Below are 57,671 nucleotides of genomic sequence, written 5' to 3'. Positions count from 1 at the left end.
ATATTTGATCAAGTATCCTATATATTTAAACCATTTATCATTGTATTTAATACGATTGTAGCACCGATTATTGTATCCATCATTCTATACTATTTATTCAATCCATTAGTCAATTTGATGGAACGCTATAATATATCACGTCTTTGGGGCGTTATTATTTTATTCCTAGTTATTATTGGGGTTATCGCGTTAGCAATTAATTTATTGATACCAGTCATTGGTACTCAATTTAAAAGTTTCGGTAATAATTTTCCGCATTATGTAGATAAAGTGAATCAATTTATTGATAATCTTACTAGAAATTCCTTGATTTCTAACTTTTATGGACAAATACAAGAACAATTAGATGCTTTAGCTAACAAGCTACCATCAATGGTTTCTGATTATTTTAATGGTTTCGGTTCAAAAGTGAAAAACTTTGCTGAAGCTATCGTAAATGTAGGGGTAGTCATTGCCACAACACCATTTGTCTTATTCTTTATGTTAAAAGATAGCCATCATTTCAAAGAATATTCTACGAAATTAATGCCACCAAAATTTAGAAAAGATTATCATGATTTATTAGACAAAATGAGTGTACAAGTTGGATCTTATATCCAAGGACAGATTATTGTTTCATTTTGTATCGGTATTTTACTATTTATTGGTTATAGTATTATCGGATTAGATTATAGTTTAATTTTAGCATCTATAGCTGCTGTGACGAGTGTTGTACCATATTTAGGGCCTACAATTGCAATTTCTCCAGCTATCATTATTGCTTTAATTACTTCTCCAATTATGCTCTTGAAATTAATCATAGTATGGACTGCAGTTCAATTTATAGAAGGTCACTTCATATCGCCTAATATTATGGGTAAAACGCTGAAGATTCACCCACTCACAATTATCTTTATCTTATTGAGTGCAGGTAATCTTTTAGGTGTTGTTGGTGTCATCTTAGGTATTCCAGCCTACGCTATATTAAAAGTGTTAGTCTCACATTTATATTCAATGTATAAACGCAGATATAATAAATATTATGGCGATGATGCAGGTGAATATGAAATTACAAACGATGAACAAATACGCTAGAATTTACAACTGAATACTTCATTATTCATCATACATGTAAGAGATTGATAAATGAGTCTGGGACAAAAATAGGTGTCTCGGACTCTTTTTCATTTAGGAAATAGCTAACGGATTTAAAAATGTAAAGTCTCACTTGTTTAAAGAAAGGATTTTTCATTTTTACGGGCCTAACAATTATGTTAGAAGTTATTATTAAAATTTTATTTCTTATATATTATTATTGTGCTATATTTTTTATTGAGCTTAGATTATTAAAAAGTGAAGTGAAAACATGTCTAAAGAAATGAGAAGTAGATTATTTTCTATTTTAAAAGTTGTGTTTGCGGTCGCCTTATTTAGTATCGTAGTGTTTACTTTATATAAGGAATTGTCGCATATTAATATTAAAGAAACGATTCAGTCGTTTGGAAAAATTAATCGTGTATGGTTAGTCGCCTTATTTGTAATTGGCGGGGCATCGATTATTGTACTTTCGATGTATGATGTCATATTAGCGAAATCATTAAATTTAAAAATTTCTTTATTAAAAACGATACGTGTTGGGTATATTGTCAATGCGCTTAATGCTGTCGTAGGTTTTGGTGGTTTTATTGGCGCAAGCGTGCGTTTTTTATTTTACAAAAATGCCACCGATGATAAAAGAGCGTTACTGCACACGATTTCTATTGTATTGATTTCTATGTTAACAGGGTTAAGTTTATTATCCATTTTAGTAGTCATCCATGTATTTGATGTATCACATCTATTTACACCATACCCATGGATTAAATGGCTAATGTATGTTGTAGCCTTGTTCTTACCGGTGTTTGTAATTTTTACGATTTTACGACCAGTACAAGAAAATCAAAAGTTATTAGGTGTTTATTGTACGATTGTATCAAGTATTGAATGGCTTGTTGCGGCACTCGTTTTATATATGGCTTTAACAATGGCAGGCGTTCATGTACCAATCTCAATATTTATGGGCATATTTATCATTGCAGCTTTATCAGGACTTATCAGTTTTATACCTGGTGGATTTGGTACATTTGATTTAGTAGTATTACTTGGGCTTAAGCATTTGAATATAGATGAAGAATCTATAGTTTTAGGGTTATTACTTTATCGTTTTGCGTATTATCTATTTCCTGTGCTCGTTGCTTTAATTTTATCTACATTTGAATTTCGTGGTACAGCTAAACGCTACTGGGAAGATGCAAGAATACTTGTTCCGGTGAGAGATATGACATCATTATTATCATCTTACCAAAAGGATATTATTGCACGTGCACCCTCGTTTTCAATTGCTATTTTATTAATGTTTACGAGTCTATTATTTTTCTTGAATAATCTAACTATTATCTACGATGGCCTATATGATCCGAATCACTATATCTATTACATTATCGTATCGGTTCACACATGTGCATGCTTATTATTACTTTTAAATGTGGTAGGTGTATATCGCTTATCTAAACGTGCCATCTTATTTTCGATTATTTCTATTATATTAATTTTTATTGTAACAGCCTATACGTATGCTTCATTTATATTACTTAGTTGGCTTGTTGTAATGTTAATTTTATTGTTCATTTTTTACAGAAGAGCACGAGTTATAAAACGTCCATTTAGATATTTAAAATTATGCTTAAGTTTTATAATGGGTGCGCTCGTACTTTATATTAATCATATTGTTATTGCGAGTACGTTTTATACATTAGACATTTATCACATTGAGATAGACACCTCTATTTTGAGATATTATTTCTGGTTTACTATCTTATTGGTAGCGGTTATTGTTGGTCTGATTGTTTGGTGGTTTGAATATCGTTATAGAATATCTAATACACGAGAAGATACTAAAATATGTGCGTCTATTGTAAAACAATACGGTGGTAATTATTTAAGTCATCTCATGTATAGTGGCGATAAAAAATTTTTTATTAATGAAAATGAAGATGCCTTTATAATGTATCGTTATCAACGCAATGCATACATTGTACTTGGAGATCCTATAGGTAATCCCCAATCTTTCTATAGTTTACTAGAGTCTTTCTATCAAGAAGCAGAGTATCTTGGCTATGATATTATTTTTTATCAAGTAACGGATAGAAATATGTCTCTTTATCACAGTTTCGGTAATCAATTCTTTAAATTAGGTGAAGAAGCGGTTATCGATTTGAATGAATTTAAGATTTCTGGTAAGAAAAAACGTGGTTTACGGGCAACTTTAAATAAGTTAGATGATTTAAAATATACTTTTGAAGTTATAGAACCTCCATTTACGCAAGCTTTAATTACGGATTTGAAAACAATTAGTGATGAATGGCTCGCCGATAAAAAAGAAATGCATTTTTCAGTAGGTAGTTTCAATGAATCGTACTTATCAAAAGCACCCATTGCAATTATAAAAGACAGTGATGGACTTATTATTGCATTTTGTACGTTGATGCCAACTTATTATAAAGGAACGATTTCTGTTGATCTCATACGTTGGAAACCAGATTGCACATTGCCATTAATGGATGGTTTATATTTAAATATGTTGTTATGGTCACAAAAACAAAATTATCAACATTTTAATATGGGAATGGCTACGTTATCGAATGTAGGTCAATTACCTTATTCATTTTATGGAGAACGTATTGCAGGCCGTGTTTTCGAACATTTTAATGGTTTATATAGATTTCAAGGTTTGAGAAAATATAAAGAGAAATTTAATCCAAATTGGGAACCAAGGTTTCTTGTTTATAGAAAACGTCATTCCTTATGGCTTAGTATGATAAAAGTAATGCGTGTCATTAGAAAACATAAATAATATGAATGACAAAACACCCCACATGTGCTCAGCATGTGGGGTGTTTCTAGGAGTTGATAGTGCTTAATGGTTTTTGTGTAATTAATTACTGGAGAAGTTATTAATTACATTAATAAACTAACTATAAAATTTCTAAATATCATTTTGACTCTAACTATGAATTTAACATTACCTTGTTACTTAAGGTATAACCATAATATATCACCAATAGAAAACGCTTTCAACAAGGTATTACCATATTATTTCTTTTCTTTTTAACATATTATCTTTATATATTCTTTTTAAATATTAAAGGTATTATTACACTTTGGATCTAATGTTATCTATTCGAAATGATTTTTATTGTAGCTAAATAGCTATCCTAATTATTTATGTTATATCAATAATAACAATTTTAAGCATTATAATTATAGTGTGAAAAAATAATTAAATAACAAGTTTATGAAAATAGACTATTAAATAGTAAAATCTTATGTTAATATGAAAACGGTTACATAAAAGAGGTGAAACATGGCAACGATTAAAGATGTAGCGACTTTAGCAGGATGTTCTGTAGCAACTGTCTCAAGGGCAATTAATAACAATGGTTATGTTAAGGCAAAAACACGACTTCATATAGAAGAAGCAATTGCCGAATTAAACTACCAACCAAATGAAGCAGCACGCACATTATATAAAAGAAAGTCTAAACTAATAGGTTTATTACTGCCGGATATGAGTAATCCTTTTTTTACACTTATCGCTCGTGGCGTTGAAGATGTTGCTTTAGCACATGGTTACCAAGTACTTATTGGTAATAGTGATAATGATATAAAAAAAGCACAAGGCTACTTAGCAACATTCGTATCACACAATTGTACAGGCATGATATCTACAGCATTTAATGAAAATATTATCGAGAACACACTGACTGATCATCACATTCCATTTGTTTTTATAGATCGTATTAATAATGAGCATAATGGGATTTCAACGAATCACTTTAAAGGTGGTCAACTTCAGGCAGAGGTAGTACGAAAAGGTAAGGGTAAAAACGTTTTAATCGTACATGAAAATTTATTAATCGATGCATTTCATCAACGCGTCCAAGGTATTAAGTACATATTAGATCAACAGCGTATTGATTATAAAATGTTAGAAGCAACGTTATTAGATAATGATAAAAAATTTATTGACTTAATTAAGGAACTTAGCATCGACAGTATTATTTGTAGTAATGATTTATTAGCGATAAACGTTTTAGGCATTGTACAAAGATATCATTTTAAAGTTCCAGCAGAAATACAAATTATTGGATATGATAATATTCCATTTTCAGAAATGACCTATCCACAAATTACTACTATAGATCAATCAGCATATCATTTAGGTGAAATTGCCGTTTCCCAACTATTAGGTTTGAATACGGATAATTTAACAAACAACCATAAGCAATTGGCACTTACAGTTAAACATAGAGGAAGTACACGTAATTAAATGACATTATGTAACGGGTTACATATAAGGAGGTAAATTTTATGTATAAAACAGGGATATTAAATAGCGATATTTCAAAATTACTTAGTGATTTAGGTCATACAGATGAAATTATGATTGCTGATTGTGGTCTTCCAATTCCAAACGGTGTTAAAAAAATAGATTTAGCATTGGATTTTGGTAAACCATCATTCTTAGATGTATTTCATATTGTGAAATCGCATATGGCCATCGAAAAAATGACTTTAGCAAGTGAAATGAAAACTGAAAATGAATCACTTTATAACGTTTTAAAAGAAGAAGAAATTAAATTTACTACTGAATCCCATGAATTATTAAAGCAACATAGTAAGCATGTAAAAGCTATCATTCGTACGGGTGAAGCGAAACCTTATGCGAATGTCATATTAGCTAGTGACGTTTTATTTTAAAGGAGGGATCAATGGATGATTGAAATGAAGAATATTTATAAATCTTTTGGTCAGAATGATGTTCTTAGAGGTGTGGATTTTGATATTGCGGATGCCGAAGTTCATGCATTGATGGGGGAGAATGGTGCCGGCAAAAGTACGTTAATGAAAATTTTAACCGGCGTTTATGAAGCAAATGGTGGACAAATTTTAGAAGATGGTAAACCACTTCAATTTAAAAATACAAAAGACGCTGAGCAACATGGTGTGTCATTTATTCAACAAGAATTAAATATTTGGCCTAATTTAACGGTTTTAGAAAACCTATTTTTAGGTAAAGAACCAACGAAGTTTTTAGGGATAATTAATCATAAAGTGATGAGAAAACAAGCGTTGGAAATATTTAACAATTTAAATATACAGCTTGATTTGAATCAAATGGCTGGGACGTTATCAGTAGGTATGCAACAAATGTTAGAAATTAGTAAAGCATTAATGCAAGATTCTAAAGTCATTATTATGGACGAACCAACGGCAGCTTTAACGACTAGTGAGATTGAAGTGTTATTCACACAAATTAATAAATTAAAATCTAAAGGTGTTTCATTTATTTATATTTCACATAGAATGGAAGAAATTTTTAATATTGCAGACCGTATTACAGTGATGAGAGACGGCCGGTCTATATTAACTTCGAACACGCAAGAGACCTCTAATGCAAAAATTGTAAAAGCCATGATTGGTAGAGATTTGGATAACCAGTATCCAGAAAGAAATTATAAGCAAGATGAATTAGTGCTGTCAGTTAATCAGTTAAGTTCTACGGTATATGACTTAAATGATGTACATTTTGAGTTACACAAGGGTGAGATTTTTGGATTCAGTGGACTTATGGGTGCTGGTAGATCTGAAATCATGCGCGTGTTATTTGGCCTAGACAAAGGACAAATGCAAGTAACACTTAATGGTAAAACCATTCACATGAATAATCCTAAGACGGCCATAAAGCACGGGTTAGCGTTTATTACTGAAAATAGAAAAGAAGAAGGTTTAGTTCTACAAGATTCTATTATAGAAAATATTTCATTACCTGCATTGAAAAGTTTTTCAAAGGGTGGTTTTTTAACACCAACAGCGATGAACAATTATACAGAACAGATGATTCAGCGTTTGAATATCAAAGGTGGAAAAGATGATAGTTGTATGGATTTATCTGGAGGAAATCAACAAAAGGTTGTTTTGGCTAAATGGATTGCTACTGCACCACACGTTTTGATTTTAGACGAACCAACTAGGGGAATTGACGTTGGCGCAAAACGTGAAATTTATCAATTAATGAATGAACTGACAGAACGTGGTATGTCTATCATTATGATTTCATCAGAATTACCAGAAGTGATAGGAATGAGTGATAGAGTTGCCGTTGTACATGAAGGTAATATTGCAGGTGTTTTAAATAAAAAAGATCTAACTGAGGAACGTATTATGACATTAGCTACAGGAGGGAATATCAATGAAACAATCTAGCTTATCATTTTCATATTTAGAAAAAATTATTCCATTTATTGGTTTAATATTATTAGTCATTATCATTAGTGTATTAAATAGTGCATTTTTAGAACCATCTAATCTGTTTAACTTATTGAGACAAGTTTCTATAAATGGATTAATTGCATTTGGTATGACATTTGTAATTTTAACGGGCGGCATAGACTTATCTGTTGGTTCTACACTAGCGTTATCCAGTGCGCTTATAGCTATTTTAATGGTCTCAGGTGTAGATTCTATGATTGCGCTATTAGTAGGCTGTATTTTAGGTGCGATTTTAGGTGCTATTAACGGGCTTTTAATTACGCTTGGTAAGATGGCGCCATTTATAGCGACTTTGGCTACAATGACTGTCTTTAGAGGTTTGACACTGGTTATTACAGATGGCAATCCAATTACTAATTTAAATGGCAGCTATGCCTTTCAATTATTTGGACGAGGTTATTTTTTAGGTATTCCAGTTCCAGCAGTGACAATGTTTATTACTTTCATTATTTTGTATATCATTTTACATAAAACAATATTTGGTAGACAAACTTATGCTATGGGTGGTAATGAAAAGGCAGCTTTTATCTCTGGTATTAAAGTGAATAAATTAAAAATCATGATTTATAGTTTAGCTGGTTTAATGTCTGCAATGGCTGGTGCGATTCTCACATCTCGTTTAAACTCAGCGCAGCCAACTGCAGGTATGTCATATGAATTGGATGCAATCGCTGCTGTTGTATTGGGTGGTACATCTTTAACAGGTGGTAAGGGACGTATACTTGGCACATTAATAGGTGTATTAATTATAGGTGTGTTGAATAATGGACTAAATTTATTAGGGGTTTCTTCATTTTACCAACAAGTAGTTAAAGGAGTTGTCATTATTATTGCAGTACTCATTGATAGAAAGAATAAATAAAGTAGGAGGTTTATCATGAAAAAATTATTTTTAAGTATGATGGCAATGATACTGTTGTTAGCTGGTTGTTCTTTAGAGTCTCCTCTAGAAAAGCAAGATAGTGGTAAATCAGACAAGAAAAAATCAGATATTGTGGTTGGTGTAAGTATTTCTACATTGAATAACCCATTTTTTGTGAAAATTAAAGATGGTATATCAGCTGAGGCGAAGAAACAAGGTATTAAGGTTAAATTTGCAGATGCTCAAGACGATGCAGCAAAGCAATCTAATGATATTGATGATTTAATACAGCAAAATGTAGATTATCTTATCGTGAATCCAACTGACTCAGATGCTATTTCGGGTAGTGTTCAAATTGCGAATGATCAAAATATTCCTGTTATCACATTAGATAGAGAGGTTGCTAAAGGAAAAGTTGCTTCGTTTATTGCTTCAGATAATGTTAAAGGTGGAGAAATGGGCGGCAAGCTCATTGTTGATAAATTTGGTAAAGGTACAAAAGTAGTAGAGCTTGAAGGTATACCAGGTGCTAGTGCAACTCGTGAGCGTGGTAAGGGATTCCACAACGTTGCTGATGATGAGTTAGATGTCGTATCAAAACAAAGTGCCAAATTTAATAGAACAGAAGGTCTAAATGTAACGCAAAATATGATTCAAGCGCATCCTGATATTAAAGCAATATTTGCACAAAATGACGAAATGGCTTTAGGGGCTGTTGAAGCGGTTGGTAATAAAGATATTAAAGTTATTGGATTTGATGGTAATGAAGATGCAATAAAATCTGTTGAAAACAACAAACTATTTGCAACAGTCGCACAACAACCCAATTTAATGGGAGAAGAAAGTATTAAAACAGTTATGGATTTATTTAATGGTAAAAAAGTTCAAGAAAAAAATAAGATACCTTTAGAAATGAAAAAACAAAAATAGGATTTATGAGAAAAAGCCGGATACAGTGATCATCGTACTGTTTCCGGCTTTTTGTTTATTTATCTGTCTGTTGCTTATAATTTTGACGGTCTTGTTGTTCTTTGGCGTAACGTTCTGGATTTTTTTTATAAAAATCTTGATGTTCTGGCTCTGCTTCATAAAATGTAGCAGCAGGTAATACTTGAGTTGCAATAGCTTTATCTTTATCGATTGTTTCTTTGAGTTGTTCAATATATTCTTCGGCAACATTTTTTTGGTCTTCATTGGTATAGAAGATAGCAGTTTTGTACTGTGCACCTCTATCTTGAAATTGTCCGCCTTCATCTGATGGGTCTATTACTGAAAAGAAAATTTCTAATAATTTATTGTATGAAAACAGTGCTACATCATATTCGATTTCAACAGTTTCCAAATGTCCAGTGTTGCCTGTCTTAACTTGCTCATATGAAGGATTATCCACATGTCCTCCCATATAGCCAGAGGTTACGCTTTCAATACCTTCAAATGTGTCGAAGGGTTTAACCATACACCAAAAGCAACCTCCTGCGAAGTAGGCTTTGTTTATATTCATGCTTAACATCCTTTCCGTATTAGACCTTAGTACCATATATTAAGATATTACTTGATTTTTATACACTTTTTATATAACTTTAATATATGTTAATTATAGTACATAGAAGTGCAATTTTGAAGATATAAGGTTGATACTAATGAATGAAGACAAACTAAGAAGTAGTAAGAACACACAAGGCAATACTAATCCTCCGCCAATGCGTAGGGGGAAAAAGAAGCGGTTTAGGAAACTACCATTTATTATTTTGATTGGTATTATTATTTTAGCAATTATCATAGGCTATTCCGTACATGGTTATAATTCCGGCATAAAATATGCTAAAGATCATGGTAAAACGTTGAAACAGCATAAATTTAATGGTGCCGTAAAGAATGATGGTAAAATTACGGTTATGGTACTAGGTGCGGATAAAGAACAAGGCGGAATTTCTAGAACGGATTCTATTATGATAGCGCAATACGATTATATTCACAAAAAGATGAAAATGATGTCTGTGATGCGTGACATTTATGCTGATATTCCTGGAAACGGACAGCATAAAATAAATTCTGCATATTCTATCGGTGGACCAGAATTGTTAAGACAAACATTGAAGAAAAATCTTGGCATTGATCCTGAATATTATGCGATTTTAGATTTTACTGGATTTGAAAAAATGATAGATGAACTAGAACCTAATGGTGTGCCAATTGATGTTGAGAAAGATATGTCAAAAAATATTGGCGTGTCATTGAAAAAAGGACATCATCGTCTGAATGGTAAAGAATTATTAGGTTATGCTAGATTTAGACATGATCCAGAAGGCGATTTTGGTCGTGTACGTAGACAACAGCAAGTAATGCAGTCTCTTAAGCAAGAACTCGCAAGTTTGGATACATTACCGAAGTTACCAAAAGTTGCTGGTATTTTAAGAGGTTATTTAAATACGAATATGCCAGATTCTGTATTAATACAATCAGGTTTAAACTTTGGTATCCGTGGTGATAAGAAAGTCGTCTCTGTTACATTACCTATTAAAGGTACTTATCAGGATATTCAAACACCAATGGACGGTAGTGCTTTAGAAATTGATAAAGCCAAAAATAAAGCTGAAGTTAAAAAATTCCTTGAAGAAGATTAAGATAGTTTCGACATAAATAATAATAAGCGTACGTTACCCTATGGATAGCGTACGCTTTTTTTATATAGAAAATTTTTCATTTGTAATCAGGTGGGTTAGGTAATGAACTTGATTACATTTTTGATCATTAATTCTGTTTTTATTGATCAGATTTTCTCACACCAGCTACGCCATAGTGAGATGCTTTCATTTCTTCTATGACAATTTGTATCGCCTCTTTATTAGCACCTGTTGTTTTTTCTACAGCATTTGTAACCTCAGTTACCAAATTTTTAAGTTGTTCATCTGAACGTCCTTCTAATAACTTTACATTTACGATTGGCATGTGTAATTCCTCCTTTAATAATTTAAAGATATTATAGCATGAAAATTGAGAAAATTATAAATATATCAAATTGGAACATTTGTTCTTATCGCTATTGAAATAGAACATTTGTTCGTATATAATAAAATTAATTGAGGGAGGCATGAGATATGTATGATTATAATCTGGTGGAAGAGAGAGATGTATTGTGTATAGATCAAAAAAGTTTTTTTGCTAGCGTTTCTTGCATACAAAAAGGATTAGACCCAATGAAAGAAAAATTAGCTGTTGTTGCTGATACTAAAAGACAAGGTTCAGTTGTGTTAGCAGCAACGGGACCTTTGAAAGCATTAGGTGTAAAAACGGGATCTAGATTATTTGAAATACCACATAGAAATGACATATATATTATTAATCCAAGTATGAGAAAGTATTTAGAAGTTTCTGTAGCAATATCAAAAATTGCATTGCGCTATATTGCTCCTGAAGATTTACATCAGTATAGTGTAGATGAGTTTTTTATGGATGTGACCAATAGTTATCATAGGTTTAGTAGTACGGTTCAATCTTTTTGTCAAAAATTGCAATTTGAAATCAAAGAAGAAACAGGCATCAATTGTTCTATAGGTATAGGATCTAATATGTTATTGAGTAAGATTGCCATGGATGTAGAAGCAAAGCATACTAAAAGTCTAATTGCAGAATGGCGTTATCAAGATGTTCCGAAAAAACTTTGGCCAATCCAACCATTAAGAGAATTTTGGGGAATTAGTAGAAAAATTGAAGCGAAATTGAATAAAAGAGGTATTTTTACGATAGGCGATTTAGCACATTATCCTCACCAATACTTAAAAAGAGATTTAGGTGTTATAGGTGTGGATTTACATTTACATGCGAATGGTATCGATCAAAGTAGAGTGAGAGATAAATATAGAGTAATGAATCCATCTATTTGTAAGAGTCAGATACTGATGCGTGATTATCGTTATGAAGAATCTAAAGTAGTGATGCGAGAATTAATTGAAGATGTGGCGAGTCGTGTTAGAGGGCGAAATCAATTGGCAAGAACAATTCATTTTTCATTTGGTTATAGTGATAAGGGTGGCATAAATAAACAGTATACATTAGAAGAACCGACGAATTTAGAAGACAGTATTTTTAAAGTTGTCGAATATTTTGCTGATAAATTATGTGATCGTACCGCATTGATTCGTACAGTAAGTATTTCATTAACACAGTTTATAGAAGAGACAGATAGACAATTGAATTTGTTTATAGATGAATATGAAAGAAAGAGAAATGAAAAATTAGCTAAAACGATTGATGCATTGCATCGCAAATTTGGACGAGGTATTGTATCTAAAGCTGCTTCTTACACTGAAGCAGGAACAAAACACGGGAGATTAGGTCTTATGGCTGGCCATAAAATGTAAAGTCCCAAATAGCATTCTACTGGGCTTATACATGGAAGGTAGCTCAGGTAAATCTAAAAAATACTGCTTCATCCATTAAACAAGTAGGACAACGAAAATCAAATTTACCAAAAATGATTTCGTTGTCCGACTCATAAAATTTCATATATTAATCAAAATAAGTATCAAAATCACTAAGCGCATCTGCACCATCTTTGCGATCTTGTGGGTTTTTAAAACTAACTCGAAGTGCACCATAAATATCTTCACGAACTTCTAATATTCTCAAGTTGCTTATAGAAATATTATGTAAACTTAGGATGTTTGTAACTTTGCTTATCATACCCGGTTTATCCGGAATGTCTACATATAGATCATACTCCACAGATAGTGCACCTTGTTGTTTAAGGGGTAACTGATCACGATAAACTTTAGCATCGTTGAAAAAATCATAAAGTTCATCAGGATTATTGTGTTCGATTATATTAATGACATCAGACATTTGATTTTTCCATTCTTTTAAAATGCGCAATATTGTATTTTTATTTTCAATAGTAATATCACGCCACATAATAGGATTACTACTTGCGATTCTAGTAATATCTCTAAAACCACCAGCTGCAAGCGTCTTAACAAGTGAAGAATCTTCGACATGTTGCGCATTCAAATGAACGAGACTTGAAGCAATGATATGAGGGACGTGACTCACAATACCAGTGACAAAATCATGTTCTTCCGCTGTTGTAGAAATAAATTTAGCACTCGTTGTTTGTAATAAGTGCTGTATTTCCTCAAAAGCAGCATCATTATCAGTTTCGTTATGAACTAAAATATAAAAAGCATTTTCAAATAAATGTTTTTTTGCATTTAATACTCCAGATTTATGGCTTCCTGCCATAGGATGGCCACCAACCAAATGAATATCATGATTTAAAAGAAACTGCTCATATTGTTGAATCGTTGACTTTGTACTTCCAGTATCTGTAATAATTACATGTTTTTTTAGTTGATAGTTTGGTAAATCTTGTAAGTATTTAACAGTCTGCTGTACCGGTGTTGCATAAATAATAATGTCAGCATTTTCAACACTAGTTTTATAGTCAGTTGATTGATAATCTATGATACCAATAGACAATGCTTTATCTAATTGTGAAGTATCCGCATCAAAGGCGGTTATTTCGATATCATCATGATAATATCTTAAGTTACTCGCTAAGCTTCCGCCAATAAGGCCTAAGCCAACGAAAAGAATTTGTTTCATTTAACAAACCACCTCTATCAAAATTTTCAGAATAGTAACATTGTATAGTAGCGTATACAATTTCGCAATATGAATTAAAAGTAGAAGTAAAAGTGAATAACTTTATAGAAAGTATGCTAAAGTAAACATATTATGCTTACTAAAATAAACATAGCATGGATTAGGAGAGAAGGCATTGGAAATAAATCATATTTTAATAGCCGGTGACTATAAATCAATTTTCCAAAAATATTTAAAGGATTTAAAGAATTACCAATTAAGTTTTGAGTCAGTTGAATCAATTACAAATGAAGATTTAGATTGGGCAGATGCTTATGTGGGATTTGAGCCATGTGAGCAATTTAAACCATCACAGGTGAAATGGGTGCATACGTTTAATGCAGGCATCAATAACTATTTAGCTATAGACGGCTGGCAAGCATCGCAAACTTTACTCACAAGAACAATTAGTGATTTTGGAGAAAAAATGAGCGAATATTGTTTGAGCTATATATTAGCTGATTTACAACATCATAAGTTATTTGAAGAACAGCAAGATGAAAACATTTGGCTCAAACAATCACCACAAGCATTGCGAGATCAAACTATAACTATTTTTGGTACTGGAGAAACTGGACAAACCATTGCTAAGATATTTTCATTATTAGGTATGACTGTCTACGGTATTTCTAATAGTGGGAAAGCAAAAGCCTATTTTAAAAAAGTGCTTCCTATCCATAAAGCTAAGACATTAGTTCAGCAAGCAGATTATATTATCAGTACTTTGCCACTAACAACAAAAACAGAAAAATTATTCAATCAAACTATGTTTGAAGCATTTGATCAAGCTTATTTTATCAATGTTGGTAGGGGACAAGTGGTGGATCAAGAAAGTTTAAAATCAGCTTTAAACAAAGGTAACGTCAGACATGCGGTATTAGATGTTTTTGAGTCAGAACCATTACACAAAAACTCTGAATTATGGCAAAGAAATGATATCACTATCACACCTCATATTTCTGCATTAACCGATTTGAATGAAGCTGTCACATGTTTTTATCATACTTTGAAAAATATAGAGCATGGTGAAATACTTGAAAATCAAGTGGATTTAAAAAGAGGCTATTAACAACGAACAAGCTGTACATATAACAAAAGCAATCATAAAGCTGTTTCTAAAAGTAAAATAAAGCTACTATCATCATCTCTATGTAAAGGATAGTAGCTTTATAATTAAAATTTAAGTATGTTTGGCAACATCAATTTAGCATATAGTTTTAAAATGTTATTGTATATTTTTAGATTTAGAATTTATATTTAACCTTTTTTCTAATACAGATATAAAAATAAAATTAACTAAAACAACTAAAAAAATAGTGCCAATATTTCCAAGTAAATGAGGCAAATCAAAATATAGTATTATAATCATCAATAGGATATTTGTATAAACATAAATATAAACATGAGTCATTATTTTTCGTTTAAGTTTATTTGATGCTGAGCCGAAGAATTTGAGAAGGCTTAATAAACCTAAAATTAATAAAAAACTTACTGCAATCATACTAGTGAAAACGTTATATTTTGTTGAGCTTGAAGTCAGAAAGATATTTAATACATATAAAATAAAAAAGATTATAGATATCGTATATCTTAATCTAACTTCCAATTTTAAAAGTTTGTCATTTTTCATAAAGTTTTATACACCCCTAAAGCATAATGATTATTTAATACATATTATTTAGTATTTCAAAATAATATTTAAAAATGTTGTTGTATGCAATGTAACATAAATTTTTAAATTCAACTATGTATTTTAAAAGGGATATAGTATTAATGGTATTATTTTTAAAATTTAAACGTTAGACTATATATATAATATATTTGGAGGGGGATTAGATGTCAGAATCAATTTTTAATACAATCCAAGCATTGACGGCAATAAATAGTCCGTCAGGGTACGCAGAAAAAGCCATTCAATACGTAAAAGGTGAAGCAGAACAATTAGGCTACCCAACAGAAGTGACTAACAAAGGAGCGCTATTAATCACAGCAAAAGGTGAAAATGATAAAGCGCAAAAATGTGTTACAGCACATGTGGATACGCTTGGCGCTATGGTCAAAGAAATTAAGGAGGATGGTCGTTTATCACTAGATTTAATCGGTGGGTTTAGTTATAACGCAATAGAAGGGGAATATTGTGAAATTGAAACTTCGTTAGGACAAATCTATACAGGAACCATTTGTTTACATGAAACAAGTGTACATGTATATCGCAATAATGACGATATCTCGAGAGATATTGAACATATGGAAGTAAGAATAGATGAAAAAGTCTCAACCAAAGAAGAAACTCAAAGTTTAGGTATAGAGGTAGGCGATTTTATAAGTTTTGATCCAAGAACACAGATTACATCATCAGGTTTTATTAAATCACGCCATTTAGATGATAAAGCAAGCGTAGCCATGATTATTGAATTTTTAAAGACTATAAAAAATGAAAATTTAACTTTACCACATACGATTCAATTCTATATATCAAATAACGAAGAAATTGGTTATGGTGCTAATGCGTCTATATCTCCAAAAATAAGTGAATTTATAGCATTTGATATGGGAGCATTAGGAGATGGACAAGCATCGGATGAATACACAGTTTCTATTTGTGCGAAAGACGCATCTGGTCCATATCATAAAGGGTTACGAGAGCAATTGGTTGAATTATGTAAGATAAATCAAATATCGTACAAGGTAGATATTTATCCATATTATAGTTCTGATGCTTCTGCAGCATTAAAAGCGGGTGCTGATATCAAGCACGGTTTATTTGGTGCAGGCATTGAATCCTCTCATGCATTAGAACGGACACATATCGATTCTATAAAGGCAACGCAAGCATTGTTACAGGCTTATTGTCTAGCAGCTATACAGAGCTAAATGTTTATACTAATTGTTTAAATTATTAGTTGAAAAGGAGAATTTGAGTGGAACAGTCACTACTTTGGTCAAGAAAATTCATACCTGTGTATTTCATAGTAGCAGCGCTACATTTCATATTTTTTAAGATGTATATCCAAACAGACAATTATTCTATTTATTTGATGACTATTTTACTTGTTGGTTTAGGTATTGCTTCTTGTATATATAATTATAGAAATAGGTCATAATTTAAATGAAGTACCAGCTATGTTAATGGAATTAGAATCTTTGATGCCATAAAAACATAGACATATTAAAAAAAAGAGCCATTTATGGCTCTTTTTTTGGTTTGAAAAATCATAACAGTCTAGTAAGTGAATTCAACAAAGTTAATGAACAACTTAAACAATAAATAAATTTAAATGAAAAATCAGACATCTTATTGATAATCAATATCAATTACTGCATAATAAAATGATATTGAAAGAATATACTAAAAGGGATGATACGATGAAAAGATTAATTGTTTTATTTTTAAGTTTATTAATTATTTTGTCTGCTTGTGGTCAAAATAAAGACTCGAATAAAGAAACAAAAACGTTTAAAACGCAATCAGGAAAGAGTATTAAAATACCAAAGCACCCAAAAAGGATAGTAATTTTAACTTCAAATTTCGGTAATTTTAAAGATTTAGGCGTTACACCTGTGGGTGTTAATAATGATTTTCCAAAATCAAAATATATCAATGAAAAAGGTGCTAAACGTGTAGGTTCAGAAGATGTTGAAGGTGTTGCAAAATTGAAGCCAGACCTAATTTTGACTTATGATGTAAATACTAAAATAAAAAAATATCAAAAAATCGCACCTACAATACCAATAAAATACAATGATTATTCATATAAAGAAATGCATCTTGCAATAGGGAAAATACTAAATAAAGAAAATGAAGCTAAAAAACAAATTAAAGATATGGAGAAACAACTTCAATCTGATGGAAAGGTAATTAAAGATAAAATAGGCTCAAATAAAACTTTTACCGTAATGGAAATCAAACCTAAGCAACTTTCAATTTTTGGTGAAAATTTTGGTAGAGGCACGCCAATAATATATCAAGAATATCAATTACCATTTCCAAAAGGTGTAAAGGGAATGCTTGATAAAGATGGCTTTAAAACAATACCACATGAGCAATATAGCAAATATGCTGCTGATTATATATTAATTCCGACTGAAAAAGGTAACCCTATCAACAATGAATTTACAGAATCATCGCTTTGGAAAAATCAGCCAGCTTATAAAAATAAGCATATATATTATTATCCTAAAAATGAGGCTACCTATTCTGATCCTTCGTCGCTTAAGAAACTTTCAAATTATTTCAAGGATAGATTGCTAGAGCAAAAATAAGCATATGATGATATTGAAGTGACATCTTTGATTATGGAATATAAAATTGTACTAATCAAAGATGTCTATATATTACTTATTAAAGAAAGATAATCTCAATGGCCAAAATGATTTAAATAACGCGTAGGGTGGTTTTTAAACTGAAGAAAACGCTGCTTTATTAGCTTTTTTAATAATAATGAGCCGTTTATAACAATTTAAGGGTAACTGTTGGCATCTCGATGTATATACCATTAAAATAGAAATTAACGACTAACTATAAAAAAAAGCAATCAAATGTAATATGGGAGTATAAAATCATGAAAAAACCGAGTTTAAGAACGATATTGTTAACGATATTTTGGATATTAGTTTTACTATATGCGATGTATGTAACATTTGCTGACCATAAATTTCAATATCATCCAATTATCTTTTTATTCTTATTTGCCATAGGTGCAAATTTAATCAAAAAAGTCGCTCCAAAAGATAATTATGAAAAATATCAAAATAATAAAGACAAGCTAGAATAGGCTTATCTAATATGGCTTTGTAATATAATCGATGTATTTTTCAATAGCACGGAAAGTATAAAAATGAAATTAATGATTGACAAATTGATTTTATCCTAGTAGGATTCTAGGTAATTACTTTTTGCAACGAAAGTTGCCATTTGAAAGATAACGTAGCAAATATGTCATGTAGCAAAAAGAAAGCTAATGGTTGATGAAAATTAGCACTGCATATATTGTGAATTGGGCTTTTAAATGTACTAAATTAATAGCAATGAAAGTGAACAATGAATTTGTTAACTAAGGTGGCACCACGGTAACGCGTCCTTACAGTATGTATGCGTTAATGTGGTGTTTTTTTATATTAAATTTGAACTGAATTAGAAAACAAAATGAAGTAAGTTATGGCAGGGTAGTTACAGAAAGTTAGTGGTTGATGCAAACTAACACCCACATATACTGAAATTGGGTTTTGTTGGATTAAAACGAATAAAACAAAGAGCGAGTAGATGATTTTAAATTAATTGTTTATCTACTAATTTTAGGTGGTACCGCGCGTCAGCGTCCTTAACATAGTTTAAGGGCGCTGTTTTTTTATAAGGAGGAAAGTTAAATGAAAGTACAATACCAAAAATTAAATGCTGAAGTTACCCCAGAAGCATTAGCAAGATTAAGAAAAAATAAAATGATTTTAGAAAGCTCAGATCAATCACAATTAAAAGGACGTTATTCTATAGTGATTTTTGACACTTATGGAGCAATTACTTTGGATAATGATGAAATGACTATTCAAACAGCTACTAACAAAACGATAGAACAGAATCAGCCTTATGAAAAAATGCAAGCTTTTATAGATCAATATAAAACTAATATAGAGGATGCAATATTAGAAGATTTACCTTTTATTTCAGGTTTCGTTGGTTCGTGTAGTTTTGATTTGGTAAGACATGCATTTCCTGTTTTAAAAGAAATTGAATTAACAGATCACCCACAACACGACGCAAAATTATATATGGTAGAAGATGTTTATGTTTTTGATCATTACAAAGAACATTTATACGTCATCGCAACGAATTTATTTTCTAATCAAAGTGATGAACAATTGAAAGCACGTGTGCAACGTCGTGTAGAAGAATTACAACAAATTAATATCTATCCTTTACGAAATGAACAAAAAGTAACAGAAAAAAACATAAAATCTAATATGGCAACGGAACAATTTATAGCAACAGTAGAAAAAATGAAGCATCTTATACAACAAGGTGATATGTTCCAAGTTGTGCCATCTATCATATACAGCTATGAACACAATTTTGGACAACAGTTACATCAATTATCTTATCAGTTGTATCAAAATTTAAAACGTCAAAACCCAAGTCCGTATATGTACTACTTGAACATGGATGAACGCATTGTCGTCGGCAGTTCACCTGAGAGTTTTGTAAAAGTTCAAGGTCAAACAGTAGTGACCAATCCTATTGCTGGAACAATAAAAAGAGGAAGCACTCTGGAAGAAGACAATGCAAACGAAACACAATTGAAAAACGATCACAAAGAATTAAGTGAACATAGCATGTTAGTTGATTTAGGAAGAAATGATATTCACAGAGTAAGTGAAACAGGTACTTCTAAGATACAAAAGTTAATGGCAATTGAGCGTTATGAACATGTTATGCATATTGTAAGTGAAGTAACAGGACAACTTAAGCAAGACTATTCTCCAATGTCTGTGATTGCGAGCTTACTACCTACTGGTACAGTGTCGGGTGCTCCAAAACTAAGAGCCATTCAACGTATCTATGAAGCGCAACCACAAAAACGAGGTGTCTATAGTGGCGGTATAGGCTACATCAATTGTAATCATGATCTAGATTTCGCCTTGGCAATACGTACAATGATGATTGATGAAACACATGTAAATGTTGAAGCTGGATGTGGCGTTGTCTATGACTCAATACCTGAAAAAGAACTAGAAGAAACAAAGTTAAAAGCTAAGAGTTTATTGGAGGTGTCACCATGATATTAATCGTTGATAACTATGATTCATTTACCTATAACCTAGTAGATATGATAGCCAAAAATAATGAAGTGATAGTGAAATATCCTGATGATCCGGAGATTTATCATTTAGATGTAGATGGTGTAGTCATATCACCTGGGCCAGGGCACCCATTAGATAAAGAAGATTTAATGAAAATTATAAAGCATTATGAAAATAAACCAATCTTAGGTGTATGTTTAGGTGCTCAAGCATTAACATGCTATCACGGTGGAGATGTTATTCAAAGTGAATTCATCATGCATGGTAAAACGGATCAAATGAGAATCATAAAAGATACAAAGTTGTACAGAAATATTCCAGAATATTCTGAAATAATGAGGTATCATTCACTGATTAGTAATTCAAAAACAATACCTGAAGCATTTATTATAACAGCAGAAACAAAAGATTGTATTCAATCATTTGAACATAGTCAATTGTTACACTTCGGAATTCAATATCATCCTGAATCTTTTGCAACAGCGGATGGTGTACAAATCATCAATAATTTTTTGAATATAGTAAAGGAGGACAAAAGTAATGGAACTACAAGCACAATTAAAACAGTATAAACCATTAAATCAGCAACAAATGAATGAATTTATAGAACTACTTATTGCTGATGATATATCAAACGAAATAAAAGCAAATTTATTATCATCGTTCTCAGAAAAAGAGATTACTCAAGAAGAATTAACATATATTTCAAAAAGTTTGATTCATTCTATGTATCGACAGCAGCCTTATTATCCGAATGGTATGTGTGTTTGTGGTACAGGGGGAGATAAATCAAATAGCTTTAATATTTCAACGACAGTTTCGTTTGTAATTGCTAGCGCAAATATCCCTGTGATTAAACATGGCAATAAGAGTGTTACCTCATCATCAGGTAGTACAGATTTGCTAGAGGCAATGGGTATAAATACAAGTTCTGTTGAAGCAACACCAAGTCAATTGAATCAAGTTGGTTTAGCTTTCTTGAGTGCAACAGATACGTACCCGATTATGAAAAGCATTCAACCTATTAGAAAAATGATGACTAACCCAACAATTTTTAATATAACTGGTCCGATTATTAATCCATTTAAATTAGATTATCAAGTGATGGGTGTATATGAAACATCAAAATTAGAAAAGATTGCTCAAACACTTAAAGATTTAGGCCGTAAAAAAGCAATCGTTGTCTATGGAGCCAATGGCATGGATGAAGCAACGCTTTCTGGTGATAATATGATATACGAAGTAAATGAAAACGAAGCTACTAAAAATTATACTGTAAATCCAAAGGACGTTGGTTTAGCGTATGCACCAAATGAAGCGCTCATTGGTGGTACACCACTTGAAAATTTAGAGATTACCAAAAATATTTTGACGGGTGTTGATCGAAGCGCAAAACGTGATGTAGTGGTGTTTAATGCGGGTATCGCTTTATATGTTGCTGAGAAGGTCAGTTCTATTAAACAAGGTGTAATTGAAGCACAACGCTTAATTGATAATGGCAATGCTATTGCACAATACAACAAAATGGGAGGAATGACATATGACTATATTGGATGAAATCGTGGATTATAAAAGAAATTTAATAAAAGAAGGTTACTATGAAGAGAAATTAAAGACATTAAATGAGGTAGACATTACGCATAAATCTTCGTTTAAGTCGCAATTAGATGAGTCTAACCAATTAGCAGTAATCGCAGAGATTAAATCTAAAAGTCCAACATTAGATCAATTACCAAATAGAGATTTAGCACAACAAGTTAAGGATTACGAAGCTAACGGTGCAAATGCAGTCTCAATTCTCACAGATGAGCATTACTTTGGAGGTAGCTATGAAAGATTGCAAGATTTAACATTACAAACGACTTTACCGGTACTATGTAAGGACTTTGTTGTCGATAAAATTCAAATTGATGTAGCAAAAAAAGCCGGAGCATCAATCACATTGTTAATCGTTAATGTATTAACAGATCAACAAATGAAAGATTTATATCAATATGCGACATCACTAAATTTAGAAGTACTAGTAGAAGTACATGATAAAGAAGAATTAGAAAGGGCCTACAAATTAAAACCACAAATTATTGGTGTAAACAATAGAGATTTGAAACGATTTGTCACAGATGTGCTGCATACAAATGAAATATTAGAAAACAAAAAAGAGGGCTACTATTATATTTCGGAAAGTGGTATTCGGGATGAACAGGATGTAGCGAATGTGGTTGAGTCAGGTATTGATGGTCTGTTAATAGGTGAGTCGTTAATGAAATGTGAAGATTTAAGTCAATTTTTACCAGGATTAAAATTAACTAAGGTGACAAAGTGAAAATAAAATTTTGTGGATTTCGTACGTTAGAAGATGTTGAAAAGGCAAAAGCATTGAATATCGACGCTATGGGCTTTATATATTTTACTGAGAGTAAGCGATTTGTTGATATTCAAACGATTAAACAATTTACAGATATTATACCAAATGATAAGGAAAAAGTGATTATTCTAGTAAATCCTGAACGCGCTACAATAGATAGCATTATTAATCATACAGGTATTACAACAATACAACTTCATGGAAACGAACCTATAAGTACGGTGCAATATATTAGACAACAAAATAGTAACTTAAAAATTATTAAAGCATTACCTGCAGTAAATCAACAAACATTATTAACATCAATAGATTATTACAAGCATTCAGTTGACCAATTTATTATTGATACACCATCACAATCCTATGGTGGTACTGGCAAAACGTATGATTGGAAAATTTTAGATACCATACATGATGTTGATTATTTAATTGCAGGTGGCATTAATTATGAAAATATACAAAAGATAGAAAACTTATCACTTCATCATACTGGTTATGATATTGCAAGTGGCATAGAAACGAATCATAAAAAAGACTTAAATAAAATGTTAGAAATTATAAAACTTTTAAAAGGAGCTCAATAAACTATGGTTGAAAATATACAAACAGAAGCAGATGCATTTGGTTTTTTCGGTAATTATGGTGGACAATATGTACCAGAAACATTAATGCCCGCAATACAAGAATTGAAACAAGCTTATCAGGACGCTAAAAATGATCCTCAATTTCAGATAGAACTTGATGATTACTTAAAAGATTACGTAGGTCGTGAAACACCGCTAACATATGCTAAGTCTTATTCGGAATTACTTGGTGGTGCAAAAATCTATTTGAAACGTGAGGATTTAAACCATACGGGTGCACATAAAATTAATAATGCACTTGGTCAAGCACTGTTAGCTAAACGCATGGGAAAAAATAAATTAGTAGCCGAAACTGGAGCGGGGCAACATGGTGTTGCTAGTGCAACTGTAGCTGCCTTATTTGATATGGAACTCGTTGTGTTTATGGGTGAAGAAGATATCAAAAGACAATCATTAAACGTGTTTAGAATGGAACTATTAGGCGCAAAAGTGGAATCAGTCACTGAAGGACAAGGCACATTATCTGATGCAGTCAATAAAGCATTACAGTACTGGGTAAGCCATGTTGATGATACGCATTATTTGCTAGGCTCTGCACTGGGACCTGATCCTTTTCCTACTATTGTAAGAGACTTTCAAAAAATTATTGGTCAAGAAATTAAAGCACAAGTTCATGAAAAAGAAGGTCAATTACCAGATGCTATTGTCGCATGTGTAGGCGGTGGTTCTAATGCCATCGGGACGTTTTATCCATTTGTAAAGGATGATGTTAAGCTTTACGGTGTTGAGGCAGCGGGCGACGGGATAGATTCAGATAAACACGCGCTTGCTATAAATAAAGGTAAAGAAGGCGTGTTACATGGTACTAAAATGTATTTAATTCAAGATGATGATGGTCAAATACAATTAGCACACTCAATATCTGCAGGATTGGATTATCCTGGCGTTGGTCCAGAGCATTCATATTATCATGACATTGGAAGAGTGAAATATGCTACTGCAAGTGACAAACAAGCAATGGATGCTTTAGTGCGATTTACTAAAGCGGAAGGTATCATACCAGCTATCGAAAGTGCACATGCCTTAAGTTATGTAGAAACATTGGCACCTACGATGCGTAACGATGAAATACTTGTGGTTACAGTATCAGGCCGCGGTGATAAAGATATGGAAACGATTAGAAATTATATGAAACAGGAGGGTGACACGCATGCATAAATTATTTGTACCTTATGTTATGGGCAACAGAGACTTTATTGAAAATGTAAAAACACTAAGTGAAGCAGGTGCAGATATAGTTGAAGTGGGTGTTCCATTTTCAGACCCTGTTGCTGATGGGCCGGTAATCATGAATGTTGGTAATAAAGCAATTCAAGAAGGCGTTAATATACAATATATTTTCGATCAACTTACAGAAAATCAAGATGAGATTCAAAGTAAGTATGTGTTAATGACATACTACAATATCATTAATCATTATGGTGAATCAGCATTTTTGAATGCTTGTGAACAAGCAGGTGTGTATGGTTTGATCATACCAGATTTGCCTCATGAGTTGGTGCAACAACTTAAAGCGCGTCATCCAGAACGCAAAACAAATATTATTTCATTAATTGCTATGACAACTTCAAATACTAGAAGTCATCAAATAGCCAAGGATGCAGAAGGATTTATTTATACTGTAACGATGAATGCGACTACAGGCGAAGATGGTAAATTTCATCCAGAGCTAAAAAATAGAATTAAAGATATAAAAGCACATACTGAAGTTCCTGTAGTAGCTGGATTTGGTATAAGAACAGCAGCACATGTAAAAGATATTATTGAAGCTTCAGATGGCGTAGTGATAGGTAGTGAAATAGTAAAACGCTTTGAAAATGACGATAAACAAACTACCATTGAGTATTTAAAAACAATAAGAAATGTCTTGAATTAAGCAAAGATTGTCATATATTTTTATGTGTATGCATTAAAAATAAGGGTAATATGATATCAGAGGAAGAGTTAGATAAATAGTATCGTTGGTATTATTTATCGTTCATACCTTTATTTTTAAAAGAGGTGACTTAATTTGAGTAAAAAAGTATTATTTATAATTACGAGTAGAAGTCAATATGATGATGGCACGCCAACTGGACTATGGTTAGAAGAGGCGAGCGAACCTTATAATATATTAACAGAAGCAGGTATTGATGTGGATATCGTGTCGATTGAAGGTGGAGAAATTCCATTAGATCCAAATTCTACACAAAATGATGAATTAAATCAGTATGCTAATTTTGTTGAAAAGTTAAAACAAGTACCAAGTATTGAAAATATTGATGTATCACAGTACCATGCAGTCTATTTACCTGGTGGACATGGTGCCGTATTTGATTTTGCACATAACCAACAATTAGCAGATATCCTTGCAGACTTTAAAGAAGAAAAGAAAATTATTTCTTCAGTATGTCACGGACCAAGTGCATTTGTGGGTGCCAAAGATAAACAAGGCAATTTCTTAGTTAAAGGTGTTACATTAACATCATTTACAGATAATGAAGAACGTACGATGGGCTTGGAAGACAAAGTTCCATTTTTAACTCAAACGGAATTGGAAAATCAAGGTGCTAAGTTTGTGACAAAAGATGATTTTACAGAGCATATTGAATCTGATGCCCAATTTATCACTGGTCAAAATCCACAATCAAGTGTAGCAATAGGTAAAGCAATCAGAGATGCTTTATAATTAGAAACTTTTTCTTGAAATAATATAAAACCGGAGAACGAGATAAGTTCTCCGGTTTTATCATGTATTTACAAATAAATTAAGTGAAGATGACAGTAAATATATAATTAAGGTAATAAAACCAAAAGTTATTCATAATTAAATTATAAATCTAACATGTTAAATATGAATAAATGCTTACGCTTTGTTAAAATAAAAGTAGTGATATAATTAAATAATACATAAAACGCAGTGTAATCATTGCATTAGAAAGATTATGTACAGGCTATTGATTTAGTTTTATAAATGAATATTGTATAATAATCTAGATTGAGAATTAAACTCGAAAATAGAACTATAGATAAATAGGAGTATATAAAAAATGAAATTTACGAATTTAACTGCAAAAGAGTTCGGTGCATTTACGGATAAAATGCCGAATAGTCATTTTACGCAAATGGTTGGAAATTATGAATTGAAAATTGCAGAAAGTACAGAAACACACCTAGTAGGTATTAAGAATAATGATAATGAAGTAATTGCAGCATGTTTACTTACAGCTGTTCCTGTTATGAAATTCTTCAAGTATTTTTATTCCAATAGAGGTCCAGTCATAGATTTTGAAAATAAAGAACTCGTACATTACTTCTTTAACGAATTAGCAAAATATGTAAAAAAACATAATGCCTTATATTTACGAGTAGATCCTTATCTTGCTTATCAATATCGTAATCATGATGGTGAAGTATTAGCAAATGCGGGTCACGATTGGATTTTTGATAAAATGAAACAACTCGGTTATAAGCATGAAGGTTTTTTAACTGGCTTTGACCCAATACTTCAAATAAGATTCCATTCTGTTTTAGATTTAGCTGGAAAAACTGCTAAAGACGTACTTAATGGTATGGATAGTTTACGTAAACGAAATACTAAAAAAGTACAGAAAAATGGTGTGAAAGTAAGATTTTTAGGTGAAGATGAGTTGCCAATATTCCGCTCATTCATGGAAGATACTTCTGAAACAAAGGATTTTGACGATAGAGATGACGATTTTTATTATAATAGGTTAAGATATTATAAAGATCGTGTGCTTGTCCCATTAGCTTATATGGATTTTGATGAATATATAACAGAATTAAAGGCTGAACGCGAAGTATTAAGTAAAGATATAAATAAAGCAGTTAAGGATATAGAAAAAAGACCAGAAAATAAAAAAGCGTATAATAAAAAAGAAAATTTAGAACAACAACTGATTGCAAACCAACAAAAAATAGATGAAGCCACTGCGTTACAAGAGAAGCATGGTAACGAATTACCGATTTCTGCAGCTTACTTTATTATTAATCCTTATGAAGTCGTTTACTATGCAGGTGGTACATCTAATGAATTTAGACATTTTGCTGGTAGTTATGCAATACAATGGAAGATGATTAATTATGCTATAGATCATAATATAGATAGATATAATTTTTATGGTATTAGTGGTCATTTTACTGAAGATGCAGAAGATGCAGGTGTTGTTAAATTTAAAAAAGGTTTTAATGCAGATGTAGTAGAATATGTTGGTGATTTTATTAAACCGATTAATAAGCCAATGTACAAAATTTATACGACATTGAAAAAAATTAAGGATAAAAAGAAATAAACATAAATAGAAGGGAACTAAGCTAGAATGAAATTTACAGAGTTAACTGTCAAAGAATATGACAATTTTGTACAGAATCCAGCATTAGAGAGTCATTATTTTCAAGTGAAAGAAAATATTGCGACAAGGGAAGAAGATGGATTTCAAGTTGTATTATTAGGCTTAAAAGATGACGATAATCAAGTTATTGCTGCTAGTCTTTTCTCTAAAATTCCTACAATGGGAAGCTATGTTTATTATTCAAATCGCGGTCCAGTTATGGATTATAATGATTTGGGGTTAGTAGATTTCTATTTACGTGAGTTAGACACTTATTTGCAACAGCATAATTGTTTATATGTCAAAATGGATCCATATTGGATTTATCAAATATATGATAAGGATATTAATCCATTACCTAATCATGATAAGAATGATGCACTCGTTAATTTATTCAAATCTCATCGTTATATACATCACGGATTTACAACATCGTATGATACATCTAGTCAAGTTAGATGGATGGGCGTATTAAACCTTGATGGTGAAACACCAGCTTCATTAAAAAAACAATTTGATAGCCAAAGAAAACGTAATATTAACAAGGCAATTAATTTTGGCGTGAAGGTAAGGTTACTAACAAGAGATGAATTTGATATATTCTTAGAATTGTATCGTGAAACAGAAGAACGTACAGGTTTTGTTTCTAAAACGGATGAATACTTTTATAACTTTATAGATAATTACGGTGATAAAGCATTAATCCCATTGGCCTACATTGATTTGGATGAATATATTAATCATACTCAAGAAAGCATTAATGAAAAAGAATCACGCCGCGATCAAATGATGCAAAATGAGAATAAATCTGATAAGCAGTTGAAGAAAATTGCAGAGCTAGACAAACAGATTGAACATGATAAAAAAGAATTACTTCATGCGAGTGAGTTAAGATTAACTGACGGTGCTATTTTAAACTTAGCCGCGGGTGTTTATTTTGCAAATGCATATGAAGTGAATTATTTCTCAGGTGGTTCATCAGAAAAATATAATCAATATATGGGACCCTATATGATGCACTGGTATATGATGAATTATTGCTTTGATCATGGCTATGGTCGTTATAATTTCTATGGTCTATCAGGTGACTTTACTGAAAATAGCGAAGATTACGGTGTATATCGCTTTAAACGAGGCTTTAACGTACAAATTGAGGAATTGATTGGTGATTTCTATAAACCAATTAAGAAATCGAAATATTGGTTATTTAATACGTTGAATAATGTTAGAAAGAAAATTAAAAAATAATATTAAAAAGAAAGCATACTGGTTGTAAGCGTATATCAGTATGCTTTCTTTTGTTTAGGATTCGTTATAAAAGGATGGCTTTCCAATATAACGGTAATCTAGTATGTGGCATATTCTATGAGGTTGATTCTAGTTGTTAGCCACATTTTTATTATAGCATAAAATTATATAATATCAATATAACAATAGCATAATGATTCAAAAAAAGTAAATATAAAAAATGTATATATTTACTCGGTGTAAGTAATAGAATAGGTTAAAAAAACCATGTTGTAATTCGACAAATCACAACATGGTTTTTATGGTTTTTGATTTTTATTATTAAGCGCCCTAGTTAAAATATAAAATTTAATTTGCTATATTAAATTAATTCAAAGCATCAATAATATATGTGATACCTATGATAAAGAATACAATACACATAAATATAGCAATAATTACCGCAGCGATTAACGGGTTGAATAATAAAATAATACCAAAAACAATTTCAATTACATTTAGTAAAATTGAAAAAGTATGGAAAGCTTTATTCGACTTTTCAGCTGGTGTTACGGTGAATATATTGAAAATAGCATTAATAATAAACCAAATAGCAAATAAATAAATAATAAAGGTTGTACTCGTTACGACATTAAATAGGATTAACAAACCGATGATTATATTAATTATACCAAGTATAATCAGTAATTTGGAGCCCCTTTGTGTCGCTTTTTTCATTATACGACGGATGAAAATTTCTATAAAACCATTAATAATAAATAAAAGACCAATTAACCAAGTTATAGCAAATAAGTTTTCTTCTGGAAAACTAACGATAAATACGCCAATAACTAAGAAAATAACACCAATGATCAAACTTGACCATTTAATACCTGAAGATCGTTGCATAAATTTCACTCCTAAAATATTCTCTAAACAGTATATACCCAAAAAAAGAAAAGGAACACTAAAAGATTTTAAGATTATCATATTTATATTATGTAAACCTATAATGTAGTTTGAACTTAATAAAAACCATTTTTTAAGGATTACTGAGATTGTGATAGCGATTGGATATCTTATTTAGTAATTATTTTAGTAAGCGTTAAACATAGGCGCTGAGATTTGCATTTCTGAGCATTTTAAAATGATATTGTGGGTACTTGTTCATGTGATTGCAAATAAGTATCTTAAAATGAAATGGCCATTTGTAGTCATAACAATAAGTGTTGAAATTATCTATAACAAAGAAATGATTTACAAATAGATAACTTAAGTGAGAATCAAATTTAAAATCATGTGTATTATACGTAACATTAAACAGAACAATTAAGTATAAAAATCAGGTAATTCATTATAGTTACTAAGTTAAGGTTAAATGCTATGAAAGCATAATAATTTTCCAGTAAAAATATTTGCTGTATTTTAGTTTACATAATATATATTATAGGAAGTTATGTATATCGAGATATTTTCCAATTTCGGAACCCTTTTTCTTAGTACATGCTTGTACTATCTATATAATTTCTATGCTAATATGAATACATTACATATGCTTCACATTGTTTTAGCTTGATTATAATTTGCTAAATCATTATTGCTCGTTGACTTTCTTTAATATGATAATTATACGTATATTGATAACCTCATATGTGTTATTTCCTGTAGACTTAATCATTAGACTTAATCATTGCATTGGTATGTTAATTCGAAATTGCTATGAACTTCACACAATCATTTAGTATTTCTAAAATCTCTAATTGATAATGATTTTCAATTAATATATAATTAACTTTTATATTAAAGGAGAGATTGTATATGAATAAGTTTATATGTATTGCATTAACCGCCCTTTGCTTTTTATTTTTAGGTGCTTGTAGTCATACCCAAAGTAATAAAGCATCTAAAGAAACAATTAAAATTGAAACTTCTTATGAGTTTAAAGATAAAAATCAAGATCATAATAAAGGCGAAATTAAGCATGAAGTTGTAGAGGTTCCGGTTAATCCTAAACGCGTTGCAGTAATGGATTACGGTGTGTTAGATGTGATGCAACAATTAAAATTGCAAGACCATATCGTTGCTATTGCTAAGGGCCAAGGTGCTTCATTTTTACCAGACAGCCTAAAAGCATTTAAAAGCAGCCAATACAACAATATTGGCAACCCCGGTCAACCTAATTACGATGAATTAGCAAAATCTAAACCAGATGTTGTTGTTGCTTCTTTCAGGCAAGCACATACTAAAACTTTAGAAGAAATGAAAAAAGCTGTACCAAATGCTAAAATTGTTTTTATTAGTCCTCAAAACGATGATTACATAGCTTCAATTAAGAAAAATACTGAAAATATAGGTAAAATTTTTGAAAAACAAAAAGAAACAAAGGCATTAATTACAGAACTGGATGATAAGGTTGCTGAAACTAAAAAAAGAATTGAAAATGAATCTGTATTATTTCTAAATGTAGATGATAAAGGTATAAAAACCTATGGTGCTACTGGTAGATTCGGTGGTTTTTTAAATGAAGATTTAGGCATTAAACATGCTGATAAAAAAATGAAACCGAACTCAAGTGGTATACTTATTTCAAATGAATATTTAAATGAAATGAATCCAGACAAATTATTTGTTATTGATCGAACTAAACATGGAAATGTAAAAAGTGAAAGTATGCCGCAAGCGTTACAGAATGATGTTATAAAAAATTCAAAGGCAATTAAAAATAATGGCGTTACATTATTTGAAGCAAACAGTTGGTTTTTCGGTGAAGGTGGTATCAAATTAACCATCGACCAACTTGAACAAATACAGAAAGCATTTAAATAATCTTCCCCACTAACCTATTTAGTGGCAATAATAAAAGGCATTGTAATGTAACCCACTACAATGGCTTTTATTATATCTATCTTTTTTCTCGATAGTTCTCAATTTCATCTTTAGGAATACCGCCACGTTTACGAATTTCTTTTTTCGCTTTTTTCTCGCGACGGCTTCGTCTCCAATTGCGTGTGAAATACCAAATTAAGAAACTAATAATTAAACTGATTACAGCCATAAATGCCGCAAATCCTAATAATGGTTCATATGTAATATCTTCAAAATTAGGAATCAAGAAAGCAGCTATTCCTAATACGACGATTGTTAATACAGCTGGGACAAACCATTTATTTAAAGCTAGATTACAGAAAATAGTTACTAATATCACAGCAACTACTGAAATCCATAAATAATTAGGCATATCAAATATTGTCATGTGTTGCACTCCTTACATATCTTTTGTTTATAATTTTAACTTAATGATTAAGATTATACTACAATTTACCACAATCTTATTCGGACTATAGTAGTATGTAGTAATCTTTTGTTTTAAAGACAAAAGATTCCATACATTACATTTCATCTAATTATCTTCCCTGCTTCAATGATAATTAAACTTGCAATTGTGCTTTGTTATCGTCTTTCATGTATAATCAATATGAAACCTAAATTACGTGAAGGAGTGATTAAATGACTGGAACATTACCGTTTAGAAGTGATGTCCCTAAAGACGAAACTTGGGATATTACTGAATTATTTAGTTCTGATGAAGCATTTTATCAAGTGTTAGATGAAACTTTAGAAGCAGCCAAAGCATTTAATAAACAATATACAGAACGTTTGAATCATGCTGAAATGATTGAAGTTGCACTCAATGCATATTCTGATATATTAATTCAATTGGATAGAATGGCAAATTATGCCGAATTGAATTTAAGTGTCGATACGGCTAATGAACAAGCACAAACATTGAGCGCTAAATTTTCAACTTCCTATGGAAAGATAGCAAGTGAATTATCATTTGTTGTTTCAGAGATTATCGAACTTTCAGATACGACATTAGATGAATTAATTAAAACATCACAATATCCACATTTTTTAACAAAAATTAAAGCTAAAAAAGCATATAAATTATCTCCAGAAGTTGAAAAAGTTTTAGCTAGTTTATCCCCTACTTTTGACGGTGCTTTTGATTTATATGGAACAACTAAAATGCTAGATATTGACTTTGAATCATTTGAGCACAATAATCAAAATTATCCTTTAGATTATGCAACATTTGAAAATGAATATGAAGATAATCCGGATAGAGGTTTTAGAGAAACAAGCTTTAAATATTTTAGTGATGCGCTACGTAAATATCAGCATACAACAGCAGCAACTTATAATTTACAAGTTCAACAAGAAAAAATTGAAGCTGATTTAAGGGGCTACGAGTCGGTTATTGATTACTTATTACAAGACCAAGAAGTTACACGTGATATGTTTGATCGACAAATTGATGTAATTATGAGTGATTTAGCGCCTATTATGCAAAAATATGCTAAGTTAATCAAACGCGTGCACGGTCTTGATGTTATGGGCTTTGAAGATTTAAAAGTATCTATTGATCCAAATTATGAACCAGAGATTTCTATAGAGGACTCAAAACAATATATCTATGGTGCATTAGATGTACTTGGACAAGATTATTTGAAGATGGTCGAAGCTGCATATGAAGAAAGATGGATTGATTTTGCACAAAACAAAGGTAAAGATACAGGCGCTTATTGTGCAAGTCCTTATGCTTCTCATTCTTATGTATTTATTTCTTGGACAGGTAAAATGACTGAAACATTTGTCTTAGCGCATGAGTTGGGTCATGCTGGCCATTTTACATTAGCGCAAAAACACCAAAATTATTTGGAATCAGAAGCGTCAATGTATTTTGTTGAAGCACCTTCTACAATGAATGAGATGTTGATGTCTAACTATTTATTTAAAAATAGTGATGATCCGAAGTTTAAACGTTGGGTAATTGGTTCAATTATTTCTAGAACGTATTATCATAATATGGTTACACATTTACTAGAAGCAGCTTATCAAAGAGAAGTTTACACAAAAGTCGACAATGGTGAGTCGTTAACAGCACCTGTGTTAAATCAAATTATGTTAGATGTTTATAGTCAGTTTTTTGGAGATAGTGTGAAATTAACTGAAGGTACAGAATTGACTTGGATGAGACAACCACACTATTATATGGGGTTATATTCTTATACTTATTCTGCAGGATTAACTATTGGTACAGTTATGTCACAACGTATTCAAACTGAAGGTCAACCTGCCGTTGATGCATGGTTAGAAACATTAAAAGCTGGTGGCAGTAAATCACCAGTTGAATTAGCTGACATTGCAGGTATTGATATTCGAACAGATGCGCCATTGAAATCAACCATTGGTTATATTGGCAAGCTTGTTGACGAATTAGAAATGCTGACAGACGAAATTGAAGCAGAACAATAAAAGAAAAGCGCAGTGAGTAGAAAATCAATTTCACACTCACTGCGCTTTTCTTTGTTATTTATTGTAAGATTCGTAACGATTACCAGTAATAAAGAAATATATATTTTCAGCAATATTCGTAATGTGATCTCCGATGCGTTCTAAATGACGTGCTGCTAGATGCGCTTGTCCGGCAACAAAAGGATCATTATCAATGAGATAGGTAGTGTTAACAATATTTTTATATAGATCATCAATATCCTTATCGCGTTCAATGATTTCTTTAATAAGTGTGATATCATTGTTTCTAACCGCATCATTTAAATCTTTTAACATTAACAATGCTAATTTACCCATTGTGTTGAGCCTTGTTAGCACATATTTATCTATAATCTTTGCTCTTAATCTAATTTCAGCAATATTAGCAGCGTTATCTCCTATACGTTCAAAATCAGAAGCAATTTTTAATGCTGCCATCATCAATCTTAAATCAGTAGCAATTGGTTGCTGTTTAGTAATCAGCATAATAACTTTTTCATTAATTTCAGTTTCAAGTTCATTAATATTTTTATCTTTTGCAATAGATTCTCTTGCATAGTTTCTATCTTCTTCACTTAACGACATTAATGCAAATTCAATATTATGATATACATGAAGACCAAGCCGACGCAGATCTTTCATTAAATCATCGAGTTGGCCTTCGTATTTTTGTCTGATTATAGCCATAGATTAATCAACCGAAACGACCTGAGATATAATCTTCAGTTTGTTTATCAGAAGGATTAGAGAAGATTTTATCTGTATCATCGTATTCGTTTACATAGCCGTTAAGGAAGAATGCTGTTTTATCTGATACACGTGCTGCTTGTTGCATGTTATGTGTAACGATAATAATTGAATATTTTTCTTTTAATTCTTGTACTAATTCTTCAACTTTTAATGTTGAAATTGGATCTAATGCAGATGTTGGCTCATCCATTAAAATAACATCTGGTTCAATTGCTAATGTACGTGCAATACATACACGTTGTTGTTGACCACCTGATAAGCTATAGGCATTTGTATCTAAGCGGTCTTTTAACTCATCCCAAATTGCAGCGCCACGTAAAGATTTTTCAACAATTTCATCTAAAACTTTTTTGTTTTTAATGCCATGGATTTTTGGACCATACGTAATATTATCGTAAATTGATTTAGGGAATGGATTTGGTTGTTGGAATACCATACCTACATTTGTTCTTAATTTTTCTACTGAATGTTTGTCGTCAAAAATATTTTTATCACGATATAAAATTTTACCTGCAGTTTTAACAGATGGTACAAGTTCTACCATACGGTTTAAAGCCTTGATATATGTTGATTTACCACAACCTGATGGTCCTATAATAGCAGTGACATTATTTTCTAGAATGTCTAGGTTAATATTTTTAAGTGCGTGATTCTCGCCATACCATAAGTCTAAATTTTTTGTAGAATAGACAATTTTCTTTTCACTATCTGGAATTTTGTTCTCTTTATGATTCGATTCAATTGTTGCAATAGGTTTATCATTGCGATCTGTATGTGCTTGTAAGTCATCATTTTTATCAATTATTTGTTTATTAGCCATAATTAAAACTCCTTTTTTATATAAGGCTAGCCAGACTATAGATTTAATATCCATAGTATATTCCCAGTAGACTAGCCTTGGTTAAATACACTTTATATTTGAGTACGATTAGAATTTTTTACTGTATTTGTTTCTTAAGAAAATAGCAATTGCGTTCATCAATAATAAGATGACGAGCAATACGATAATGCCTGCTGAAGCGACGTTTTGGAATTCTGCTTGTGGTAATTTCGCCCAGTTGTATATAGCCATTGGTAAAGCTTGGAACTGATCAAAGATACTTGATGGTAATTGTAATAATACTGTCGGGATACCAATTAGAATCAAAGGTGCCGTTTCACCTAACGCACGTGATAGTGCCAAGATAAATCCAGTTAAAATACCAGGGATTGCAGCTGGTAAGACTACACGGCGTATTGTTTGCCATTTATTACCGCCTAATCCATATGATGCTTCTCTTACTGAATTAGGTACTGCTCTGATTGCTTCCTGACTCGCAACAATAATTACTGGTAAGATAAGCAGTGACATCGTGAGTGCGGCAGCTAATATGGAATTACCTAGTGCTAATGATTCGATACCCATACCTCTTACAAAAATTGTTAAGCCTAGTAAACCGAATACGACTGATGGTACACCAGCTAAATTCGAGATACTTACTTTTATGAAACTTGTGAATGCATTATCTTTTGCATATTCTTCCAAATAAATTGCTGTACCTACGCCTAAAATAATAGAAATAGGAATAATTGTAATCATCAACCATACAGTACCAATCAAGGCGCCTTTGATGCCGGCCATTGACGGTGTTGAAGATGAGAAGCTCGTAAAGAATGAAGGAGTTAAATGTCCAACACCTTTAATTAAAATATCAATAATTAATGCCGCTAAGACGAGTAAGCCGATCATTGTACATGCAAAGAATGCCCACTTATTAAGTTTATTTATCGACAATCTCCCAGAGAGTTTCTTTTCAACGGTGTTTTGATCGACAAGTGCTTTACTATTGTTGTTAACTTCAGCCATTTTAATACTCCTCTCTGAAACGTTTCGTAATCCAATGTGAAATTAAGTTCATAATTAATGTGAATAAGAATAATGTAAAACCTACTGCATAAATACTGTAATAAATATCTGAACCGAATGTCGCATCACCTGTTGCTACTTGCACGATATAACCAGTCATTGTTTGAATAGATCCTGTTAAATCTAATGATGCAGACGGTGTACTACCTGCAGCTAATGATACAATCATCGTTTCACCGATTGCACGAGAAATTGCTAATACAATTGAAGCCATGATACCTGATGTTGCAGCAGGTAAAACAACCTTAGTTGCAACTTCAAATTTAGTAGCGCCTAAGCCTAAAGCACCCTCGCGCATTTTATTTGGTACAGATGACATAGCATCTTCACTCATACTTGAAATTAAAGGTATAATCATGACACCTACTACAATTCCGGGACTGATAGAGTTGAAACTACCTAGTTCTGGAAAGACAGAACGTAGTATAGGCGTTACGAATGTAAGTGCAAAGAAACCAAATACAATTGTTGGAATACCTGATAAGATTTCTAGTATAGGTTTGATAATGCTTCTTGCTCTACTTGAAGCATATTCACTTAAGTAAAGTGCAGCACCTAAACCAATTGGTACAGCTACAATAGTCGCGATAACTGTAATTTTCAATGTACCTAGAATCAATGCCCAAATACCATATTTAGGTGTTGATGAAAATGGATTCCAGTCCATTGTTAGGAAAAAGTCTGCAAATGAAACTCGTGTAAAGAATGTAATTGTTTCAGTTAAAAGTGTCACGATAATTCCGATAGTTGCTAAAATAGAAAAAACTGCAATGATTCCTAAAATGAGCGGTGCAATTTTATCGCTTGTACCATTCTTTTTAGCGTTGTTTTTTTCAATCATTTCACTTACGGAGAGATTATTATTCGCCATGTGAATTCCTTCCTTCTTGTAAACTCCCAATCATTTAAAAAAGTTGGGTCTGGAAAAATGACAAAGTAGCGTACGAATCTAACTTTGCCCCATTCCAGAATCCCAACCCTAAACGATCTTACTATAATTATTTACTGTCTTTGTCGTCGTCTTTTTTACTATCTTTACCAATGATGTCATCTAATTTAGATTGTTGTTCTGTGTAGTCTTTCTTAGGTAATGCAACAAATCCTGCATCTTCAGCTGATTTACCTTTGTCTTCAAGAACAAATTTCATGAAGTCTTGGAATCCTTTGTTATCTTTTAATTTTTTCTCGTTAGTGTAGATATACAATGGTCTACTCAATGCATATGAACCATCTTGGATAGTTTTCTTAGTTGGTTCAGTTGTTTTACCTGAATCATCTTTAACTTTAACTTCTTTTAATTTATCTTTATTTTGTTCATAGAAGTTATAACCGAAGTAACCAATACCTTGTTTATTTTTTTGAACAGATTGTACAATTACATTTGTATCAGCATTTTTCTCTGCTTTGATATCCCCTTTGTCCATAACTTCTTCAGTGAAGAAATCGTAAGTACCATGTGATTGGTCAGGTGAGTAAGCTTTGATCTCTTTAGATGGCCATTTTGGATTTACATCTTTCCAAGTTTTAGCTTTACCTGAGTAAATTTCTTTAAGTTGTTCTTTAGTAAGTTCGTCAACGAAATCATTATCTTTATTGACTGTGATTGTTACACCGTCTTGAGCAATTTTGAATTCATCGTATTTAATACCTTTGTCATCCAATTTTTTCTTTTCTTCATCTTTTATTGGTCTAGATGCATTTGAAAAATCAGTGCTACCTGAGATGAATTTTTCAAATCCCCCACCTGTACCTGAAGTACCTGATGATACTGTTACATCTTTATTATCTTTAGCAAATTTTTCGTTAAGTTTTTCAATGATTGGACCTACTGTTGATGAGCCATCGCCTTTAACTTCTCCTTCGCCTTTACCTGAATCAGCGTTACCTCCGCCGCCACAAGCACCTAATAAAAGTGAAGCACCGATTGCTGTAGTACCAAATAATTGCCATTTTTTCATTGAAACATCCTCCTAATAAGTGAATAACCCAAAAGTTATATGTATTTCTTACATTCTCTATACTACACACCTTTTATTAAATACAAATATAGATAATGTAAATGTTTTGTTAAGGAATTATTGTTGTTGTTTACAATATTTATATTTGTAATGTGAGGTGATCACTTTGGTTCAAAAATCGCTTTAAATCAACGTTCTACTCCTCTTTTAATATTACAGAAGTTTTGAATTTGTAATATTAAAATACAAAAAAACCTAAAAATAACTACAAAAAAGTAGTATTTTTAGGTTTTAATATTGATTACTGTATGATGTTTTACTGAATCAATGAATAGCAATTGTAATAAAGTGCTTAAATAATGAAGTGTGATTTAAATATCATTAATTCAATCGTTCACTGCTTTATAATAGAAGAAACTATTTTTCGATTCTTCCCCAACCTTTTTGGGTTAAGGCAATTTTACCACTTTCGATCGTGATAATTTTATTTTTATAAAGATGGCCTATTGCTCTCTTGAATGAGCCTTTACTCATATTAAATATTTCTTTGATTGCTTCTGGACTAGATTTGTCTGAAAAAGGTAACTCCCCATCATATTCAACTAATAAGTCAAATATATGTTGGCCATCATCATCTAATCGCTCATGTGCTAAGGGTAAGAATGAGCCATTTAGTTCCCCTTTTTCATTATGACCAATGATACGAACGCTAACATTTTCACCTAATCGAGGTTCTTCTTTACGTTCTGTTTCATGAACGAATATTTTATAACCATCTTTAGATAGTAAGAAACTGCCAATTCTTAGTAAACGATAAGGTCTTGCTTCTATCACTTGGTTTTGCTTCTCGTCATCGAACACAGGTGTATACATTTGTTCAACGATTGTTTCTGTCGCTAATCGAGCAAACATGTTGTTATCTCTGTCGATACGTAAAGTAACAAATAGTTCATCACCTTGTACTGGCCAAACATCTTTAACTTTCGGAAGATCTTCCCAAGGAATCAGTACTTCTCGTGGTAACCCAACATCTACGTGTGCACCATCTCTATCAGTTTTTAAAACTTTTACAAAATCATATTTATTCGTAGTAATGTCAGGCATATTTTGAGTAGCGAATAATGCACCTGATCTATTAGGATATACAAAAAAGCTATATTCTTCACCTATTTGTAGTTCATCTTCATCATTAATTTCAGATTGGTTTAATTTAACTTCTTCACCATTGGGTCCTTTTAATTTGTAAGTGGAACCTTCTAAACCTACAACTTCAAGGAATTCTATTGAACCTACAATATCTTTTTCATCTTGGGCCATACTTTTCTCCTTCGTTCATAAAATTTATTCTTCTATATTATAACATGCTATAGGAAAACAAGCATTAGTCTAGCGCGAAAGGTCGAAAGTGCAAGATAAGTGTGTTATAATTTGTGCGGTAGATTAACGAAAAGGAGTAAATGCATGTTACAAGTTACTGATGTAAGTTTACGATTTGGCGATCGTAAGCTATTTGAAGATGTAAATATTAAATTTACAGATGGCAATTGCTATGGTTTGATAGGTGCAAATGGTGCAGGTAAATCAACGTTCTTGAAAATTTTATCTGGAGAATTAGATGCACAAACTGGTCATGTTTCAATGGGGAAAAATGAACGTTTAGCAGTATTAAAACAAGATCATTTTGCATTTGAAGATGAACGTGTTATAGATGTTGTTATTAAAGGTCACGAACGTTTGTATGCTGTTATGAAAGAAAAAGATGAGATCTATATGAAACCTGATTTCAGCGATGAAGATGGTATTAGAGCAGCAGAATTAGAAGGCGAATTTGCAGAAATGGATGGATGGAATGCAGAAGCAGATGCTGGTTCCCTACTATCTGGTCTTGGTATAAAAGCAGATTTACAAGATAAAACAATGTCAGAATTAGAAAATAATCAAAAAGTTAAAGTCTTATTGGCTCAAAGTCTTTTTGGTAAACCAGACGTATTGCTACTAGATGAGCCTACCAATGGTTTAGATATCCCTGCAATTAGTTGGTTAGAAGATTTCTTAATTAATTTTGAAAATACAGTTATTGTAGTTTCTCATGACAGACACTTTTTAAATAACGTATGTACTCACATTGCCGATTTAGATTATGGGAAAATTAAAGTTTACGTTGGTAACTATGATTTTTGGTATCAATCTAGTGAATTAGCAATGAAAATGGCACAAGATCAAAATAAGAAAAAAGAAGAAAAAATCAAAGAATTACAAGATTTCGTTGCGCGTTTCTCTGCAAATGCTTCAAAATCAAAACAAGCAACAAGTCGTAAGAAACAACTTGAAAAAATCGAACTCGATGATATTCAACCTTCATCGCGTCGTTACCCATTTGTTAAATTCACTCCAGAACGTGAAATTGGGAATGACTTATTGTTTGTAGAAAACCTTTCAAAAACAATTGATGGTGTTAAAGTTCTAGACAATATTTCATTTACAATGGATCCTAATGATAAAGCTGTATTAATTGGAGATAGTGAATTTGCTAAATCAACATTATTGAAAATCTTAGCTGGTGAGATGGAACCAGATGAAGGTTCAGTAAGATGGGGTGTCACAACTTCACGTAGTTACTTCCCTAAAGATAACTCTGACTACTTTGAAGGTGTAGACATGAATCTAGTAGATTGGTTACGTCAGTATGCACCGGAAGACGAACAAACTGAAACATTCTTACGTGGCTTCTTAGGACGTATGCTATTTAGTGGTGAAGAAGTTAAGAAAAAAGCAAGTGTGCTTTCAGGTGGAGAAAAAGTACGTTGTATGCTAAGTAAAATGATGCTATCAAGTGCAAACGTGCTATTGTTAGACGAACCGACAAACCATTTAGATTTAGAAAGTATTACTGCGGTAAATGATGGATTAAAGAACTTCAAAGGTTCAATCATCTTTACGTCATATGATTTTGAATTTATTAACACAATCGCGAACCGTGTTATTGATTTAAATCCTGCTGGTGCAGTTTCAAAAGAGATTTCTTATGAAGCCTATTTAGAAGAAACTGGTGTATTAGCTAAATAATTGTAATCATATTTAAGCGTCTAAGACATAAATGTTTTAGACGCTTTTTTCATATCATCACCTAATTATTGTAGTTATGACATCACATTTTTGAAAATAGACTTGTGTCACGTTTTTTCATTCCCCTACTTTAAAAAGAGGTATAGGCCGATTGCTTTAAAAAGCATTTTCACAATTATATAATCATAATTAATTAACTGTAGGAGGAATGTTTAAATGAAAAATTTAAATATGATTGACGGTCAAGTATTACCTCAAATTGGATTTGGTACATATAAGCTTAATGGTGCGCATGGTGCACACGCAATAACGAATGCATTAAATCAAGGATATCGCTTGTTAGATACAGCATATAATTATGAAAACGAAGGTACTGTGGGCAAAGCGATTGACAATAGTCATGTGACAAGAGATCAAGTTATCATTACTTCAAAATTACCAGGTCGTTATCAAGATTATGATGCAGCTATGGTTGCAATCCAAGAATCAATCTACCGTCTAGGTGTTGAGTATTTAGATTTATACTTAATCCACTGGCCTAATCCTAAACAAGGCAAGTATGTAGAAGCATGGCAAGCAATGATAGATGCACAAAAAGCTGGCTTGATAAAATCTATTGGTGTTTGTAATTTCTTACCAGAACATATTGAAACTTTAGAAAAAGAAACAGGCGTGTTGCCTGTAGTAAATCAAATTGAACTGCACCCCTATTTTAATCAGCAGGACATGATTGAATATCATAATCAAAAAGGCATCATTACACAAGCCTGGAGTCCTTTAGGTCGTGCATCTGAGGTGATTAAGGATAAAGATGTTGCTGTTATAGCAGAAAAATATAATAAAACAATCCCTCAAATCATTTTAAAATGGCATGTACAAAATGGTGTTGTCCCTATTCCTAAATCAACATCGATTGCGCGACAAATTCAAAATAAAGATATATTTGATTTTACTTTAGAACAACAAGATATTGATAAAATTAATAGTCTGACACAGCAAGATGGCCGACTAAAAGGTCAAGATCCGGCATCGTACGAGGAATTTTAAAAGAATCATCATTTTGTGTTTTAAAAAAGCAATACCTCGAAAAGATATCATTTTACACTCTTGAGGTAAAAAACACTCCTTAAATGTCATATTTTTCAGTAAATTTAAAAAATTAAAGAAAAGCGGTTTACAGTACATGTAAGCCTATGTATAATGTAAAACATAAACAAAATTTAATAAGGTTTTGATGAGGCGCATCAATCATTAGTAAAGATTAGAAGAATCTGACTGCTAGCAGCTAATTTTGAAAGGGTGAGATGCCGAAACGGTTATAATAGCAGCTTATAACATGTTGGACTTTATGGTTAAGAGCTAAGAGTCTGTCATTATTTTAAGATAATGGAGTGCATCACTTGTATATATAATATAGAACAGGTTCGCATTTCGGACTTGTTCTTTTTTTATATAACTGTGATTCTCCCCTATTCAACGAGGAGGATATGAATTTGGAAAGAAGTGTTTTGAAATTTGGTGGTTCTTCAGTTAGTGATTTTACTAAAATTAAAAATATAGCTGAGATGTTAAGTTTGAGAATTGCACAAGGAGAACAACTTATTGTCGTAGTAAGTGCTATGGGTAAAACGACCGATGAGTTAATGGCAAATGTATCTACATTAACCACTAGTCCAAAGGATCAAGAATTAGCGCTATTACTCACAACTGGTGAACAACAAACCGTTTCATACTTATCGATGGTTTTGAATGACATTGGCGTTCGAGCTAAAGCTATGACAGGTTATCAAGCTGGTATCAAAACGGTTGGGCACCATTTGAAAAGTCGTATAGCTGAAATTAATCCTGAAACATTTGAACAAGCATTTGAAGAAAATGACGTGCTTGTTGTGGCTGGTTTCCAAGGTATTAATGATGATTTAGAAGTAACGACTTTAGGACGTGGAGGTTCTGATACGACTGCTGTTGCATTAGCTGCGAGTAATCATACGCCTTGTGAAATTTATACAGATGTGGATGGTGTTTATGCTACAGATCCTCGCCTATATAAAGATGCGAAGCGACTCGATTATGTATCGTATGAAGAAATGATGGAAATGAGTGCTTTAGGTGCAGGCGTATTAGAAACAAGAAGTGTTGAATTAGCAAATAATTATAACATTCCCCTATATTTAGGTAGAACTTTATCAAATGTGAAAGGAACATGGATTATGCCACAAACAGAAATTTTAGAAAAGAAAGCCGTCACAGGCGTTGCATTAGATACACATATGATGCATGTTACAATTAGTTACCCCTTACCAGATAATAAATTACTCACAAAATTATTCAGTCAATTAGAAGATGGTTCTGTAAATGTAGATATGATATCTCAAATTGTTAATTTAGAAGGCTTACAAATGTCTTTTACAATTAAAGATACGGATGTTGCACAAATTTCATCTATACTGGAAACTTTAAAAGAAGACTTTAGTGCCTTGGACTTCAGAATTAATGAAGAATACGTTAAAATTTCTTTAATAGGTTCAGGTATGAGAGATATGTCTGGTGTAGCTTCAAAAGCATTTATTACTTTAATTGAAAATGATATCTCATTTTATCAAACGACAACATCGGAAATTAGTATTTCATGTGTCATCGATGCTGAAAACGGTGAACGTGCTGTACAGACTTTATATCAAGCTTTTGATATCTGAATTTTCAAAACTTTTTAAAATCAACTAATAAAAAATGGAGTGTTTTGTATATGACTAGATTAGCTATTGCAGGTGCAACAGGATTAGTAGGAAGAAAAATGTTAGAAACAGTAGATAGAAAAGGCATTGTCTTTGATGAATTAGTATTATTCTCTTCAGCGCGATCAGCGGGAGAACAAATTGAATTTCAAGGTAAAACATACACAGTACGTGAATTGACTGATGAAGCAGCTAGTGAACCTTTTGATTATGTATTAATGAGTGCGGGTGGTAGTACAAGTGAACATTATTCTCCTATTTTCGAACAAGCAGGAGCTATCGTGATTGACAACTCTAGTCAATGGAGAATGACTGAAGGTATTGATTTAATAGTACCAGAAGTGAATGAACCTAAATTAGATAGAAAAATCATTGCCAATCCAAACTGTTCTACGATTCAATCTGTCGTGCCACTTAAACCATTACAAGAAGCATTTGGATTAAAACGTGTTGCATATACAACTTATCAAGCAGTATCTGGTTCAGGAGTGAAAGGTAAACAAGATTTAGCTGAAGGAGCAAATGGTAAAGCGCCAGAGGCATACCCTCACTCTATTTATAATAATGTGTTACCACATATAGATACTTTTCTCGAAGATGGGTATACAAAAGAAGAACAAAAAATGATTGATGAAACACGTAAAATTTTACAAGATGATCATTTAAAAGTAACAGCTACTTGCGTCCGTGTACCTGTACAAGACAGTCATAGTGTACACATGAGTGTAACATTAGAAAAAGAAGCAACAGTTTCAGCCATTCAAGAGTTATTTGAAAAAGATGATCGTGTTGTACTTGTAGATAATCCTCAAAACAATGAATATCCATTAGCAATTCATTCAACTGGTAGAGATGAAATCTTTGTTGGACGCATTCGTCGTGACGATAGCTTAGACAATACTTTCCATGTATGGTGTACTTCTGACAACTTATTAAAAGGTGCAGCATTAAATGCAGTACAAATACTTGAACAAGTTATGAGCTTGAAAGGAGTAAAATAATATGGGACATATATTTGAAGGTGTAGGTGTTGCACTAGCAACGCCATTTACACACAATGAAGTTGACTTTGATGCATTGAGAAGACATGTGAAATATTTACTAGATAATAATGCAAAATCAATCGTAGTCAATGGAACTACAGCTGAGAATCCAACATTAACTGATGAAGAGAAGGATCAAATTTTAGAAGTCGTTGTCAATGTTGTGGATGGTCGTGTGCCTGTCATTGCAGGTACTGGTACGAATAATACTCAAAAGTCTATTCAAGCTTCTGTGCGTGCAAGAGAAATTGGTGCTGATGCGATTATGCTTATTACACCATACTATAACAAGACAAATCAAAGAGGTTTAATTGCCCACTTTACAACAATTGCAGATGCAGTGAAATTGCCGGTTGTATTATATAATGTACCGTCACGTACTAATATGACAATCGATGCAGAAACAGTGGAAACTTTAAGTGAAAATGAGTATATCGTTGCATTAAAAGATGCGACAAATGATTTTGATTACTTAGAAGACTTAAAACAACGCCTTAATTTAGATGAGTTTGCTTTATATAGTGGCAACGACGATAATATTGTTGATTATTTCAATCAAGGTGGTCACGGTGTTATCTCGGTGGTTGCCAATGTTATTCCAAATGCTTTCCAATCTTTATATGATGCAAAACAAAATGACGAAAACATACAGTCTCAATTCCAGCCTATTCAAACGTTATTAGATGCGTTAGCAGTAGATGTTAACCCTATTCCTGTAAAAGCATTAACAGCAGTTGAAGGATTTGGTAACTATGAAGTACGCTTACCACTTGTTACACTTGAAGACAGTGATCGCCAAAAATTAGAACAAGCTTACGAACAATTTAAAGTAGGTGGAAATTCATGAAGATTTTATTAATTGGATATGGTGCTATGAATCAACGCGTAGCAAGGTTAGCAGAAGAGAAAAATCACGAAATCGTTGGGGTTATTGTGAGAAACAGTGAAAAGCACTATCCCTACCCTACTTTTGAACATATTTCAGAGGCTACAGAAGCGGATGTTGCTATTGACTTTTCAAATCCTGAACTACTCTTACCATTATTAGAAGAAGACTTTAATTTACCAGTTGTCATTGCTACAACGGGTGAGAAAGAACAAATCATAGATAAATTAAAAGCGTTGAGTACAGATATGCCAGTGTTTTTCAGTGCGAATATGAGTTATGGTGTACATGCACTTACAAAAATCTTAGAAGCAGCTGTACCGCTCTTGCAAGATTTTGATATTGAACTTACAGAAGCACATCATAATAAAAAAGTTGATGCACCGAGTGGTACATTAGTGAAATTATATGATGTTATTGAGTCTTTACGTGAGACTACAACGCCTGTATATGATAGACATGAAACGACTGAAAAACGTACCCAAGATGAAATAGGTATTCATTCTATTCGTGGCGGCACGATTGTTGGAGAACATGATGTGGTTTTTGCAGGTACGGATGAAACAATTGAAATTACACACCGCGCACAATCTAAAGATATATTTGCCAACGGTGCGATTGGCGCAGCAGAAAAACTAGTTCAAAATAAAAATGGTTATTATACATTTGATAACTTATAAACCCTAAGGAGCGAATTTAATTATGGTACAACATTTAACGGCAGAAGAAATTATTCAATATATAAGTGATGCAAAAAAATCTACACCATTAAAAGTCTACATCAATGGTGATTTTGAAAACATTACTTTCCCAAGTGATTTTAAAGTATTTGGTTCATCTGATTCCAAAGTTATTTTTTGTGAAGCAGATGATTGGAAACCATTTTATGAGTCTAATCAATCAGTTATTGATGAAATTGAAGTTGAAATGGATCGACGCAACTCAGCTATTCCATTGAAAGATTTAACAAATACGAATGCACGTATTGAACCTGGTGCATTTATTCGTGAACAAGCCATTATTGAAGATGGTGCTGTAATCATGATGGGCGCAACAATTAATATCGGTGCTGTTGTTGGAGAAGGCACAATGGTTGATATGAATGCTACATTAGGCGGACGTGCTACAACAGGTAAAAATGTACATGTCGGTGCTGGTTCAGTTTTAGCTGGTGTTATCGAACCACCAAGTGCTTCACCTGTTGTTATTGAAGATGACGTACTTATTGGTGCTAATGCAGTCATTCTTGAAGGTGTGTGTGTCGGTGCCGGTGCCATTGTCGCTGCTGGTGCCATTGTTACTCAAGATGTACCCGCAGGCGCAGTTGTAGCTGGTACGCCAGCAAAAGTGATTAAACAAACAACTGAAGTCGAAGATTCAAAACGTGAAATCGTTTCGGCACTAAGAAAATTAAACGACTAGAGTACTAAGTATATAAACTTATACAAGTTATATATTACCGTATGTATTTTACACAAAATGATACGGAATTATTTTGTTGAATATAGGAGGTTTAGACGAGACAATATCTATTTTACTATGATGTCTCCCCTTATCTATTGCTAAGTGTTAAACTACGCTTTGTTTCGATAAGTTTGTCTATCCTCCTATTTTTATAAATTCAAAACAAACTTTATACATAATACATAGCAAACTAGCAATTATGCTTATTTAGTGTAATTAATATAATAATTTAAAGGATTTGATATCGATGACTGAGTTGGAATTTGTAACAGAACATAGACGTTATTTACATAAGCATCCAGAATTAAGTTTACATGAATATGAAACAACAAAGTATATTGCGCATTTTTTAGATGATTTAGGTGTGCCATATGAACGTCCCTTAGATACAGGCGTTATCGCCTATTTATCTGGAAATAGTACACATACGATTGCATATCGTGCTGATATAGATGCATTACCGATTTACGAAGAAAATAACGTATCCTACCGAAGTGAAGTAGATCATGTTATGCATGCTTGTGGACATGATGGCCATACAACTGCCCTTATGCTATTTGTTAAACGATGTAAAAATTTAGCTGATAAGGGCGAACTTCCTCAAAATATCGTCTTCATATTTCAACCTGCAGAAGAAACTGGAGGTGGCGCGAATCGTTTAATACGTGCTGGTGCATTTGAAAAATATCCTATTGAAGCAGTTTTTGGTATACATGTCATGCCATTTGAAAATGAAGGCCGTGTTGTGATTAGAGATGAAGAAATTACAGCAAGTGCTACAGAGTATAGATTCTATTTGCATGGTCTTTCAAGTCATGTTGCTGATAAAGAGCAAGGGCATTCATGCGGTGAGGCATTACAACATGTATTGACTCAAGTAGGACAGATACAGCAATATCATTTAAATGGATTGAAACGAAACATTGTCCATATGGGACATTTTGAAGCTGGTGAAGCCATAAATACGGTTCCAAGTAACGGCTATTTAGAAGGTACTATTAGAACATATGATGTGAAAGATTTAGAGATTGTAAAACAGCAAATGACGAAAATTAGCGAAAGCGTTAAATTATTATTTAATGTCGAGTGTGAAGTGAAATTTGAAGAAGGTTACCCTCCTACTTTTAATGATCCTCAATTACGCAAACATGTTGAAAATGGATTAGTAAATGCTGAGTTTGAAGTGATTGATAAACCTACGCCTTACTTATTTGGTGAAGACTTTAGTTTCTATAGTCAAATTGCACCAAGCTATTTTGTATTTGTTGGAGTTCGAGATGAACCAAAAGGATACGTGACTGGTTTACACACTTCTCATTTAAACTTTAATGAATCTATATTAATACGTATTGCAGATTACTATGAACAAATACTCAAATCTTATAGTGAGGTGCAATCGCAATGACAGCCACATGGTCAGTAAACCGACAATTATTTAAAGAAAACGCTAAAAATGTTAAACAAGATAACCAAATAATGGCAGTAGTAAAAAATAATGCGTACCATTATGGACTTGAATTTGCAGTAGAACAGTTTTTAGATATAGGGATAAATACATTTAGTACCACATCACTTAAAGAAGCAATTCGAATTCGCAAATTAGCGCCAAATGCTACTATATTTTTGATGAATGCAGTTTATGAATTTGATAAGATACGTGAGAATCAGATTCAAATGACTTTGCCTTCCCTTTCTTTTTATTATGAAAATATTAACGACTTATATGACATACAAGTTCACTTGGAATATGAAAATTTATTACATCGTTCAGGTTTAAAGACACTTGATGAAATTAAAGAAGTCATTCACCATCATAATCAGAATAAAAATGAACATAAAATGCACATTAGTGGTTTGTGGACGCATTTTGGATACGCAGATGAATTTGATGTTCCAGATTATAATATAGAGCGCGCCGCGTGGTTAGAGATTGTAGATACGCTACTTGATGAAGGATATGAATTTGAGATGATACATGCACAGAATAGTGCAAGCTACTATCGTGAGCAAGGTGTATTACCTAACCATACGCATGCGCGTATTGGTATTGCATTGTATGGTTCTAGACCCTATAGTACAATCAATGAATCGGACATACAGCAATCGCTAACAGTTAAAGGTAATGTCATACAAGTGCGTGAAGTCAATGCGGGAGAATTTTGTGGTTACAGTTTTGCTTTTGAAGCGACAAAAAATAACACAAAATTGGCAGTCGTTGATGTTGGTTATGGTGATGGTATACTCAAAGCAAGAGCACAACATGAGGCTTTGATAAATCATAAGCGCTACCCTATTCGTGCGCTTATGATGAGTCATATGTTTGTAGAAGTTGATGACAGTGTCAATGCACAAGATGAAGTGATACTATATAATAACCATATACGTGTCGATGAATTTACTTTTAAAGGCGTTGGCGCTAATTCAGAACAATTAAGTGCAATGAATCATGACTCATTAATAAAGGAGTATAGATAAATTATGGTAGTAGAATATAATAGCAATGGCGAACTTACAATGGGAGGCACAAGTCTAAAAACGATAGCGCAAAGTTTTGGGACCCCTACTTTTGTATATGATGAAGTACAAATTAGAAACCAAATGAGACGTTATCATGAAGCGTTCAAACAAAGTGGATTAGCATACAATATTTCATATGCATCAAAAGCATTCACATGTTTACAAATGGTTAAATTAGTACAAGAAGAAGGACTTGAATTAGATGTAGTGTCTGAAGGAGAATTATATACAGCATTAGAAGCTGGTTTCGATCCAAAACATATTCATTTTCACGGTAACAACAAAACAAAACATGAAATTCAATATGCTTTAGAAAGCAAAGTTGGTTACATTGTTATTGATTCATTAGAGGAAATCGATCTGATTGAGCGATATGCAAGTGAAGAAATTGATGTTGTTTTAAGATTGAATCCTGGCGTTGAAGCCCATACGCATGAATTTATACAAACAGGCCAAGAAGATAGTAAATTTGGCTTATCAATTAAGCACGGCTTAGCTATTCAAGGTATTGAAAAAGTGCGAGATACTCAAAAATTAAACCTCAAAGGTGTTCATTTCCATGTTGGATCTCAAATTGAAGGCACAGAGGCTATGATTGAAACTGCTAATATTGTGATTAATTGGTTGAAAGCAAATGATATCAAAGTTGATTTAATTAACTTAGGCGGTGGCTTTAGCATTAAATATGTTGAGGGTGATGTAAGTTTCCCTATCGAAGAAGGTATCGCAGAGATTACTGCTGCTATTAAATCAATTGCCGAAGATGCAGATTATCCGGTACCAGAGATTGGTATCGAACCAGGTCGTTCAATTGTCGGTGAAGCAGGTATTACTTTATATGAAGTTGGAACAATCAAGGAAATTCCTCAGGTCAATAAGTATGTTTCCATTGATGGCGGTATGAGCGATCATATTAGAACAGCGCTTTATGATGCAAAATACGAGGCCTTATTAGTTAATAGAAATGATCCTAAAGACGAAACAGTAACAATCGCTGGTAAGTTATGTGAATCTGGCGATATTATCATAAAAGATGCCCAATTACCAAGCACAGTGAAGCGTGGCGATTATCTAGCGATACTTTCAACTGGTGCATACCATTATTCTATGGCATCTAATTATAATCAAATGCAGAAACCGTCTGTGTTTTTCTTAAAAGATGGTAAAGCAAGAGAAGTTATTAAACGTCAATCATTACGTCAATTAATTATCAATGATACTAAATAATCCAAAGGTGGCTGTGTCTCTGAAAAGGAGCTCAGTCACCTTTTATTGTCCTATAGTGTAGATACATGCATTAAGATATTAGATAAAGTATATAATGGTATACATACGGTTTCGCATGTATTAAGCGCCCCTAATCTCATAAAGAGATAAGGGGCTCTATAAAAAAAGAACCTTTAACAAGGTTCTTTAGATAAGTCAATATTGCATCTATATTATAGTTTTACAACGTTTGCAGCTTGAGGACCGCGGTCGCCTTCAACTACTTCAAATTCAACTGATTGACCTTCTTCTAATGATTTATAACCTTCTTGGTTAATTGCTGAGAAGTGTACGAATACGTCGTTTTCTCCTTCAACTTCGATAAAACCAAAACCTTTTTCAGCGTTAAACCATTTTACTGTACCTTGTTTCATAAATGTGAAACCTCCAAGACTAATATTCATTCAATATGCGTTATTCGCATATTACAAAAAATACAATGACACAGTATTATAAAAAATTACTCGTACAATATTCTTTGCAATATGGAATAAAACAATTGCTTGACTAAAATTATAAAGCATTTTTTAGTAAATTGCAAGACTAATATGAATAAACTGTTTATTCAATGTTAGGTAAATTATAATAAACTTCATTATTATTTAAAACAATATAACTATAGAATATTTGTAAATCTTCATCACAATCTTCACAAAATCCTAATTCACAATTATTATAAAATGCATGTATATTGTATTTGCCGACTAAGTAATTATCATAGTGGCGTTTACTTTTTAAAATTAAAGCATTATAAAAAGCCATCATTGCATCATAAGTCTCGAAATTGTGCTGTTCCACGATTTGATCAGTCCAGTCACTAAATAACCACCAGCCTTCATAATCAGCTCGAATTTTTGCAACTGTCCACATTTTATTTCACCCTTTCACAATTAGTCTAAAATGAATTTTTGGTATTATAATGCATACCTTTTAGACTTATAGTGCAAATTGGATATACATATGTATGTTGTATGATACATTCACTCTAAATAAAAATCCCCATGTTTATAAATAGAATATGAATAAAACTAAATATAGGATTCATTATTTAAATTCAGAGACGTACAATTTTTGCCTATGTGTAATATTCTAACGAGTTAAGCGACAAAATCAAGTTATCTGTCTCATACTTTTGGCCTATATACAACTGGATTATAAACGTAAATATTAGTTTTGTAGAGTGAAATTTCGTATAATGTTATTAAGAGGTGATTTTATGCAACGTAAACATATTAAAGTATTTGGAATGGTACAAGGCGTAGGTTTTCGTTATTATACAGAAAAAATAGCACAAAAACACAATATAGTTGGTACTGTTGAAAATATTGATAATTATGTTGATATTTATGCTCAAGGGGATGAGCCATCCTTAACTGAATTTATTAACGCTGTTACAGAAGGTGCCTCTCCAGCATCACATGTTGAAGATTACACAATAGAAGCATTAGATTATGATCAATCATTGAAAAAATTTAGAACGATATAAAGGAAGATGAATTTTGAGATATAATATTTCTCGTATTTTTGGGACAATTATTGCTTTACCAGCAGCAGTTATTGCTTGGTTTGCTAGTATCTTTGCATTAGATATATATTTTATTTTCGATGTATTAGTAGCTGCTGCAACATTTATTGTATTTTACTTTCCTACCCAACGTTTAACTTCTAGAAAGTATCTAAGAGAAATTGGTTTGTCTCGTCGAGATTATCATTTTGTAAATGGTCAATTAAATAATGCTCAGGATAAAATTAGAAGAATATTTAAAACATTTGTGAATGTTAGATCGATTAAAGATTTTAAACAAGTCAACGAGATATATCGTATATCCCGTGCAATATATTTTGCTGTTAAACAGCGACCAGGGTCATTTTTCAAGGTGGAGAGTTTCTTTTACTCTCATATAGATAATGCTTTAAATTTAATTGAAGCTTATACGAGATTATCTAAATCACCTAAAAAATCTAAAGAAGAAAAACAAAAATTAGAACAAACGCGCATCACATTAGATGAAGTGAAACGAACTTTGGTTGCTGATTTAAGAAGGATTAATGACGAAGATTATAGCCAGCTAGATATTGAAATGGAATTGAATAAAATTGAGCAGAAACGCAACAAATAAATAGACAATTAAAGGCAGAATGGAGTGGAATTTTATGGCTAGAGAGCAAGACTCGATTAATTCGCATCCATTGGATAAGTATATTGATGAAAATTCAGCAAATGAGTCTGAAATTATAAAAAGTTCAAGTCAGTTTTCTCATGAAGATCAACAAAAAATTGATAAATTGAGTAAACAAATTAAACCAATGGATAATGATGGTTTGTTAAATTATGGTACGGAAGCGCAATCAAATATGTCACAATTCTCACACCGAATTTTAAATGAAGTCAAAACTACAGATGTGGGACCTGTAGGTGACTCATTAAACGGATTAATGAGTAAATTAAAATCGGTCAATCCAGAAGAATTAAATCCGGAAAACCAATCCAAGTTGAAGCGTATTTTTAAACGAACAAAGGCATCAGTTAATGAGATATTTTCAAAAATGCAATCTGTCGGTTCACAAATTGATCGTATCTCAATTGAACTAGATAAACATAAAAACAATTTAAAAAAAGATATAGATATGTTGGATGAATTGTATGATATGAATAAAGACTATTTTGATGAGTTATCAATATATATAGAAGCTGCTAAACACAAGCAATACGTTTTGCAACAAGATGAAATCCCTAAATTGAGAGAACAAGCGAAATCTACGGGAAATCAAATGGATGTGCAAGCTGCTTCTGATATGGAACAATTTGTTGATCGTTTAGATAAGCGTATTTATGATTTACAACTATCAAGACAAATTGCTATACAAACTGCCCCACAAATACGAATGATACAAAATGTGAATCAAGCACTTGCAGAAAAAATTCAAAGTTCAATATTAACGAGTATTCCATTATGGAAGAATCAAATGTCTATCGCACTGACATTAATGAGACAACGTAATGCGGTTTCTGCTCAAAAAGCAGTTACGGATACTACAAATGATTTATTACTAAAAAATTCCGAGCTGTTGAAACAAAATGCTCTAGCAACTACTACTGAAAATGAGCGCGGAGTTGTGGATATTGAAACATTGAAAACAACGCAAAAAGATATCATTGAAACGATTGAACAAACGTTACAAATTCAAGAACATGGCCGTACGAAACGTAAACAGGCTGAATCAGAATTAAATGAACTTGAAACAGAATTACAAAATCAATTGTTAGATATGAAAGAAAATAAATAATTAAGTATATAAAAACACGGAATTACTGTGATAAGTAATTCCGTGTTTTTTAGTGCTTATTATCTGAAGATCTTTCTTCTAAAATGTTATCTTTAGTATGATCTTGTTTATTTTCAGTAGTGATTTTTTGTTCAACAGCTAATTTATGAGCAATTTTTGGTGCTGTCCATATAGCCGGTAACATAATGATTGATATAGGAACGGCGGTGATGATGATAAATGATTGAATAGCGTTAATACTACCCTCACCAATATTTATCAAGATAATTGAAATAACACCCATAATAACTACCCAGAAGAGCCTAATCATTTTAGGTGGATCTCCCTCTCCAGTTACTGACATAGATATTGAGAATGACATCGTATCCGCAGTTGTGATTACGAAAATTAAAGTTAGTAATAATAATACAATGACCAGTGCAGTACCTAATGGTAGATGTGATGCGATTGATATAACTGCTGCTGGCAGTCCATTATCAGCTAATGGGTTACTAATCGCCCCACTATCTTTAGTTTCGTAAAAGAGGCCACTACCACCAAGTATGGAGAACCATAAGTGCGACACAACAGCAGCTACTATAGAAACGAGTAAGAATATCTCTCTGATTGTACGCCCTTTTGAAACACGTGCAACTAACATGCCCATTAATGGCCCGTAACCAATAAACCAGCCGAAAAAGAATAACATCCATGCTCCAGCCCATTTGTCATCTCCTCTGAATGTACTAATTTCTAAAAAGTGAGTAAGATATACGCCGTAAGAAGAAATGAATGTATCAATAATAAAACGGCCAGGCCCTATTAATAAAATAAATACGGCAAGTGCTAAAGCAAGCCATACATTAAGTTTACTTAAAAACTGTATCCCTTTATCAATACCTGTCGTGGCAGAAATTGTAACAACGACCATTAAACCAACTACAGATAAAATTTGGGTGATAATATTATCTGGGATACCAAATATACTATGTAACCAATAACTAAATTGGAAACCAAAGAAGCCGATTGTGCCAATTGTACCTGCAACTGCACCTAAAATACAAAATACATCGATCATCCATCCAATTTTATTCTTTTCAATTTTACTTCCAAAGATTGGATACAACAGCGTACGTGGACGCATTTTCATATTTTTATTGTAGTGTGCATACATAATAATAATGCCACTGACTGCACCATAAACTGCCCATGCTGTGAATCCCCAGGATGTAAAGCTTTGTGCCATGGCAGCCGGAATGGCTTGAGTACTGCTATTTTTAATATTTGGATCCATTGTTGGCGGTACATCTATAAAATAATACATTGGTTCCGCTGCTGCCCAAAAAATCGCACCAGCTCCTAAACCAGATGTTATTACAATAGCAGCCCATCTGAAATAACCCATTTCAGGTTTAGAGGCATTACCTAATCTTACGCGTCCGTATTTGGAAAAAGCTAAAAATGCTCCAACAGCAAAAGTAGCTAGCAGTAAAACTTGCCAAAAAGCACCAAAATATGTAATTGAAAGCTGAAATCCTTTTTGAACTAATGTTGATGTTGTCTTAGTGAATATTGATGACATCAGTACAAATAAGACAAGTATGCCCCCGCTTATTAAAAATACTGGCCAATCTAGTTTTTCTTTCCATTGAGAATATTTAATATTATTCGACTCCTCTATGTTACGTGTTTTCTTTTTCAAACGATTTACATTGCTTTAGACCAAAATGTTAAAAAGTTTAATTATGACGAAACACTTGAAGTAAAGAGTATAGCTTACTTTTGAAAAGTAATCAATTGGGCATTTAAAATAATTTGATTCTATAATTATAAAAATATTTAAAAACAGCTTTATAATAGTAAAAGAAGATTCCAAAAATAATTGGAATCTTCTTTGAAAATTTATATTTTGTTTTAGAGATGATTATAGTTATTCTTTTTCATACACAATCGGTTTTTGTTTTTTAACCATTGCCGCTACAATATATCCAATAATTGTAGTTACAATCGCGATTGGGAACCATTCTAATGAATATGATTTTAACGGTAAACTATCAATGAAGCTTAATTTTATCCAACCTTGTGTATGGATCACACTGAGTATTGATACAATAGAAACGATAGCGACTGGTATTTGTTGTGCAATGGGTTTTGTTGGTACAAAACGAGCTAATAAAATAAGTAGTACGGATGTAATCGCAATAGGATAAACAATACTCAATACAGGTACAGACATTGTAATGACAGAGTTTAAGCCTTGAT

55 protein-coding genes and 1 riboswitch (2 of these 56 cut by a window edge) are annotated in these 57,671 nt (G+C 32.2%); of the genes, 39 read left to right on the top strand and 16 right to left on the bottom strand.

Going from position 1 to position 57,671, the window contains the following annotated elements:
• The 7 genes from ACM6UH_RS08295 to ACM6UH_RS08265 form a co-directional block, all read left to right on the top strand.
• A protein-coding gene (locus ACM6UH_RS08295; protein WP_011303172.1) for an AI-2E family transporter crosses the window boundary here: on the top strand, nucleotides 1–1,074 show its 3' portion. 153 nt of this gene lie to the left of the window's left edge; the window shows 1,074 of its 1,227 coding nt (coding positions 154–1,227); its start codon lies off the left edge, out of view; its stop codon occupies nucleotides 1,072–1,074.
• A gap of 271 nt (nucleotides 1,075–1,345) precedes the next feature.
• Nucleotides 1,346–3,871, top strand: a complete 2,526-nt coding sequence (gene mprF, locus ACM6UH_RS08290) for a bifunctional lysylphosphatidylglycerol flippase/synthetase MprF (protein ID WP_047503706.1) — start codon at nucleotides 1,346–1,348, stop codon at nucleotides 3,869–3,871.
• A 510-nt stretch (nucleotides 3,872–4,381) separates the two neighbouring features.
• Nucleotides 4,382–5,347 carry a LacI family DNA-binding transcriptional regulator gene (locus ACM6UH_RS08285; RefSeq protein WP_011303170.1) on the top strand — a complete coding sequence of 322 codons (966 nt, stop codon included), beginning with the start codon at nucleotides 4,382–4,384 and terminating at the stop codon, nucleotides 5,345–5,347.
• Between the two features lie 41 nt (nucleotides 5,348–5,388).
• Nucleotides 5,389–5,778 (top strand): D-ribose pyranase, encoded by a 390-nt coding sequence (gene rbsD / locus ACM6UH_RS08280; RefSeq protein ID WP_011303169.1) that lies wholly within the window; start codon nucleotides 5,389–5,391, stop codon nucleotides 5,776–5,778.
• 15 nt (nucleotides 5,779–5,793) lie between these two features.
• Complete coding sequence (locus ACM6UH_RS08275) at nucleotides 5,794–7,284, top strand: sugar ABC transporter ATP-binding protein (RefSeq protein WP_011303168.1); 1,491 nt, start codon at nucleotides 5,794–5,796, stop codon at nucleotides 7,282–7,284.
• Nucleotides 7,271–8,212, top strand: a complete 942-nt coding sequence (locus tag ACM6UH_RS08270) for an ABC transporter permease (RefSeq protein ID WP_011303167.1) — start codon at nucleotides 7,271–7,273, stop codon at nucleotides 8,210–8,212. Before ACM6UH_RS08275 ends, ACM6UH_RS08270 begins: the two co-directional genes overlap by 14 nt.
• A 15-nt stretch (nucleotides 8,213–8,227) precedes the next feature.
• The gene (locus ACM6UH_RS08265) at nucleotides 8,228–9,142 is read left to right on the top strand and encodes a D-ribose ABC transporter substrate-binding protein (RefSeq protein ID WP_011303166.1); all 915 of its coding nucleotides are present in this window, start codon (nucleotides 8,228–8,230) and stop codon (nucleotides 9,140–9,142) included.
• 55 nt (nucleotides 9,143–9,197) lie between these two features.
• Here the strand turns inward: ACM6UH_RS08265 and msrA are convergent, their stop codons facing one another.
• The gene (gene msrA, locus ACM6UH_RS08260; RefSeq protein ID WP_011303165.1) at nucleotides 9,198–9,713 is read right to left on the bottom strand and encodes a peptide-methionine (S)-S-oxide reductase MsrA; all 516 of its coding nucleotides are present in this window, start codon (nucleotides 9,711–9,713) and stop codon (nucleotides 9,198–9,200) included.
• 139 nt (nucleotides 9,714–9,852) lie between these two features.
• Here msrA and ACM6UH_RS08255 point away from each other — a divergent pair, with 139 nt between their 5' ends.
• Complete coding sequence (locus tag ACM6UH_RS08255) at nucleotides 9,853–10,836, top strand: LCP family protein (protein WP_011303164.1); 984 nt, start codon at nucleotides 9,853–9,855, stop codon at nucleotides 10,834–10,836.
• Nucleotides 10,837–10,975: 139 nt separating this feature from the next.
• Here ACM6UH_RS08255 and ACM6UH_RS08250 read toward each other — a convergent pair whose 3' ends face one another.
• Nucleotides 10,976–11,161 carry a 2-hydroxymuconate tautomerase gene (locus ACM6UH_RS08250; protein ID WP_011303163.1) on the bottom strand — a complete coding sequence of 62 codons (186 nt, stop codon included), beginning with the start codon at nucleotides 11,159–11,161 and terminating at the stop codon, nucleotides 10,976–10,978.
• Nucleotides 11,162–11,310: 149 nt separating this feature from the next.
• On the opposite strand from ACM6UH_RS08250, the gene ACM6UH_RS08245 reads away from it, so the two are divergent.
• Entirely contained in the window at nucleotides 11,311–12,573 is a 1,263-nt protein-coding gene (locus ACM6UH_RS08245) for a Y-family DNA polymerase (RefSeq protein WP_047503710.1), read from the top strand.
• A 148-nt stretch (nucleotides 12,574–12,721) separates the two neighbouring features.
• On the opposite strand, the gene ACM6UH_RS08240 is transcribed toward ACM6UH_RS08245, so the two are convergent.
• Complete coding sequence (locus tag ACM6UH_RS08240; protein WP_002483353.1) at nucleotides 12,722–13,813, bottom strand: prephenate dehydrogenase; 1,092 nt, start codon at nucleotides 13,811–13,813, stop codon at nucleotides 12,722–12,724.
• Nucleotides 13,814–13,988: 175 nt separating this feature from the next.
• On the opposite strand from ACM6UH_RS08240, the gene ACM6UH_RS08235 reads away from it, so the two are divergent.
• Nucleotides 13,989–14,921, top strand: coding sequence for a D-2-hydroxyacid dehydrogenase (locus tag ACM6UH_RS08235; RefSeq protein ID WP_048787165.1), 933 nt, complete (start codon nucleotides 13,989–13,991; stop codon nucleotides 14,919–14,921).
• A 156-nt stretch (nucleotides 14,922–15,077) separates the two neighbouring features.
• On the opposite strand, the gene ACM6UH_RS08230 is transcribed toward ACM6UH_RS08235, so the two are convergent.
• Nucleotides 15,078–15,482: a hypothetical protein gene (locus ACM6UH_RS08230; RefSeq protein WP_011303161.1), complete on the bottom strand. Its 405-nt coding sequence runs from the start codon at nucleotides 15,480–15,482 to the stop codon at nucleotides 15,078–15,080.
• 206 nt (nucleotides 15,483–15,688) lie between these two features.
• On the opposite strand from ACM6UH_RS08230, the gene ACM6UH_RS08225 reads away from it, so the two are divergent.
• From ACM6UH_RS08225 to ACM6UH_RS08160, 14 genes are all read left to right on the top strand, one after another.
• A complete protein-coding gene (locus ACM6UH_RS08225) occupies nucleotides 15,689–16,726 on the top strand; it encodes a M42 family metallopeptidase (protein ID WP_061050608.1) in 1,038 nt (345 codons plus the stop codon).
• Nucleotides 16,727–16,773: 47 nt separating this feature from the next.
• Nucleotides 16,774–16,956 carry a hypothetical protein gene (locus tag ACM6UH_RS08220; RefSeq protein WP_011303159.1) on the top strand — a complete coding sequence of 61 codons (183 nt, stop codon included), beginning with the start codon at nucleotides 16,774–16,776 and terminating at the stop codon, nucleotides 16,954–16,956.
• Nucleotides 16,957–17,218: 262 nt separating this feature from the next.
• Complete coding sequence (locus ACM6UH_RS08215) at nucleotides 17,219–18,115, top strand: ABC transporter substrate-binding protein (protein WP_011303158.1); 897 nt, start codon at nucleotides 17,219–17,221, stop codon at nucleotides 18,113–18,115.
• A gap of 299 nt (nucleotides 18,116–18,414) precedes the next feature.
• Nucleotides 18,415–18,627, top strand: coding sequence for a hypothetical protein (locus ACM6UH_RS08210; RefSeq protein WP_011303157.1), 213 nt, complete (start codon nucleotides 18,415–18,417; stop codon nucleotides 18,625–18,627).
• A 592-nt stretch (nucleotides 18,628–19,219) separates the two neighbouring features.
• Nucleotides 19,220–20,626 (top strand): anthranilate synthase component I, encoded by a 1,407-nt coding sequence (locus ACM6UH_RS08205; protein ID WP_011303155.1) that lies wholly within the window; start codon nucleotides 19,220–19,222, stop codon nucleotides 20,624–20,626.
• On the top strand, nucleotides 20,623–21,219 hold the full coding sequence (locus tag ACM6UH_RS08200) for an anthranilate synthase component II (protein ID WP_002483347.1): 597 nt from the start codon (nucleotides 20,623–20,625) through the stop codon (nucleotides 21,217–21,219). The genes ACM6UH_RS08205 and ACM6UH_RS08200 overlap by 4 nt, the downstream gene beginning before the upstream one ends.
• Complete coding sequence (gene trpD / locus ACM6UH_RS08195) at nucleotides 21,188–22,204, top strand: anthranilate phosphoribosyltransferase (RefSeq protein ID WP_047503725.1); 1,017 nt, start codon at nucleotides 21,188–21,190, stop codon at nucleotides 22,202–22,204. Before ACM6UH_RS08200 ends, trpD begins: the two co-directional genes overlap by 32 nt.
• Entirely contained in the window at nucleotides 22,188–22,970 is a 783-nt protein-coding gene (gene trpC / locus ACM6UH_RS08190) for an indole-3-glycerol phosphate synthase TrpC (RefSeq protein ID WP_061050607.1), read from the top strand. Before trpD ends, trpC begins: the two co-directional genes overlap by 17 nt.
• On the top strand, nucleotides 22,967–23,596 hold the full coding sequence (locus ACM6UH_RS08185) for a phosphoribosylanthranilate isomerase (RefSeq protein WP_061050606.1): 630 nt from the start codon (nucleotides 22,967–22,969) through the stop codon (nucleotides 23,594–23,596). The genes trpC and ACM6UH_RS08185 overlap by 4 nt, the downstream gene beginning before the upstream one ends.
• A gap of 3 nt (nucleotides 23,597–23,599) precedes the next feature.
• Nucleotides 23,600–24,814 (top strand): tryptophan synthase subunit beta, encoded by a 1,215-nt coding sequence (gene trpB / locus ACM6UH_RS08180; RefSeq protein WP_011303150.1) that lies wholly within the window; start codon nucleotides 23,600–23,602, stop codon nucleotides 24,812–24,814.
• Nucleotides 24,807–25,532 (top strand): tryptophan synthase subunit alpha, encoded by a 726-nt coding sequence (gene trpA, locus ACM6UH_RS08175; RefSeq protein WP_047503728.1) that lies wholly within the window; start codon nucleotides 24,807–24,809, stop codon nucleotides 25,530–25,532. The genes trpB and trpA overlap by 8 nt, the downstream gene beginning before the upstream one ends.
• 135 nt (nucleotides 25,533–25,667) lie before the next feature.
• Nucleotides 25,668–26,324, top strand: coding sequence for a type 1 glutamine amidotransferase domain-containing protein (locus ACM6UH_RS08170; RefSeq protein WP_061050605.1), 657 nt, complete (start codon nucleotides 25,668–25,670; stop codon nucleotides 26,322–26,324).
• A gap of 361 nt (nucleotides 26,325–26,685) precedes the next feature.
• Complete coding sequence (locus ACM6UH_RS08165; RefSeq protein ID WP_002483340.1) at nucleotides 26,686–27,948, top strand: aminoacyltransferase; 1,263 nt, start codon at nucleotides 26,686–26,688, stop codon at nucleotides 27,946–27,948.
• 27 nt (nucleotides 27,949–27,975) lie between these two features.
• Nucleotides 27,976–29,235 (top strand): aminoacyltransferase, encoded by a 1,260-nt coding sequence (locus ACM6UH_RS08160; RefSeq protein WP_011303147.1) that lies wholly within the window; start codon nucleotides 27,976–27,978, stop codon nucleotides 29,233–29,235.
• Nucleotides 29,236–29,601: 366 nt separating this feature from the next.
• On the opposite strand, the gene ACM6UH_RS08155 is transcribed toward ACM6UH_RS08160, so the two are convergent.
• The gene (locus tag ACM6UH_RS08155) at nucleotides 29,602–30,123 is read right to left on the bottom strand and encodes an HdeD family acid-resistance protein (RefSeq protein WP_041080531.1); all 522 of its coding nucleotides are present in this window, start codon (nucleotides 30,121–30,123) and stop codon (nucleotides 29,602–29,604) included.
• Between the two features lie 909 nt (nucleotides 30,124–31,032).
• Here ACM6UH_RS08155 and ACM6UH_RS08150 point away from each other — a divergent pair.
• Nucleotides 31,033–32,040, top strand: coding sequence for a siderophore ABC transporter substrate-binding protein (locus ACM6UH_RS08150; RefSeq protein ID WP_011303145.1), 1,008 nt, complete (start codon nucleotides 31,033–31,035; stop codon nucleotides 32,038–32,040).
• Nucleotides 32,041–32,116: 76 nt separating this feature from the next.
• Here the strand turns inward: ACM6UH_RS08150 and ACM6UH_RS08145 are convergent, their stop codons facing one another.
• Nucleotides 32,117–32,467 (bottom strand): membrane protein, encoded by a 351-nt coding sequence (locus ACM6UH_RS08145; RefSeq protein WP_011303144.1) that lies wholly within the window; start codon nucleotides 32,465–32,467, stop codon nucleotides 32,117–32,119.
• Nucleotides 32,468–32,721: 254 nt separating this feature from the next.
• On the opposite strand from ACM6UH_RS08145, the gene pepF reads away from it, so the two are divergent.
• On the top strand, nucleotides 32,722–34,533 hold the full coding sequence (pepF, locus tag ACM6UH_RS08140; RefSeq protein WP_047503740.1) for an oligoendopeptidase F: 1,812 nt from the start codon (nucleotides 32,722–32,724) through the stop codon (nucleotides 34,531–34,533).
• 54 nt (nucleotides 34,534–34,587) lie between these two features.
• Here pepF and phoU read toward each other — a convergent pair whose 3' ends face one another.
• The 6 genes from phoU to cvfB form a co-directional block, all read right to left on the bottom strand.
• On the bottom strand, nucleotides 34,588–35,238 hold the full coding sequence (gene phoU, locus ACM6UH_RS08135) for a phosphate signaling complex protein PhoU (RefSeq protein ID WP_011303142.1): 651 nt from the start codon (nucleotides 35,236–35,238) through the stop codon (nucleotides 34,588–34,590).
• A gap of 7 nt (nucleotides 35,239–35,245) precedes the next feature.
• The gene (gene pstB, locus ACM6UH_RS08130) at nucleotides 35,246–36,121 is read right to left on the bottom strand and encodes a phosphate ABC transporter ATP-binding protein PstB (RefSeq protein ID WP_011303141.1); all 876 of its coding nucleotides are present in this window, start codon (nucleotides 36,119–36,121) and stop codon (nucleotides 35,246–35,248) included.
• A 108-nt stretch (nucleotides 36,122–36,229) separates the two neighbouring features.
• Nucleotides 36,230–37,147, bottom strand: coding sequence for a phosphate ABC transporter permease PstA (pstA, locus tag ACM6UH_RS08125; RefSeq protein WP_061050604.1), 918 nt, complete (start codon nucleotides 37,145–37,147; stop codon nucleotides 36,230–36,232).
• A 1-nt stretch (nucleotide 37,148) separates the two neighbouring features.
• On the bottom strand, nucleotides 37,149–38,078 hold the full coding sequence (pstC, locus tag ACM6UH_RS08120) for a phosphate ABC transporter permease subunit PstC (protein WP_061050603.1): 930 nt from the start codon (nucleotides 38,076–38,078) through the stop codon (nucleotides 37,149–37,151).
• Between the two features lie 127 nt (nucleotides 38,079–38,205).
• Nucleotides 38,206–39,165 carry a PstS family phosphate ABC transporter substrate-binding protein gene (locus ACM6UH_RS08115; protein WP_048787354.1) on the bottom strand — a complete coding sequence of 320 codons (960 nt, stop codon included), beginning with the start codon at nucleotides 39,163–39,165 and terminating at the stop codon, nucleotides 38,206–38,208.
• A 417-nt stretch (nucleotides 39,166–39,582) separates the two neighbouring features.
• The gene (gene cvfB / locus ACM6UH_RS08110) at nucleotides 39,583–40,482 is read right to left on the bottom strand and encodes an RNA-binding virulence regulatory protein CvfB (protein ID WP_002483329.1); all 900 of its coding nucleotides are present in this window, start codon (nucleotides 40,480–40,482) and stop codon (nucleotides 39,583–39,585) included.
• A 144-nt stretch (nucleotides 40,483–40,626) separates the two neighbouring features.
• On the opposite strand from cvfB, the gene ACM6UH_RS08105 reads away from it, so the two are divergent.
• From ACM6UH_RS08105 to lysA, 10 genes are all read left to right on the top strand, one after another.
• Nucleotides 40,627–42,231: an ABC-F family ATP-binding cassette domain-containing protein gene (locus ACM6UH_RS08105; RefSeq protein ID WP_002483328.1), complete on the top strand. Its 1,605-nt coding sequence runs from the start codon at nucleotides 40,627–40,629 to the stop codon at nucleotides 42,229–42,231.
• A 216-nt stretch (nucleotides 42,232–42,447) separates the two neighbouring features.
• Nucleotides 42,448–43,278 carry an aldo/keto reductase gene (locus ACM6UH_RS08100; RefSeq protein WP_011303137.1) on the top strand — a complete coding sequence of 277 codons (831 nt, stop codon included), beginning with the start codon at nucleotides 42,448–42,450 and terminating at the stop codon, nucleotides 43,276–43,278.
• A gap of 179 nt (nucleotides 43,279–43,457) precedes the next feature.
• A riboswitch (Lysine riboswitch) is annotated at nucleotides 43,458–43,636 on the top strand.
• 82 nt (nucleotides 43,637–43,718) lie between these two features.
• A complete protein-coding gene (locus ACM6UH_RS08095) occupies nucleotides 43,719–44,927 on the top strand; it encodes an aspartate kinase (protein WP_011303136.1) in 1,209 nt (402 codons plus the stop codon).
• Nucleotides 44,928–44,977: 50 nt separating this feature from the next.
• Nucleotides 44,978–45,967, top strand: coding sequence for an aspartate-semialdehyde dehydrogenase (locus ACM6UH_RS08090; protein WP_011303135.1), 990 nt, complete (start codon nucleotides 44,978–44,980; stop codon nucleotides 45,965–45,967).
• A 1-nt stretch (nucleotide 45,968) separates the two neighbouring features.
• Nucleotides 45,969–46,856: a 4-hydroxy-tetrahydrodipicolinate synthase gene (dapA, locus tag ACM6UH_RS08085; protein ID WP_011303134.1), complete on the top strand. Its 888-nt coding sequence runs from the start codon at nucleotides 45,969–45,971 to the stop codon at nucleotides 46,854–46,856.
• Nucleotides 46,853–47,575: a 4-hydroxy-tetrahydrodipicolinate reductase gene (gene dapB, locus ACM6UH_RS08080; RefSeq protein WP_048787355.1), complete on the top strand. Its 723-nt coding sequence runs from the start codon at nucleotides 46,853–46,855 to the stop codon at nucleotides 47,573–47,575. Before dapA ends, dapB begins: the two co-directional genes overlap by 4 nt.
• A 22-nt stretch (nucleotides 47,576–47,597) precedes the next feature.
• Complete coding sequence (gene dapD / locus ACM6UH_RS08075) at nucleotides 47,598–48,317, top strand: 2,3,4,5-tetrahydropyridine-2,6-dicarboxylate N-acetyltransferase (RefSeq protein ID WP_047503746.1); 720 nt, start codon at nucleotides 47,598–47,600, stop codon at nucleotides 48,315–48,317.
• A gap of 289 nt (nucleotides 48,318–48,606) precedes the next feature.
• Nucleotides 48,607–49,764 carry a M20 metallopeptidase family protein gene (locus ACM6UH_RS08070; protein WP_048787356.1) on the top strand — a complete coding sequence of 386 codons (1,158 nt, stop codon included), beginning with the start codon at nucleotides 48,607–48,609 and terminating at the stop codon, nucleotides 49,762–49,764.
• Entirely contained in the window at nucleotides 49,761–50,834 is a 1,074-nt protein-coding gene (locus ACM6UH_RS08065; protein WP_011303130.1) for an alanine racemase, read from the top strand. The genes ACM6UH_RS08070 and ACM6UH_RS08065 overlap by 4 nt, the downstream gene beginning before the upstream one ends.
• Before the next feature lie 3 nt (nucleotides 50,835–50,837).
• On the top strand, nucleotides 50,838–52,103 hold the full coding sequence (gene lysA / locus ACM6UH_RS08060; protein WP_047503752.1) for a diaminopimelate decarboxylase: 1,266 nt from the start codon (nucleotides 50,838–50,840) through the stop codon (nucleotides 52,101–52,103).
• A 212-nt stretch (nucleotides 52,104–52,315) separates the two neighbouring features.
• Here the strand turns inward: lysA and cspA are convergent, their stop codons facing one another.
• Both cspA and msaA read right to left on the bottom strand, forming a co-directional pair.
• Complete coding sequence (cspA, locus tag ACM6UH_RS08055; protein WP_001831260.1) at nucleotides 52,316–52,516, bottom strand: cold shock protein CspA; 201 nt, start codon at nucleotides 52,514–52,516, stop codon at nucleotides 52,316–52,318.
• A 187-nt stretch (nucleotides 52,517–52,703) separates the two neighbouring features.
• On the bottom strand, nucleotides 52,704–53,012 hold the full coding sequence (msaA, locus tag ACM6UH_RS08050; RefSeq protein WP_011303128.1) for a regulatory protein MsaA: 309 nt from the start codon (nucleotides 53,010–53,012) through the stop codon (nucleotides 52,704–52,706).
• A gap of 346 nt (nucleotides 53,013–53,358) precedes the next feature.
• On the opposite strand from msaA, the gene ACM6UH_RS08045 reads away from it, so the two are divergent.
• The 3 genes from ACM6UH_RS08045 to ACM6UH_RS08035 are packed head-to-tail and all read left to right on the top strand — an operon-like array spanning nucleotide 53,359 to nucleotide 55,430.
• The gene (locus ACM6UH_RS08045; RefSeq protein ID WP_011303127.1) at nucleotides 53,359–53,628 is read left to right on the top strand and encodes an acylphosphatase; all 270 of its coding nucleotides are present in this window, start codon (nucleotides 53,359–53,361) and stop codon (nucleotides 53,626–53,628) included.
• 13 nt (nucleotides 53,629–53,641) lie between these two features.
• Entirely contained in the window at nucleotides 53,642–54,262 is a 621-nt protein-coding gene (locus tag ACM6UH_RS08040; protein ID WP_047503755.1) for a 5-bromo-4-chloroindolyl phosphate hydrolysis family protein, read from the top strand.
• A gap of 34 nt (nucleotides 54,263–54,296) precedes the next feature.
• Nucleotides 54,297–55,430, top strand: coding sequence for a toxic anion resistance protein (locus tag ACM6UH_RS08035; RefSeq protein WP_047503758.1), 1,134 nt, complete (start codon nucleotides 54,297–54,299; stop codon nucleotides 55,428–55,430).
• A gap of 49 nt (nucleotides 55,431–55,479) precedes the next feature.
• On the opposite strand, the gene ACM6UH_RS08030 is transcribed toward ACM6UH_RS08035, so the two are convergent.
• Nucleotides 55,480–57,111, bottom strand: a complete 1,632-nt coding sequence (locus tag ACM6UH_RS08030) for a BCCT family transporter (protein ID WP_011303124.1) — start codon at nucleotides 57,109–57,111, stop codon at nucleotides 55,480–55,482.
• Nucleotides 57,112–57,339: 228 nt separating this feature from the next.
• Nucleotides 57,340–57,671, bottom strand: the 3' end of a protein-coding gene (gene brnQ3, locus ACM6UH_RS08025; protein ID WP_061050602.1) for a branched-chain amino acid-like transporter carrier protein BrnQ3. 1,012 nt of this gene lie beyond the right edge of the window; the window shows 332 of its 1,344 coding nt (coding positions 1,013–1,344); its start codon lies off the right edge, out of view — the gene reads right to left on this strand; the stop codon is at nucleotides 57,340–57,342.

This window comes from Staphylococcus sp. LKG4-2, assembly GCF_050955665.1.
In the GTDB taxonomy this organism is placed as follows: domain Bacteria; phylum Bacillota; class Bacilli; order Staphylococcales; family Staphylococcaceae; genus Staphylococcus; species Staphylococcus saprophyticus.
Note: the sequence above shows the minus strand (reverse complement) of the source record. Positions and strands in the feature narration are given on the sequence as shown.

Bases quoted from the DNA above. Each gene is read 5' to 3' on its own strand.
- msaA (WP_011303128.1), bottom strand. From the start codon at position 53,012: ATGTGGACAGTTGCAAAAATTCGAGCTGATTATGAAGGCTGGTGGTTA.
- ACM6UH_RS08275 (WP_011303168.1), top strand. From the start codon at position 5,794: ATGATTGAAATGAAGAATATTTATAAATCTTTTGGTCAGAATGATGTT.
- ACM6UH_RS08200 (WP_002483347.1), top strand. From the start codon at position 20,623: ATGATATTAATCGTTGATAACTATGATTCATTTACCTATAACCTAGTA.
- ACM6UH_RS08240 (WP_002483353.1), bottom strand. From the start codon at position 13,813: ATGAAACAAATTCTTTTCGTTGGCTTAGGCCTTATTGGCGGAAGCTTA.
- ACM6UH_RS08245 (WP_047503710.1), top strand. From the start codon at position 11,311: ATGTATGATTATAATCTGGTGGAAGAGAGAGATGTATTGTGTATAGAT.
- pstB (WP_011303141.1), bottom strand. From the start codon at position 36,121: ATGGCTAATAAACAAATAATTGATAAAAATGATGACTTACAAGCACAT.
- ACM6UH_RS08165 (WP_002483340.1), top strand. From the start codon at position 26,686: ATGAAATTTACGAATTTAACTGCAAAAGAGTTCGGTGCATTTACGGAT.
- ACM6UH_RS08255 (WP_011303164.1), top strand. From the start codon at position 9,853: ATGAATGAAGACAAACTAAGAAGTAGTAAGAACACACAAGGCAATACT.
- pstA (WP_061050604.1), bottom strand. From the start codon at position 37,147: ATGGCTGAAGTTAACAACAATAGTAAAGCACTTGTCGATCAAAACACC.
- ACM6UH_RS08090 (WP_011303135.1), top strand. From the start codon at position 44,978: ATGACTAGATTAGCTATTGCAGGTGCAACAGGATTAGTAGGAAGAAAA.
- trpC (WP_061050607.1), top strand. From the start codon at position 22,188: ATGACTATATTGGATGAAATCGTGGATTATAAAAGAAATTTAATAAAA.
- ACM6UH_RS08100 (WP_011303137.1), top strand. From the start codon at position 42,448: ATGAAAAATTTAAATATGATTGACGGTCAAGTATTACCTCAAATTGGA.
- dapA (WP_011303134.1), top strand. From the start codon at position 45,969: ATGGGACATATATTTGAAGGTGTAGGTGTTGCACTAGCAACGCCATTT.
- ACM6UH_RS08265 (WP_011303166.1), top strand. From the start codon at position 8,228: ATGAAAAAATTATTTTTAAGTATGATGGCAATGATACTGTTGTTAGCT.
- ACM6UH_RS08095 (WP_011303136.1), top strand. From the start codon at position 43,719: ATGAATTTGGAAAGAAGTGTTTTGAAATTTGGTGGTTCTTCAGTTAGT.
- ACM6UH_RS08145 (WP_011303144.1), bottom strand. From the start codon at position 32,467: ATGACAATATTTGATATGCCTAATTATTTATGGATTTCAGTAGTTGCT.
- ACM6UH_RS08285 (WP_011303170.1), top strand. From the start codon at position 4,382: ATGGCAACGATTAAAGATGTAGCGACTTTAGCAGGATGTTCTGTAGCA.
- ACM6UH_RS08215 (WP_011303158.1), top strand. From the start codon at position 17,219: ATGAAAAGATTAATTGTTTTATTTTTAAGTTTATTAATTATTTTGTCT.
- ACM6UH_RS08205 (WP_011303155.1), top strand. From the start codon at position 19,220: ATGAAAGTACAATACCAAAAATTAAATGCTGAAGTTACCCCAGAAGCA.
- lysA (WP_047503752.1), top strand. From the start codon at position 50,838: ATGGTAGTAGAATATAATAGCAATGGCGAACTTACAATGGGAGGCACA.
- dapD (WP_047503746.1), top strand. From the start codon at position 47,598: ATGGTACAACATTTAACGGCAGAAGAAATTATTCAATATATAAGTGAT.
- phoU (WP_011303142.1), bottom strand. From the start codon at position 35,238: ATGGCTATAATCAGACAAAAATACGAAGGCCAACTCGATGATTTAATG.
- mprF (WP_047503706.1), top strand. From the start codon at position 1,346: ATGTCTAAAGAAATGAGAAGTAGATTATTTTCTATTTTAAAAGTTGTG.
- ACM6UH_RS08225 (WP_061050608.1), top strand. From the start codon at position 15,689: ATGTCAGAATCAATTTTTAATACAATCCAAGCATTGACGGCAATAAAT.
- ACM6UH_RS08160 (WP_011303147.1), top strand. From the start codon at position 27,976: ATGAAATTTACAGAGTTAACTGTCAAAGAATATGACAATTTTGTACAG.
- ACM6UH_RS08250 (WP_011303163.1), bottom strand. From the start codon at position 11,161: ATGCCAATCGTAAATGTAAAGTTATTAGAAGGACGTTCAGATGAACAA.
- pstC (WP_061050603.1), bottom strand. From the start codon at position 38,078: ATGGCGAATAATAATCTCTCCGTAAGTGAAATGATTGAAAAAAACAAC.
- rbsD (WP_011303169.1), top strand. From the start codon at position 5,389: ATGTATAAAACAGGGATATTAAATAGCGATATTTCAAAATTACTTAGT.
- ACM6UH_RS08230 (WP_011303161.1), bottom strand. From the start codon at position 15,482: ATGAAAAATGACAAACTTTTAAAATTGGAAGTTAGATTAAGATATACG.
- cvfB (WP_002483329.1), bottom strand. From the start codon at position 40,482: ATGGCCCAAGATGAAAAAGATATTGTAGGTTCAATAGAATTCCTTGAA.
- ACM6UH_RS08065 (WP_011303130.1), top strand. From the start codon at position 49,761: ATGACAGCCACATGGTCAGTAAACCGACAATTATTTAAAGAAAACGCT.
- ACM6UH_RS08155 (WP_041080531.1), bottom strand. From the start codon at position 30,123: ATGCAACGATCTTCAGGTATTAAATGGTCAAGTTTGATCATTGGTGTT.
- ACM6UH_RS08045 (WP_011303127.1), top strand. From the start codon at position 53,359: ATGCAACGTAAACATATTAAAGTATTTGGAATGGTACAAGGCGTAGGT.
- ACM6UH_RS08115 (WP_048787354.1), bottom strand. From the start codon at position 39,165: ATGAAAAAATGGCAATTATTTGGTACTACAGCAATCGGTGCTTCACTT.
- ACM6UH_RS08210 (WP_011303157.1), top strand. From the start codon at position 18,415: ATGAAAAAACCGAGTTTAAGAACGATATTGTTAACGATATTTTGGATA.
- trpA (WP_047503728.1), top strand. From the start codon at position 24,807: ATGCATAAATTATTTGTACCTTATGTTATGGGCAACAGAGACTTTATT.
- trpD (WP_047503725.1), top strand. From the start codon at position 21,188: ATGGAACTACAAGCACAATTAAAACAGTATAAACCATTAAATCAGCAA.
- trpB (WP_011303150.1), top strand. From the start codon at position 23,600: ATGGTTGAAAATATACAAACAGAAGCAGATGCATTTGGTTTTTTCGGT.
- ACM6UH_RS08035 (WP_047503758.1), top strand. From the start codon at position 54,297: ATGGCTAGAGAGCAAGACTCGATTAATTCGCATCCATTGGATAAGTAT.
- pepF (WP_047503740.1), top strand. From the start codon at position 32,722: ATGACTGGAACATTACCGTTTAGAAGTGATGTCCCTAAAGACGAAACT.
- cspA (WP_001831260.1), bottom strand. From the start codon at position 52,516: ATGAAACAAGGTACAGTAAAATGGTTTAACGCTGAAAAAGGTTTTGGT.
- ACM6UH_RS08105 (WP_002483328.1), top strand. From the start codon at position 40,627: ATGTTACAAGTTACTGATGTAAGTTTACGATTTGGCGATCGTAAGCTA.
- dapB (WP_048787355.1), top strand. From the start codon at position 46,853: ATGAAGATTTTATTAATTGGATATGGTGCTATGAATCAACGCGTAGCA.
- msrA (WP_011303165.1), bottom strand. From the start codon at position 9,713: ATGAATATAAACAAAGCCTACTTCGCAGGAGGTTGCTTTTGGTGTATG.
- ACM6UH_RS08070 (WP_048787356.1), top strand. From the start codon at position 48,607: ATGACTGAGTTGGAATTTGTAACAGAACATAGACGTTATTTACATAAG.
- ACM6UH_RS08270 (WP_011303167.1), top strand. From the start codon at position 7,271: ATGAAACAATCTAGCTTATCATTTTCATATTTAGAAAAAATTATTCCA.
- ACM6UH_RS08150 (WP_011303145.1), top strand. From the start codon at position 31,033: ATGAATAAGTTTATATGTATTGCATTAACCGCCCTTTGCTTTTTATTT.